At 65.9% G+C, this 56,681-nt stretch carries 52 protein-coding genes and 1 pseudogene (1 of these 53 running past the window's edge); 31 read left to right on the plus strand and 22 right to left on the minus strand.

The genetic code is table 11. The features are described 5' to 3' along the window. From LJE61_RS01200 to LJE61_RS01215, 5 genes are all read left to right on the plus strand, one after another. A partial coding sequence (locus tag LJE61_RS01200; protein WP_296917155.1) for a transporter occupies nucleotides 1–249 on the plus strand: 249 nt, incomplete at its 5' end. Between the two features lie 707 nt (nucleotides 250–956). Then, complete coding sequence (locus tag LJE61_RS01205) at nucleotides 957–2,126, plus strand: hypothetical protein (protein ID WP_296917157.1); 1,170 nt, start codon at nucleotides 957–959, stop codon at nucleotides 2,124–2,126. Continuing rightward, the gene (locus LJE61_RS15265; RefSeq protein ID WP_367114892.1) at nucleotides 2,119–2,463 is read left to right on the plus strand and encodes a helix-turn-helix domain-containing protein; all 345 of its coding nucleotides are present in this window, start codon (nucleotides 2,119–2,121) and stop codon (nucleotides 2,461–2,463) included. Before LJE61_RS01205 ends, LJE61_RS15265 begins: the two co-directional genes overlap by 8 nt. Further along, the gene (locus LJE61_RS01210; RefSeq protein ID WP_367114894.1) at nucleotides 2,346–3,167 is read left to right on the plus strand and encodes a tyrosine-type recombinase/integrase; all 822 of its coding nucleotides are present in this window, start codon (nucleotides 2,346–2,348) and stop codon (nucleotides 3,165–3,167) included. The genes LJE61_RS15265 and LJE61_RS01210 overlap by 118 nt, the downstream gene beginning before the upstream one ends. A 46-nt stretch (nucleotides 3,168–3,213) precedes the next feature. Then, entirely contained in the window at nucleotides 3,214–3,396 is a 183-nt protein-coding gene (locus tag LJE61_RS01215; RefSeq protein ID WP_296917161.1) for a hypothetical protein, read from the plus strand. A gap of 240 nt (nucleotides 3,397–3,636) precedes the next feature. Here LJE61_RS01215 and LJE61_RS01220 read toward each other — a convergent pair whose 3' ends face one another. Beyond that, nucleotides 3,637–3,837 carry a YgaP family membrane protein gene (locus LJE61_RS01220; RefSeq protein ID WP_296911713.1) on the minus strand — a complete coding sequence of 67 codons (201 nt, stop codon included), beginning with the start codon at nucleotides 3,835–3,837 and terminating at the stop codon, nucleotides 3,637–3,639. Nucleotides 3,838–4,136: 299 nt separating this feature from the next. Between LJE61_RS01220 and tsaC the strand changes: the two genes are divergently transcribed. Then, complete coding sequence (gene tsaC / locus LJE61_RS01225; RefSeq protein WP_519972647.1) at nucleotides 4,137–4,697, plus strand: L-threonylcarbamoyladenylate synthase type 1 TsaC; 561 nt, start codon at nucleotides 4,137–4,139, stop codon at nucleotides 4,695–4,697. Between the two features lie 165 nt (nucleotides 4,698–4,862). Here the strand turns inward: tsaC and LJE61_RS01230 are convergent, their stop codons facing one another. From LJE61_RS01230 to LJE61_RS01240, 3 genes are all read right to left on the minus strand, one after another. Continuing rightward, nucleotides 4,863–5,270, minus strand: a complete 408-nt coding sequence (locus LJE61_RS01230) for a thermonuclease family protein (RefSeq protein ID WP_296911716.1) — start codon at nucleotides 5,268–5,270, stop codon at nucleotides 4,863–4,865. Between the two features lie 177 nt (nucleotides 5,271–5,447). After that, complete coding sequence (nhaD, locus tag LJE61_RS01235; RefSeq protein WP_296911718.1) at nucleotides 5,448–6,863, minus strand: sodium:proton antiporter NhaD; 1,416 nt, start codon at nucleotides 6,861–6,863, stop codon at nucleotides 5,448–5,450. A 291-nt stretch (nucleotides 6,864–7,154) separates the two neighbouring features. Then, nucleotides 7,155–10,019 (minus strand): valine--tRNA ligase, encoded by a 2,865-nt coding sequence (locus LJE61_RS01240; RefSeq protein WP_296911721.1) that lies wholly within the window; start codon nucleotides 10,017–10,019, stop codon nucleotides 7,155–7,157. A gap of 227 nt (nucleotides 10,020–10,246) precedes the next feature. On the opposite strand from LJE61_RS01240, the gene ppdK reads away from it, so the two are divergent. The 3 genes from ppdK (at nucleotide 10,247) to alr (ending at nucleotide 16,845) form a co-directional block, all read left to right on the plus strand. Then, nucleotides 10,247–13,021, plus strand: coding sequence for a pyruvate, phosphate dikinase (ppdK, locus tag LJE61_RS01245; protein WP_296911723.1), 2,775 nt, complete (start codon nucleotides 10,247–10,249; stop codon nucleotides 13,019–13,021). Between the two features lie 132 nt (nucleotides 13,022–13,153). Further along, nucleotides 13,154–15,589: a carbamoyltransferase HypF gene (hypF, locus tag LJE61_RS01250; RefSeq protein ID WP_296911725.1), complete on the plus strand. Its 2,436-nt coding sequence runs from the start codon at nucleotides 13,154–13,156 to the stop codon at nucleotides 15,587–15,589. Nucleotides 15,590–15,762: 173 nt separating this feature from the next. After that, on the plus strand, nucleotides 15,763–16,845 hold the full coding sequence (gene alr, locus LJE61_RS01255) for an alanine racemase (RefSeq protein ID WP_296911727.1): 1,083 nt from the start codon (nucleotides 15,763–15,765) through the stop codon (nucleotides 16,843–16,845). Between the two features lie 150 nt (nucleotides 16,846–16,995). Here the strand turns inward: alr and LJE61_RS01260 are convergent, their stop codons facing one another. From LJE61_RS01260 to LJE61_RS01270, 3 genes are all read right to left on the minus strand, one after another. After that, complete coding sequence (locus tag LJE61_RS01260; protein ID WP_296911730.1) at nucleotides 16,996–17,544, minus strand: Slp family lipoprotein; 549 nt, start codon at nucleotides 17,542–17,544, stop codon at nucleotides 16,996–16,998. Between the two features lie 64 nt (nucleotides 17,545–17,608). Further along, entirely contained in the window at nucleotides 17,609–18,142 is a 534-nt protein-coding gene (locus LJE61_RS01265; RefSeq protein WP_296911732.1) for a Slp family lipoprotein, read from the minus strand. Nucleotides 18,143–18,186: 44 nt separating this feature from the next. Then, the gene (locus tag LJE61_RS01270; RefSeq protein ID WP_296917164.1) at nucleotides 18,187–18,417 is read right to left on the minus strand and encodes a Trm112 family protein; all 231 of its coding nucleotides are present in this window, start codon (nucleotides 18,415–18,417) and stop codon (nucleotides 18,187–18,189) included. A gap of 549 nt (nucleotides 18,418–18,966) precedes the next feature. On the opposite strand from LJE61_RS01270, the gene LJE61_RS01275 reads away from it, so the two are divergent. Beyond that, on the plus strand, nucleotides 18,967–20,373 hold the full coding sequence (locus LJE61_RS01275) for an alpha/beta hydrolase (RefSeq protein WP_296917165.1): 1,407 nt from the start codon (nucleotides 18,967–18,969) through the stop codon (nucleotides 20,371–20,373). Nucleotides 20,374–20,624: 251 nt separating this feature from the next. Next, nucleotides 20,625–21,071 (plus strand): hypothetical protein, encoded by a 447-nt coding sequence (locus LJE61_RS01280; protein WP_296911738.1) that lies wholly within the window; start codon nucleotides 20,625–20,627, stop codon nucleotides 21,069–21,071. Nucleotides 21,072–21,081: 10 nt separating this feature from the next. Here LJE61_RS01280 and nifM read toward each other — a convergent pair whose 3' ends face one another. From nifM to nifV, 5 genes are all read right to left on the minus strand, one after another. Continuing rightward, nucleotides 21,082–21,957: a nitrogen fixation protein NifM gene (gene nifM / locus LJE61_RS01285; RefSeq protein WP_296911739.1), complete on the minus strand. Its 876-nt coding sequence runs from the start codon at nucleotides 21,955–21,957 to the stop codon at nucleotides 21,082–21,084. Next, nucleotides 21,954–22,436: a nitrogen fixation protein NifZ gene (locus LJE61_RS01290; RefSeq protein ID WP_296911741.1), complete on the minus strand. Its 483-nt coding sequence runs from the start codon at nucleotides 22,434–22,436 to the stop codon at nucleotides 21,954–21,956. Before LJE61_RS01290 ends, nifM begins: the two co-directional genes overlap by 4 nt. After that, the gene (gene nifW, locus LJE61_RS01295) at nucleotides 22,420–22,764 is read right to left on the minus strand and encodes a nitrogenase-stabilizing/protective protein NifW (protein WP_296911743.1); all 345 of its coding nucleotides are present in this window, start codon (nucleotides 22,762–22,764) and stop codon (nucleotides 22,420–22,422) included. Before nifW ends, LJE61_RS01290 begins: the two co-directional genes overlap by 17 nt. A 273-nt stretch (nucleotides 22,765–23,037) precedes the next feature. Further along, nucleotides 23,038–23,583, minus strand: coding sequence for a hypothetical protein (locus LJE61_RS01300; protein ID WP_296917167.1), 546 nt, complete (start codon nucleotides 23,581–23,583; stop codon nucleotides 23,038–23,040). 21 nt (nucleotides 23,584–23,604) lie between these two features. After that, entirely contained in the window at nucleotides 23,605–24,753 is a 1,149-nt protein-coding gene (gene nifV / locus LJE61_RS01305) for a homocitrate synthase (RefSeq protein WP_296911747.1), read from the minus strand. 334 nt (nucleotides 24,754–25,087) lie between these two features. Between nifV and LJE61_RS01310 the strand changes: the two genes are divergently transcribed. The 5 genes from LJE61_RS01310 (at nucleotide 25,088) to LJE61_RS01330 (ending at nucleotide 28,751) form a co-directional block, all read left to right on the plus strand. Beyond that, complete coding sequence (locus LJE61_RS01310) at nucleotides 25,088–26,827, plus strand: 2-oxoacid:acceptor oxidoreductase subunit alpha (protein WP_296914709.1); 1,740 nt, start codon at nucleotides 25,088–25,090, stop codon at nucleotides 26,825–26,827. A 1-nt stretch (nucleotide 26,828) separates the two neighbouring features. Then, nucleotides 26,829–27,665: a thiamine pyrophosphate-dependent enzyme gene (locus tag LJE61_RS01315; RefSeq protein ID WP_296917169.1), complete on the plus strand. Its 837-nt coding sequence runs from the start codon at nucleotides 26,829–26,831 to the stop codon at nucleotides 27,663–27,665. After that, entirely contained in the window at nucleotides 27,662–28,192 is a 531-nt protein-coding gene (locus LJE61_RS01320; protein WP_296914703.1) for a ferritin family protein, read from the plus strand. Before LJE61_RS01315 ends, LJE61_RS01320 begins: the two co-directional genes overlap by 4 nt. A gap of 92 nt (nucleotides 28,193–28,284) precedes the next feature. Continuing rightward, complete coding sequence (locus LJE61_RS01325) at nucleotides 28,285–28,470, plus strand: hypothetical protein (RefSeq protein ID WP_296914700.1); 186 nt, start codon at nucleotides 28,285–28,287, stop codon at nucleotides 28,468–28,470. Between the two features lie 149 nt (nucleotides 28,471–28,619). After that, the gene (locus tag LJE61_RS01330; protein ID WP_296914697.1) at nucleotides 28,620–28,751 is read left to right on the plus strand and encodes a hypothetical protein; all 132 of its coding nucleotides are present in this window, start codon (nucleotides 28,620–28,622) and stop codon (nucleotides 28,749–28,751) included. Between the two features lie 60 nt (nucleotides 28,752–28,811). On the opposite strand, the gene LJE61_RS01335 is transcribed toward LJE61_RS01330, so the two are convergent. Next, on the minus strand, nucleotides 28,812–30,185 hold the full coding sequence (locus LJE61_RS01335; protein ID WP_296914692.1) for a glycoside hydrolase 100 family protein: 1,374 nt from the start codon (nucleotides 30,183–30,185) through the stop codon (nucleotides 28,812–28,814). A 117-nt stretch (nucleotides 30,186–30,302) separates the two neighbouring features. Continuing rightward, nucleotides 30,303–32,201 carry a dihydroxy-acid dehydratase gene (gene ilvD, locus LJE61_RS01340; protein WP_296914689.1) on the minus strand — a complete coding sequence of 633 codons (1,899 nt, stop codon included), beginning with the start codon at nucleotides 32,199–32,201 and terminating at the stop codon, nucleotides 30,303–30,305. Nucleotides 32,202–32,445: 244 nt separating this feature from the next. On the opposite strand from ilvD, the gene LJE61_RS01345 reads away from it, so the two are divergent. Continuing rightward, the gene (locus LJE61_RS01345) at nucleotides 32,446–33,426 is read left to right on the plus strand and encodes an alpha/beta fold hydrolase (protein ID WP_296914686.1); all 981 of its coding nucleotides are present in this window, start codon (nucleotides 32,446–32,448) and stop codon (nucleotides 33,424–33,426) included. 236 nt (nucleotides 33,427–33,662) lie between these two features. Further along, on the plus strand, nucleotides 33,663–33,944 hold the full coding sequence (locus LJE61_RS01350) for an ATP dependent RNA helicase (protein WP_296914681.1): 282 nt from the start codon (nucleotides 33,663–33,665) through the stop codon (nucleotides 33,942–33,944). Between the two features lie 320 nt (nucleotides 33,945–34,264). Here LJE61_RS01350 and LJE61_RS01355 read toward each other — a convergent pair whose 3' ends face one another. Beyond that, nucleotides 34,265–34,906 (minus strand): TusE/DsrC/DsvC family sulfur relay protein, encoded by a 642-nt coding sequence (locus LJE61_RS01355; protein WP_296914678.1) that lies wholly within the window; start codon nucleotides 34,904–34,906, stop codon nucleotides 34,265–34,267. Between the two features lie 134 nt (nucleotides 34,907–35,040). Here LJE61_RS01355 and LJE61_RS01360 point away from each other — a divergent pair, with 134 nt between their 5' ends. From LJE61_RS01360 to LJE61_RS01370, 3 genes are all read left to right on the plus strand, one after another. Next, complete coding sequence (locus tag LJE61_RS01360) at nucleotides 35,041–35,916, plus strand: LysR family transcriptional regulator (RefSeq protein WP_296914675.1); 876 nt, start codon at nucleotides 35,041–35,043, stop codon at nucleotides 35,914–35,916. After that, nucleotides 35,913–36,362 (plus strand): hypothetical protein, encoded by a 450-nt coding sequence (locus LJE61_RS01365; protein ID WP_296914672.1) that lies wholly within the window; start codon nucleotides 35,913–35,915, stop codon nucleotides 36,360–36,362. Before LJE61_RS01360 ends, LJE61_RS01365 begins: the two co-directional genes overlap by 4 nt. A 162-nt stretch (nucleotides 36,363–36,524) precedes the next feature. Further along, complete coding sequence (locus LJE61_RS01370; protein ID WP_296914669.1) at nucleotides 36,525–37,202, plus strand: hypothetical protein; 678 nt, start codon at nucleotides 36,525–36,527, stop codon at nucleotides 37,200–37,202. A gap of 121 nt (nucleotides 37,203–37,323) precedes the next feature. Here LJE61_RS01370 and LJE61_RS01375 read toward each other — a convergent pair whose 3' ends face one another. Then, nucleotides 37,324–37,737, minus strand: coding sequence for a DUF2177 family protein (locus LJE61_RS01375; RefSeq protein WP_296914666.1), 414 nt, complete (start codon nucleotides 37,735–37,737; stop codon nucleotides 37,324–37,326). 85 nt (nucleotides 37,738–37,822) lie between these two features. Between LJE61_RS01375 and LJE61_RS15270 the strand changes: the two are divergent. Further along, nucleotides 37,823–38,125: pseudogene (locus tag LJE61_RS15270) on the plus strand (alpha/beta hydrolase family protein); the annotation flags it as partial. Nucleotides 38,126–38,134: 9 nt separating this feature from the next. Here LJE61_RS15270 and LJE61_RS01380 read toward each other — a convergent pair. The 4 genes from LJE61_RS01380 to LJE61_RS01395 all read right to left on the minus strand — a co-directional run bounded on the left by LJE61_RS01380 (nucleotide 38,135) and on the right by LJE61_RS01395 (nucleotide 43,771). After that, on the minus strand, nucleotides 38,135–40,513 hold the full coding sequence (locus tag LJE61_RS01380) for a nitric oxide reductase activation protein NorD (RefSeq protein ID WP_296917172.1): 2,379 nt from the start codon (nucleotides 40,511–40,513) through the stop codon (nucleotides 38,135–38,137). A 138-nt stretch (nucleotides 40,514–40,651) separates the two neighbouring features. Next, complete coding sequence (locus LJE61_RS01385) at nucleotides 40,652–41,458, minus strand: CbbQ/NirQ/NorQ/GpvN family protein (protein WP_296914660.1); 807 nt, start codon at nucleotides 41,456–41,458, stop codon at nucleotides 40,652–40,654. Nucleotides 41,459–41,844: 386 nt separating this feature from the next. Beyond that, a complete protein-coding gene (locus LJE61_RS01390; protein ID WP_296914656.1) occupies nucleotides 41,845–42,201 on the minus strand; it encodes a ribulose bisphosphate carboxylase small subunit in 357 nt (118 codons plus the stop codon). Nucleotides 42,202–42,352: 151 nt separating this feature from the next. Beyond that, entirely contained in the window at nucleotides 42,353–43,771 is a 1,419-nt protein-coding gene (locus tag LJE61_RS01395; RefSeq protein ID WP_296914654.1) for a form I ribulose bisphosphate carboxylase large subunit, read from the minus strand. 243 nt (nucleotides 43,772–44,014) lie between these two features. Between LJE61_RS01395 and LJE61_RS01400 the strand changes: the two genes are divergently transcribed. The 4 genes from LJE61_RS01400 to LJE61_RS01415 are packed head-to-tail and all read left to right on the plus strand — an operon-like array spanning nucleotide 44,015 to nucleotide 48,585. Beyond that, nucleotides 44,015–44,941: a LysR family transcriptional regulator gene (locus tag LJE61_RS01400; RefSeq protein WP_296914651.1), complete on the plus strand. Its 927-nt coding sequence runs from the start codon at nucleotides 44,015–44,017 to the stop codon at nucleotides 44,939–44,941. A gap of 26 nt (nucleotides 44,942–44,967) precedes the next feature. Continuing rightward, nucleotides 44,968–45,186, plus strand: a complete 219-nt coding sequence (locus tag LJE61_RS01405; protein ID WP_296914648.1) for a hypothetical protein — start codon at nucleotides 44,968–44,970, stop codon at nucleotides 45,184–45,186. Nucleotides 45,187–45,223: 37 nt separating this feature from the next. Then, nucleotides 45,224–47,200 carry a 1-deoxy-D-xylulose-5-phosphate synthase gene (gene dxs / locus LJE61_RS01410; RefSeq protein ID WP_296914646.1) on the plus strand — a complete coding sequence of 659 codons (1,977 nt, stop codon included), beginning with the start codon at nucleotides 45,224–45,226 and terminating at the stop codon, nucleotides 47,198–47,200. Then, the gene (locus LJE61_RS01415) at nucleotides 47,197–48,585 is read left to right on the plus strand and encodes a DUF945 family protein (protein WP_296917174.1); all 1,389 of its coding nucleotides are present in this window, start codon (nucleotides 47,197–47,199) and stop codon (nucleotides 48,583–48,585) included. Before dxs ends, LJE61_RS01415 begins: the two co-directional genes overlap by 4 nt. 28 nt (nucleotides 48,586–48,613) lie before the next feature. Here the strand turns inward: LJE61_RS01415 and LJE61_RS01420 are convergent, their stop codons facing one another. Then, on the minus strand, nucleotides 48,614–48,871 hold the full coding sequence (locus LJE61_RS01420) for a hypothetical protein (RefSeq protein ID WP_296911080.1): 258 nt from the start codon (nucleotides 48,869–48,871) through the stop codon (nucleotides 48,614–48,616). Between the two features lie 464 nt (nucleotides 48,872–49,335). Between LJE61_RS01420 and LJE61_RS01425 the strand changes: the two genes are divergently transcribed. The 5 genes from LJE61_RS01425 (at nucleotide 49,336) to gdhA (ending at nucleotide 55,934) form a co-directional block, all read left to right on the plus strand. After that, nucleotides 49,336–50,841: a multiheme c-type cytochrome gene (locus tag LJE61_RS01425; protein WP_296911078.1), complete on the plus strand. Its 1,506-nt coding sequence runs from the start codon at nucleotides 49,336–49,338 to the stop codon at nucleotides 50,839–50,841. Nucleotides 50,842–51,045: 204 nt separating this feature from the next. Continuing rightward, nucleotides 51,046–51,471: a tetratricopeptide repeat protein gene (locus tag LJE61_RS01430; protein WP_296911075.1), complete on the plus strand. Its 426-nt coding sequence runs from the start codon at nucleotides 51,046–51,048 to the stop codon at nucleotides 51,469–51,471. 257 nt (nucleotides 51,472–51,728) lie between these two features. After that, the gene (locus tag LJE61_RS01435; protein WP_296911073.1) at nucleotides 51,729–53,171 is read left to right on the plus strand and encodes a TldD/PmbA family protein; all 1,443 of its coding nucleotides are present in this window, start codon (nucleotides 51,729–51,731) and stop codon (nucleotides 53,169–53,171) included. Then, a complete protein-coding gene (locus LJE61_RS01440; RefSeq protein ID WP_296917176.1) occupies nucleotides 53,168–54,487 on the plus strand; it encodes a metallopeptidase TldD-related protein in 1,320 nt (439 codons plus the stop codon). Before LJE61_RS01435 ends, LJE61_RS01440 begins: the two co-directional genes overlap by 4 nt. A 97-nt stretch (nucleotides 54,488–54,584) precedes the next feature. After that, nucleotides 54,585–55,934: an NADP-specific glutamate dehydrogenase gene (gene gdhA / locus LJE61_RS01445; RefSeq protein ID WP_296911069.1), complete on the plus strand. Its 1,350-nt coding sequence runs from the start codon at nucleotides 54,585–54,587 to the stop codon at nucleotides 55,932–55,934. Nucleotides 55,935–56,422: 488 nt separating this feature from the next. Here gdhA and LJE61_RS01450 read toward each other — a convergent pair whose 3' ends face one another. Next, on the minus strand, nucleotides 56,423–56,681 hold the 3' end of the coding sequence (locus LJE61_RS01450; RefSeq protein ID WP_296911067.1) for a hypothetical protein. Its footprint extends 590 nt past the window's final position; the window shows 259 of its 849 coding nt (coding positions 591–849); the start codon falls outside the window, past its right edge; the stop codon is at nucleotides 56,423–56,425.

The raw sequence follows: 56,681 nt of genomic DNA on the forward strand, positions 1-56,681 counted from the left end.
GTGGGCAGCGGGTTCCTGAGCATCGGCGCCGAGGCCTTCTGGCTGGAGCAGGTCACCGCCGACAGCGGCCAGCGTCCGATCCTCGGCGACTTCAAGGGCCGCACCGCGGGGATCGGTCCGGTGCTCGGCTACATCCTGCCCATGGGGCAACAGAACCTGGTCGCCGAGCTGCGCTGGCTCCCGGAGCTCGAGACCCGAAACCGGCTCGAGGGCGACTACATCTGGCTCAAGGTCGTCTATCAGTTCTGAGCCCATACAGGCGCCGCCAACGCACGCTGGTCGACAGCTCTCGATCGGGGCGGCGACGCCGATCAAGGAGCGGGACGAGTCGTTAAATGGCGCGTAGAAACATCTCGCGACCCCGTTGATCGCTAGTTCCAGCTGCACAAGGATATGCCCTGCCTAATCTTCAGGTGCCGAAGCCGAAATTGCATCTTAGCGATCTGATAGGTGCCTGCCCCTGACGGAAGATAAAGGTCGGGAAGTCGCTTCGGTTCGCCCGACGAAACCGACGGACGCGGGTGGACGTGACCGTGTGCTGGTAGGATCGAATCGCCGCTGCCCGCCACATTACGAGTGTCTGCTTCCCGCTCCCGAGACCTGCGCTTGCAAAAACCCCCGGCCTGCCCCCAAGCGGCGTAGGCCGGCCGCTTGCAGGCACCTCCTCGACGGGCCGCACTGGGGCAAGTGAGTCTCTCAGGGAGAGGACCGCGAGCGGCGGCTATGCGCGTTCAGGGGACACTCGCGGTCTACCTTGGTAATGCACGCAGTTGGGACATGCTGTCGGAGATGGCAGCGGTCGAAACCTGGATCGCCGGACTCAATGCGTTGATCCCATCGATGCTACCAGTACTTCGGGTGTTGTGAGGACGAGACAACTCGCAGCCGTCGGCTATCGTCCGTAGTGGGTCTTTACAGGTCTTAGACGTCGCGGACGTTGTGAGAACAGCTGTCGCGTGTCGCGCCTGGTGCGCATACTGGGCATAGCGAAGGGTGTACAGCGACTGCAGCAATGGCAGGCGCGGCTGGAAAGTCTCAAGGAGGCGGCACGCTGCGAGGACGACCGCGAGCAGGCCTTGGCAGCCGTCGAAATCGGCGGACACCGCTTGGAGGTCGCCAGACGGGGGCGCGGTCGCTTCCCGTTTGTGCCGGCCGATAACTGCTTCAACATCGCGCTCTCGAGGGTCGAAGCGCAGACCCTGCCGCTGGCGCATGTGCAGATTTCCAGTGAAACGCTGACCGCCGTCGGTGCCGAGGCGTCCGAGCACCGCCTGCGGACGATTGTCGGCACGCTCGGCAATGTCCAGTCTGCCGCAACGGTGAGCCGCGTTGACCTGTTTGTCGACTTCGTCTGCGCGTTGCCGATGGACGCTTGGCCCGCGAACACCTGGGTCACGCGCGCGCATCGGATCGATGCCTTCCATGTGCAGAAGCGTTTCTCCGGCTGGAGCATTGGCCTGGGCGGTCCCATCGGCGCGCGCCTCTATGACAAGACACTCGAGCTCAAGCGCAGTCTCAAGGATTACCTCAAGCCGCTCTGGCGTGAGGCTGGCTGGCAAGATGTTGAGACGGTCCGGCGTCTGGAGTTTCAGTTCAAGCGTTCGGCACTGAAGGAGCTCCGCGTCGATGGGCTCGCCGATCTACACGCCCATTGCGCCGGCCTCTGGCATGATGCGACACGGGACTGGCTGCGACTCTCAGTGCCGGTGGCCGGGGACCGCAACCAGAGTCGCTGGCCAACCCATCCCCTCTGGCAGGCCCTGGCCGCGATCGACTGCCAGGCCGTCCCCGGGCCCAGCCTCTCGCGCTTGCGCAAGGCGCGTATCCCGGGCGATGAGGCCTTGTTCCTCAACGGGCTCGGCGGTCTGACCTCATTCATGGCCCGGGAGGGCATCACAGATTTGGAGGAAGGACTTGGCGAGTTCCTCGTCCGTGCGGGGTGCTTCCATGACCAACGCCGGCGGGAGAGTGGCCGCGGCTTTGCCGACTACGTCGCCGATCAGGTGGCCGTCAAAGAGAAGCGCTACAACGCCCTGCGCACCGAGACGGAAGAGACGCGCGAAGCGCAAGCACGCGAGCGCACCGCCGTCGCCGCTGCCTACCGGGAGGCCAAGGAGGGTGAATGATGCTCACCGCACACTTGACCTGGTCCAGGCGGCGCAGTTTCTGCACGTCTCGCCTTCAGTGTTGCGCGAGAAGGCCAATGCCGGCGTCATTCCCGGCGCCAAGGCCGGCCGGCGCTGGGTGTTCTTGGAGGCGGATCTTGTCGCCTACCTGCGCTCGCTGTACCCTCGACCGCGGCGAGCGGTGCACGTGTGTGATCAAGAGGGGATAGACACATGGCACTGTACCGCAGCGGGGCCGTCTGGTGGGTCCGCTTCACCGCACCGGATGGCACGCGCATACGCAAGTCTGCTGGAACTGAAGACAAGGTCGCGGCACAGGAGTACCACGACCGATTGAAGGCCGAGACCTGGCGGGTGCAGAAGCTCGGCGACAAGCCGCGGCGGACCTGGCAGGAGGCGGTGGTGCGCTGGGTGGAGGAAGGCGCACACAAGGCGAGCCTGCCTGAGGACAAAGGTCGGCTGCGTTGGCTCGATCGCCACCTCGGGGCCCTGTATCTGGATGAGATCAGCCGCGATCGGGTGGAGGCCATTATCCAGGCGCGACAGGCTGACGGGGTGAGGAACGCCACGGTGAACCACACAGTGCAGGTGATCCGGGCGATCCTGCGCAAGGCGGAACGCGAGTGGGGCTGGTTGGAGCGGGAGCCGACGTTTCGCTTTCTGCCAGTGCCGACGCGGCGGATCCGCTGGCTGACCCGGGCGGAAGCCGGTCGCTTGCTCGAAGTGCTACCCGCGCATCTGGCGGAGATGGTGCGCTTTACGCTGGCGACGGGGTTGCGGGAGTCCAACGTCACCCACTTGGAGTGGTCGCAGGTGGACCTGCAGCGGCGCACGGCCTGGATCCACCCGGACCAGGCGAAGGCACGCAAAGCGATCCCGGTGCCGCTCAACGCCGAGGCGGTGCTGGTGCTGCGCCGGCAGGAGGGAAAGCACCCGAAGGCGGGTGTTCACCAAGAACGGGCGCCCGATCGCGCAGGCCAACACGCCGCTGTGGCGCCGCGCCCTGGCAGAAGCCGGGATTGGGGATTTCCGCTGGCATGACCTGAGGCACACTTGGGCGTCGTAGCATGTGCAGGCTGGAACGCCGGTGCATGCGCTGCAGGAGCTCGGCGGCTGGAGCGACATCCGGATGGTGCAGAAGTACGCGCACCTGGGGGTGGAGCACCTGGCCGAGTATGCCGAGGCGATGAGTCGTCCGCGCGCGGTTGACACAAAACTGGCACAGCGGGAGGAATCCGGCCTCGCCCGGGCGGACCGGAAGTCCGCATAAGGGTCTGTCTTGATGGCGGTTTCGCGTCTGAGCGGCTGTGCTCTGTGCGCCTTGACGTGAGATTGGCCATCCTGGCCAAGAATCAGGCGGAACCGGAAAACGCGGTTTCCCGGTTCCTTCATTTTCCAGCGCTTGCTCGCATGAAAATGGCGGGGCTTCCTGCCCCGAACAGGAAGCGCTGACTACTTCAGCGCTTCCTTAACGACCTTGACCCGGCCACGGCTGGCAGATCACGCTCGATCAGGCCTGGTCGCCTTTGTTGGTGTTGATGTTGAAAGGCATGTAGGCCGGGCAGGTGCCCGTCGCGCCGGTCACGAGCACGATCAGACCGAGGATCGTCAGGATCCACTGTCCGGTCAGGATGCCTGCGAGCACGAGCAGTCCGCCCGCCGCGAGACGGATGTTTCGATCGGTCTTTCCGACGTTTTTGGTCAGATTCATGGGTTCCAGCTCCGATTGATCAAAAGATGCGGGTGATCAGCGTACCCAGGTTCGTCAACGGCTCAGGGATCGCCGAGTCGGCCCTCATTGAGCCATCCGCCCAGCTTGGACGGGCACCTCGGCTATCCCCGACAGATTGCAGTCGGCCGGGCCAGAGAGAGTATACGCACTCCCGGTCGTCGGGTTCGTTGCGATCCGGCAATTCCCGGGCCGTGCCGGGTGCGCCGTCCTCGTCCGTAAGAGAGGCGGCCACCTCCATGCGATCTTGAGTCGGCCGCTTGGTTCCCGATCTGATGCCAGTGTTTGTGCCCGCCCATCGCCTCCGAATGGCCGCTCTTACCATCCAAGGAGGCGGCATCGTCGCCTACCCGACCGAGGCGGTCTTCGGGCTGGGGTGTGATCCGTTGAACGGTGCCGCGGTGGGGCGTCTGCTCGCGATGAAACGACGCGATGTCGCCAAGGGGTTGATCCTGATCGCCGGTGACCCGGCACAGCTGTGCCCCTTTGTCGAGCCGCTACCCGACCAGCGCATGGCTGAGATCTGTGCGAGCTGGCCGGGTCCGAGCACCTGGCTGCTGCCAGCGCGTCGTGAGACGCCCGACTGGCTGACCGGACGGTTCCAGACCCTTGCTGTGCGGGTCACTGCTCACCCGCTTGCCGCTGCGCTTTGTCGTCTCTTCGGTGGTGCCATCGTCTCCACCAGTGCCAATCAGGCCGACCGACCACCGGCCAGGACCGCATTGCAGGTCCGGCTGGCGCTCGATGAGCCTCCCGACTACATCCTCGCGGGTGCCTGTGCGGGCTCCGATCGTCCGTCGCGGATCCGCGACGGACGGACCGGTCGGATCTTGCGGCCCTGATCTGCTCGCGCCAGCGACGGCGACGTGTCTTTTCGGAGACGATGCCGGCCGCACCCTGGCGGCCGACCGGCCGATACGCATGAGGATGACCGGGACGCAGAGATTCGAGCGGCAGACGACCTTGGACCGGCAGGGTCCGGGGAGATGAATCCTCCTGCGAGTCGGTCAGCGACGGTGTCTAAAGGCCCAGGGCGTCTGGTGCTCTCCCAGCGTGCTCCAGATCCCCGCTGACGCGCGGCGTGCCTGACGTTCGACCCGGAAAAAACGTGGATCGTCGCAATAGCGCGGATAGACCGCGGCATGGCCGCCGCGGACCTGCTCGAGATTCAGCGAGTATCGCTTGACTCCTGTCGCATAGACCTCCGCCACCGTTCGGCCGAAGCGGTCGATCTCGACCGGCTGCACCTCGACCCGTTGCGGGGTGATGCGACGCAGGTTGGCACGCGATCGGTCCGACCAGGGCTGCTGATCCTTCTCGGGCGCGTCGATGCAGTGCAGACGCACCTCCAGGGGATCGCCGTGGCAATCGAGCCGCAACGAGTCCCCGTCGAGCACCTGGTCCAAGGCGCACACACGAACCGACCCCGCGAACGACCTATCAGGCGAGATTAGCCCCGGCCCCCACCGTTCGACAGCCCAGGCGCCGACAAGGACCAGCCCGAGCAGGAGACCGGCGACGGAGGAGCGACGACCGCGCGGCCAGCCGATCACCGGCGCAGGTACGGGCGCGAGGGCAGCCGCAACCCGTCCTCAGCCATTGATCCAGAGATGCGCGAGGATGCTTGCGACATAGCCCAGCGCGATCGCGGGCGTCCAGCGCAGATGACCGAAAAAGGTATAGATGCCTCGGGCTTGGCCCATGAGCGCGACCCCGGCCGCCGAGCCGATCGAAAGCAGCGATCCGCCGACCCCTGCGGTCAGGGTGACCAGGAGCCATTGGGTCTGGTCCATCTCCGGACGCATGGTGAGGACCGCGAACATCACCGGGATGTTGTCGATCACCGCCGACAGCAGCCCGACCGCCACATTCGCCGCAGTCGGTCCCCATTGGTGGTACATCACGTCGGAGGCCATCGCCAGATAGCCGATGAACCCGAGTCCGCCGACACAGAGCACCACGCCGTAGAAGAAGAGCAGGGTGTCCCACTCGGCACGGGCGACCTTGTTAAAGACATCGAAGGGGGTGACGTCGCCGATCAGATTCGCGCGCTGTCTGTTGCGTCTTTGCCAACCGTGATGGCTCATCCGCAGAAAGAACCCGAAGAACTGGAGGTAACCGAGTCCGGTCAGCATGCCGACCACCGGCGGCAGATGCAGGAAGTTGTGAAAGCTGACCGCCGTGGCGATGGTGAGAAGAAACAGTGCGATGATGCGTCGCGCCCCGCGTTTCATGGGCACCAGGACCGTGCTCGTGTGCGGCTTGAGGTCGGGCACGGCGCCGTGCATCAGGATGGCCGGCACCAGAAAGTTGATCAGCGCTGGCACCAGGAGAGCGAAGAAGCCGAAGAAGTCGATGATCCCCTTCTGCCAGACCATCAGGGTGGTGATGTCGCCGAAAGGGCTGAAGGCGCCGCCCGCATTCGCCGCAACCACGATATTGACGCAGGCCAAGGTGACGAATCGCGTGTTCTCACCGCCGACGGCCATGACCACTGCGCACATCAGGAGCGCGGTCGTGAGGTTGTCGGCCACCGGGGAGATGAGGAACGCCAGAGCGCCGGTCAACCAGAAGAGTGCGCGCAGCCCGAAGCCCTTGCGGATGAGCCAAGCCCTCAAGGCATCGAAGACCTGACGCTCCTGCATGGCGTTGATGTAGGTCATCGCGACCAGGAGGAAGAGCATCAGCTCTGCATATTCCAACAGGTTATGACGCACCGCCGTCTCGGCCTCATGCGTGAAACCGTGCTGGACATAGACGGAAGCGATCAGCATCCAGATGACACCGGCCGCGACGATGACCGGCTTGGATTTGCGCAGATGCAGAAATTCCTCGGCCATCACCAGTGCATAGGCGAGGGCGAAGATGATCAGGGCCGCGTACCCCACGCCGTGTCCCGTGAGGTCGATCCACTGCGCCGACTCGCTCGCCAGCGACACACCGGGTGCGAGCAGGGCGGCTAGGACCACAAGGGACACAGATACGAGTCGTCTGGGCGAATCGGTCATGATGTGGCCTGCTGGGCTGAGGTGGCGCCGCCGCCGCGCGGCCACTCCTTTGGGGTCTGAAAAAGCCGCCGTGGCTCGGAGAGATCAGCCGATGGCCGGCCACCGCGCCCGCGCCCGCGGGTCGAGGCTGCGCGCTGACAAAGGCCTTCAAGATAGGCCCCGATCCCATGCGGGCCAAGCGGCTCAGCGTCCTTCGGGACGTCGCAACCCTGACTCGATGCTACCGCATGTTGCGAACGGGCTCGGCAGCGGGGCCGAGACCCGGCTGGAATGATGCTCACGACGCGCCCGTCACAGGGCGGCAATCCGTTGCCGTTGGGCCTGCAGATTCGCGATGGCCGCTGACTGCTCGGCGAGCCGCGTACGCTCCTTCGCGACCACCGTGGGTGGCGCCTTGTCGACGAAGCCGGGGTTGGCGAGCTTCTGCTCGACCCGGGCGATCTCGTCGGTGAGACGCGCGATCTCCTTGTCGAGGCGCCCGAGCTCAGCGTCCTTGTCGATCAGCCCCGCCATGGGGATGAGCAGCTTCATGGTGCCGACGAGCGCAATCGCCGACTCGGGCGCCGCCGAGTCGTCGTCCAACAGGGTCAGGGACTCGACACGCGCGAGGAAATCGAGGTAGGGTCGGGCGACCTCGAGCCAGGTCTTGTCCTGTGAAGAGGCGTTGGCGACCAGGACGCGCAGCGACCTGCCAAGGGGGATGTTCATCTCGCCCCTGATGCGGCGGATCCCCAGGATGACCTGCTGGACCCAATCGATCTCGGCGACGGCCGCGGGGTCCTCAGCGGAGGGGTCGGCGACCGGGTAGGGGGCGAGCATGATGGTCTTGGGATTGTGCCCCGCGGCCTCGGCAGCGGTGTGCGGCCGGATCTTCTGCCAGATCTCCTCGGTGATGAAGGGCATGATCGGGTGGGTGAGCCGCAACAGGGTCTCCAGGGTCTCGACCAGGGTCCGGCGCGTGCCGCGTTTGGCGGCCTCGCTCGTGAGCGTGCCGGTCAGCACCGGTTTGGAGAGCTCCAGGTACCAGTCGCAGAAGGCGTTCCAGGTGAAGTCGTAGATCGCCTGGGCGGCAAGATCGAAGCGGTAGCCCTCGATGGCGTCGGTGGCGGTGGTGATGGTGGCGTTCAGACGGGCGCGGATCCAGCGGTCGGCAGCGGAGAGCTCCACCGCGCCGCCGGTCTGGCCGCAGTCCTGCCGCTCGGTGTTCATCAGGACATAGCGGGAGGCATTCCAGAGCTTGTTGCAGAAGTTCCGGTAGCCCTCGATGCGGCCCAGATCAAACTTGACGTCGCGGCCCGTGGTGGCGAGCGCCGCGAAGGTGAAACGCAGGGCGTCCGTGCCGAATCCCGGGATCCCGTCGGGGAAGTCCTTGCGGGTCTGCTTGGCGATCGTCTCCGCGAGACGCGGCTGCATCATCCCCTTGGTGCGTTTCTCCACCAGCTCTTCACGCCCAACCCCATCGATCAGATCGATGGGGTCGAGCACATTGCCCTTGGACTTCGACATCTTCTCGCCATGGGCGTCGCGAACCAGGCCATGGATGTAGACGTCCTTGAAGGGGACATCCCGCATGAACTTCAGCCCCATCATGATCATCCGAGCGACCCAGAAAAAGATGATATCGAAGCCGGTGACCAGGACCGAGGTGGGATAGAAGGCGCCAAGGCGGCCGGTTTCCCGGGGCCAGCCGAGTGTGCTGAAGGGCCAGAGTGCGGAGCTGAACCAGGTGTCGAGCACGTCCGGGTCCTGGAGCAGCACGACGTCGGCATCGAAGCCGTGGCGAGCGCGAACCTCCTCCTCGGAGCGGGCGACATAGACATTGCCTTCGACGTCGTACCACGCCGGTATCCGGTGCCCCCACCAGATCTGACGACTGATGCACCAATCCTGGATGTTGCGCATCCACTCGAAATAGGTGTTTTTCCAGTTGTCCGGAACGAAGCGGATCCTCCCCTCTTCGACGGCGGTGATTGCCGGCTCGGCAAGGGGCTGCACGCGCACGTACCACTGGTCGGTCAGATAGGGCTCGATGACGGCACCGGAGCGGTCTCCTCGCGGCTGCTGGAGCCGGTGCTCCTTCACTGCTGCGAGCAGGCCCTCGGCCTGGAGGTCGGCGACGATGCGCCGCCGGGCCGCGTAGCGGTCGAGACCCACGTAGGCCTCGGGCAGCAGCTCACCCTCCTCGGGGGCGTTGGCGCGGATCGCCGCGTCGGGGGTAAGAATATTGATCAGACCGCCGTGGGGCTGCGTGGCGATCGCGGTCTCGTCGCGATGGCGGAGCCAGACCTGGTGGTCGTTGAAGTCGTGCGCGGGTGTGATCTTGACGCAACCGGTCCCGAACTCCGGGTCGGCATGCTCGTCGGCGATGATCGGGATGCGTCGGCCGGTCAGGGGAAGCTCGACGAGCTCGCCGACCAGGTGCCTGTAGCGCTCGTCCTCCGGGTTGATGGCGACTGCGCAGTCGCCGAGCAGGGTCTCGGGCCGGGTGGTCGAGACCACAAGATACGGCGGTCCCGCTGCGCCGGGCGGCAGGACCAATGGGTAGCAGATGTCCCACATGTGTCCGTCCTCTTCCTCTGAGAGGACCTCGAGATCGGAGACCGCCGTGTGCAGCGCCGGGTCCCAGTTGACCAGCCGCTTCCCGCGGTAGATGAGACCTTCCTCGAACAGCCGGACAAAGACCTCGCGCACGGCGTCGGACAGGCCCTCGTCCATGGTGAAACGCTCGTGCTGCCAGTCCAGCGAGGAGCCGAGCCGGCGCAGCTGCCGGGTGATGTTGCCGCCGGACTCGCGCTTCCACTCCCAGACCCGCGCGATGAAGTTCTCGCGACCCAGGTCGTGACGGGTCCGGCCCTCCAGCTCCAACTGGCGTTCCACCACCATCTGAGTGGCGATGCCCGCGTGGTCCGTCCCCGGCTGCCACAGCGTGCGATCGCCCTTCATTCTGTGATAGCGCACCAGGGTGTCCATGATGGTGTTGTTGAAGCCGTGGCCCATGTGCAGGCTGCCGGTCACATTGGGCGGCGGGATCATGATGCAATAGGTGCCGCCCCCTTCGTTTCGCGGGTGGTCGGACGGGACGAAATAGCCCTGGTCCTCCCAATGGCGATACCAGGTTCTCTCCAGGGTTTGCGGATCGTAGTTTTTGTCCAGCATTGCCGTTGCGCCGATGCCCGGGAAGTCCAATCAGGGCACGAGTATACCCGAAGGCGTTTCCGGCTCGACCGGGCGTGCGAGCGCCGGAGCGGGGCGTCCTCGCGAAATTCATTCCGACCGGAGCACCAGCTCTGCCACAATAGCGCCTGTTGCCGCGGCAACCCCGCTGCCGCGGGCTCGAGTCCAGACAACCCGCAACGAATCGACGAGAGAGGTACGAAGGAACCATGGCAACCACGACCACCAAACATGTCTTCGCCTTCGAGGAAGGAGACGGCAAGGACAAGAAGCTGCTTGGCGGCAAGGGCGCCAACCTGTGCGAGATGACCCAGATGGGACTCAATGTCCCGCCGGGCTTTGTGATCTCCACGGCTGCCTGCCTGGAATATCTCGATGCGCCAGACCGTGCCTTGCCGGCCGGCCTGATGGACGCGGTCCATGAGCAGATGCGCACGCTGGAGAAAAAGACCGGCAAGGGCTTCGGCGATCCGGACAACCCGCTCCTGGTCTCGGTGCGATCCGGGTCGGCCATGTCTATGCCCGGGATGATGGACACCATCCTGAATCTGGGCCTCAATGCCGAGACCCTGCTGGGCGAGATCAGCTCGACGGGGGATGCGCGCTTCGGTTACGACGCCTATCGGCGGTTCATCCAACTGTTCGGCAAGGTCGCTCTCGGCGTGCCGGACGCGGCCTTTGACCAGGAGCTCGAGGCGGTCAAGGAGGCGGCGCATGCCAAGCAGGACGTCGACCTGACGGCGAACGACCTCAAGGAGGTCAGCGAGCGATTCCTCAAGGTCGTCGAGGCGCATACGGGTCACCCCTTCCCCTCTGACCCCTACCAACAGCTGGAGATCGCGATCAAGGCGGTCTTCAACAGCTGGGGTGGCAAGCGCGCGGTCGATTACCGCAAGCAGTTCAACATCACGCCTGACATGGCCAACGGAACCGCGGTCAATGTGGTGACGATGGTCTTCGGCAACCGCGGCGACGACTCGGCGACGGGTGTCGCCTTTACCCGCAACCCCGGCTCGGGCGAGAACAAGCTCTACGGCGAGTATCTGGTCAATGCCCAGGGCGAGGACGTCGTCGCCGGGATCCGCACGCCGAAGCCGATCGATCGGTTGCGGGTCGAGATGCCCGAGATGGCGGCGCAGCTCGACATCCTGCGCGACAAGCTGGAGAGCCATTACCGTGAGGTGCAGGATTTCGAGTTTACCATCGAGCGGGGTCAGCTCTTCTGCCTGCAGACGCGTAACGGGAAGATGAACGCGGTCGCCATGGTGCGTACCTCGGTGGAGATGGAACGAGAGGGCCTGATCAGCAAGGAGGAGGCGCTGCTGCGGATTCAGCCCGACTTGCTCGAGCAGATGCTCTTCCCGCGTCTGAATCCCACCATCAAGGCCGAGGCGGTCGCGCAGGGATTGCCAGCATCCCCCGGCGCGGCATCCGGGATTGCGGTCTTCGATGCGGATCGTGCCGAGCAGCTGGGCCATGGGCTCAGCCAGAAGGTGATCCTCGTACGCGAGGAGACCAAGCCCGAGGACATCCATGGCTTCTTCGCCTCCGAGGGCATCCTGACCTCACGTGGCGGCAAGACCTCGCATGCCGCGGTGGTGGCGCGCGGGATGGGCAAGCCTTGTGTCGCAGGCGCCGAGGGGATCAGTGTCGACGTCAATCGCCGCGAGGCCCGGGTCGGTCTCACCAGCTTCAAGGAGGGTGATGTCATCACGATCGACGGGACCTCCGGCAAGGTTTACCTGGGTGCGATCCCGACGGTCGAGCCGGACTTCACGCCGGAGCTCGACATCCTGCTCGGTTGGGCCGACGAGGCGGCCAGTCTCAAGGTGATGGCCAATGCGGATACGCCCGACGACGCGCGCCGTGCCCGCAAGTACGGCGCCGTGGGCATCGGCCTGGCGCGCACCGAGCGGATGTTCAACGACGTCGAGCGTCTGCCGGTGGTGATCGAGATGATCGTCGCAGAGACGCCTGAGCAGCGGCAGGCCGCCCTTGACAAGCTGCTCCCGCTGCAGCGTAAGGATTTTCGCGATCTGTTCGAGGTCATGGCACCGAACCCGGTGACCATCCGGCTGCTCGATCCGCCGATCCATGAGTTCCTGCCGGACGAGCATGTTTTGGAGCGCGAGCTCGCCGATCTGCGGGCCTTGGCTCGGGCGACGCGCGGGATGACGGTGCTGGCCGGGGCCATGGGGCTGCTGCACTCGCCCGAGAATGTCCGTCATGACGTCGATTCTCTGCGGCGTATGGTGGATCCCGCGATGGTCGAGGAGGCGATCGCCAAGAAGGAGGCGATGCTCCGGAAGGTGAGGGCCCTGTACGAGACCAACCCCATGTTGGGCCACCGCGGTGTGCGGCTGGGCATCACCTTTCCCGAGATCTATCAGATGCAGATCCGCGCGATTCTGGAGGCCGCCGCCGAGTGCGCCAAGGCGGGTATCGACGTGCAGCCCCAGATCAAGGTTCCGCAGGTCTGCACCGCGCAGGAGTTGAGGATGGTGAAGGGGTTCGTGGACACCATCCACGCCGAGGTCGCCGAGACCTACGGCCAGCCGGTCAAGTTCAAGTTCGGCACCATGATCGAGGTGGTGCGGGCCTGCATGCGTGCCGAGTCGCTTGCCGAGGAGGCGGAGTTCTTCTCGTTCGGCACCAACGACCTCACGCAGGCGACCTTCTCCTTCTCGCGCGAGGATGCGGAGAACAAGTTCCTACCGCTCTACAACCAGTCGGGCATCCTGCAGGACAACCCCTTCGAGGTCCTGGACGTGAAGGGGGTCGGCAAGCTGATGCAACTGGCGGTGGACTGGGGGCGTTCGGTCAAGCCGGGCCTGCACGTGGGCATCTGCGGCGAGCATGGGGGCCACCCGGCCTCCATCGCCTTCTGCCACCAGGCCGGCCTCGACTATGTGAGCTGCTCGGGACCGCGCGTGCCGGTCGCCCGGCTGGCGGCCGCCCATGCCGCGCTCAAGGCGGCACGATAAGGGCAGGGTGCTCGATGCCCGGCCAGGGATGGCCGTTGGCGGCATCAAGGTTCTGAGCCGACCGGGTCAGAGCCTTGTTGCCAGCCCGTCCTCAGTGCGACCCTTTGTCAGCTCGGCTGCGGAGAGCCATCCTTGAGACAGGCCTCTGAACCTTGTGCGCGTGGTGAGTCGATTCGGGTGCGCGGCCTGGTCCAGGGGGTTGGGTTTCGGCCGACCGTCTGGCGGCTCGCCCACGAGTGCGGCCTGCGCGGGGATGTGCGCAACGACGGGGAGGGGGTGCTGATCCGGGTGCGCCTGGATGCGGCCTCCGATGTCCAGGCATTGGGTGGCTTTCTGAATCGTTTGGACGAGGCGTGTCCGCCGCTCGCGCGGATCGATTCGATCGAGCGCGGGGTGATCGCGGACAGCGATGCCTTGGCGGAACTCTCGGATACGGCTGGCTTCGTGATCCTGGAGAGTGCGGCGACCGCCGCGCGCACCGGGATCGTTGCCGATGCGGCGACCTGCCCGGCCTGTGTCGCAGAGGTCCGCGACCCTGCCGATCGCCGGTATCGCTATGCCTTCACCAATTGCACCCACTGTGGGCCGCGTCTGAGCATCGTCAGCGGCATCCCGTATGATCGCGCCCAGACCAGCATGTCGGTCTTCCCCATGTGTCCTGATTGTGCCAGGGAATATGCGGATCCGGCGGATCGGCGCTTCCATGCCCAGCCCAACGCCTGCCCTGTCTGTGGCCCGAGGGTCTGGCTCGAGGGTGAGCGGGGCCATCCCCTCGAGCCGGTGGTGCTCGCAACCGAGGATGCGATTGCGGCGGCTGGCCGCCTGCTCGGTGAGGGTCGGATTCTCGCCGTCAAGGGGATCGGCGGCTTTCACCTGGCGTGCGATGCGACGAATCCCGACGCGGTCGCCGAGCTGCGTGGGCGCAAGCGGCGCCTCGCCAAGCCGTTCGCGCTCATGGCCCGTGACCTGGATGTCCTCCGGGCATATTGTCGGGTCACGCCGTTGGAGGAGGCTCTGCTCGCCGGTCCGGCGGCGCCCATCGTCTTGCTTGACAGGCTCGTTTGGGCGGGGTTGGACGCGGTCGGCGCCGGGCGGCCGCGCCCTCTGGCACCGGATGTCGCCCCCGGCCAGATCACCTTGGGGTTCATGCTCCCTTACAGCCCGCTTCACCATCTGCTCCTGGCTGACTGGGACCGCCCATTGGTGATGACCAGCGGCAATCTGCGCGAAGAGCCGCAGTGCATCGACAATGCGGATGCGGTGGGACGTCTCGGCGGGCTGGCCGACCATCTGCTGCTTCATGACCGCGTGATCGTCAATCGCGTCGATGACTCCGTTGTGAGGGTCATGGCAGGTGAGCCTCGCCTGCTACGGCGGGCGCGCGGCCATGCCCCGACGCCCTTGCCACTGCCGCCCGGTTTCGAGAGGGCGCCCCCCCTGCTGGCGCTGGGCGCGGAGCTCAAGAATACCTTCTGTCTCATCCACGACGGTCAGGCGATCCTGTCGCAGCATCTTGGCGACCTCGAAGACGCGAAGACGGCGCGCGAATACGAGCGGACGATCGCGTTGTATCTGGACCTCTTCCAGGTCTCCCCCAAGGCCCTGGCTGTTGACCTGCACCCGGATTATCGTTCGAGCCTGATCGGCCGCGACTGGGCGGCCCGGGATGGACTGCCGCTGATCGGGGTGCAGCATCATCATGCCCACCTGGCCTCGGTGCTGGCCGACAATGGCTGGCCGCTGGACGCCGGACCCGTCCTCGGGGTCCTGCTCGACGGGCTGGGCTATGGCGCTGACGGCACGCTCTGGGGCGGTGAGTTTCTGGTCGGGGACTACCTTGACTATGTCAGGGTCGGATATCTCAAACCAGTTGCCATGCCGGGCGGGACGCGCGCGATCCTGGAACCCTGGCGGAACCTCTATGCCCACCTGGAGAGCGCCGGCGGCTGGTCGTCCTGGCGCTCACGCTACCAGGGGCTGGAGCCGATCGAGCGACTCGACGTCAAGCCGCTCGCGGTCCTGCGGACCCTAATCGAGCGCGGATGCAATGCACCGCTGTCCAGCTCGGCCGGGCGGCTCTTCGATGCGGTTGCGGCGGCGCTGGGCGTGGGAGGAGAGGTCCTGACCTATGAGGGTCAGGCCGCCATCGAGCTGGAGGCAATCGCGGCGGGTGCCGGCGAGCGCAACGCTCGCGGTTATCCCTTTGCCCGAATCTCGGAGCCCTCCGGCGAGGTACTGGATGCTGCGCCGCTGTGGGTCGACCTGCTCGAGGATCTCAGGCGCGGGCGCGCGCCTGACCAGATCGCGGCGTCCTTCCATGCGGGCTTGGCGATGGCGATCTGCACGCTCGCCCTGGATCTGGCGGGTCGTCGGGGTCTTTCCACCGTCGCCCTCTCGGGCGGCGTCTTCCAGAACCGGCTCCTCCTGGAAACCGTCACGGACGATCTGGAGAGCGCCGGACTGCGGGTGCTGCTTCAGCGGCGGGTGCCTGCGAACGATGGGGGTCTCGCGCTCGGTCAGGCGGCGGTTGCGGTCGCGCGGACACGCGAAGCCCTGCGTCCCCGATAGGCTTGGTCGCTTCAGCACAGACAGCGTCCGGCACAGGCCCTGCGGGACGCCGGCGCGCAGGCGTCGCCGCGCCGATCCGCGGCATGCAGCCCCGACCATCGACGGCTTTGCTTCCTGCGCGCCTTTGCGGTTCAAATTGCCGAATCCAGGTCTCGGTATCAAGGAGGTCCCCGATGTCCCGTCCCGTCCGCGCGCGCATCCATCTGGATGCGGTGCGCGACAATTTCCGCCAAGCCAAGCGTCTGGCGCCGGGCTCACGGGCGCTCGCGGTGATCAAGGCCAACGGCTACGGACATGGGGCCATCGCGATCGCCCGCGCGCTCGCCGATGAGGCCGACGGCTTCGCGGTCGCCTGTGTCGAGGAGGCGATGGAGCTGCGCGACTCAGGCATTCGCGGCCCGATCCTGCTGCTGGACGGGCTCTTCACGCCCGATGAAATGACGCTGGTCGAGCAGGTTGATCTGACACCTGTGGTCCACAGCCATCTGCAGCTGGATTGGCTGCTCGCGGCACGCCCAATGCGCCTGCTCGATTGCTGGCTCAAGATCGATACCGGGATGCATCGGATGGGGCTGGCGCCGGACGACTTCGCCGATGCTTACGCCGACCTTGCGGGCTGCCCGCATGTGCGCGATGTGGTCCTGATGTCGCATTTTGCCCGCGCTGACGAGCTGACGCACCCCTTTACTGCCGAGCAGATCCAGGTCTTCGAGCGGGCGACAATGTCGATCCAAGCCCCCCGGAGCCTCGCCAACTCGGCGGCAATCCTGGCCTGGCCGCGTTCACACGGCGATTGGACACGGCCGGGGATCATGCTCTACGGGGCCACTCCGCTGGACGCGGAGCATCCCTCGGCCGCCCGGCTGCGCCCGGCCATGACGCTGGAGTCCGCCCTCGTCTCGGTACGCGACCTTCCGACCGGGGCGCCTGTCGGCTACGGTGGTCGGTTCGTGTGCGAACGGCCGACCCGAGTCGGGGTCGCTGCCATCGGATACGCCGACGGCTATCCCCGTCATGCCCCGGACGGGACGGCAGTCGCTGTCAACGGTCGCATGACCCGCATCATCGGTCGGGTTTCAATGGATCTCGTCACTCTGGACTTGACCGGGATCGAGGATGCCGCCATCGGCGATCCGGTCGAGCTCTGGGGATCGCAGGTGCCTGTCAATGCAGTCGCGAAGGCCAGCGGGACCATCGCCTATCAGCTCTTCACCAATGTCAGCCGGCGCGTGCCCTTGATCTACCAGGGTACGTAGCGGATGACGCGGACCCCCTCGCGGTCCGGACCCACCTCGACAGGATGGAGAGCTGCGCTGGAGCCCTGCCGCGAGCAGCCTGGTCAGGCGCGTGCCCGGAGGCCCCGGCGCCTGTATGCGCTGTTGCCCTGCCCGCCGGACAGCGCGACCTCAGAAGCTGACGCCGATGCCGCCACCGACACCGTGACCGCCGCTCCCGATCCCGATGCTGATCCAGGGTCGCGCGTAGGGAGTCCAGCCCGCCCCGGTGTCCGCCTCGTCCGGCCAGAGCCGCAGCAGGGCGCGATCCAGGACCGGAAAGGCGTAGCGAGCCTCGTCGACCCGGCCCTCGCGCACCGCGGAGATGCGCCCGGTGGCCGTGACCCGCCGACCGGCACGGTAGTCCGACGGCTCGAGGAATCCCGGGTGACGCGCGATGAAGCGACCGACCGGCACGCCCCCCGTCAGCGGGCGCCCGCAGCGGTCGAGCCGATAGGCGACTGCCTCCACCTCGGTGTCTTCGGCGAGATTGCGGGTGGAGGCGATGACACCGCCCCAGGTCACGACCGTTCCCTCACCTCGGCCCAGCGAAGCGACCTTGGCGGGTGTGAGGTCAGAGCCCCCGACCGGTGTCATGCAGTCCTGCCGGGTCGCGCAAGCGGCGAGCAGCAGAAGGGCGAGGCCGCTGAAACCAAAGCGCAGGAGGGGGTCAATCGTCATGGCGCGACGGCCTCTCTCAGCCAAGTTGACGTCGAGCAGCATGCGGTCGGCGTCACTCTCGATGTCAATACCAATACCACGGATCGTACCAAGGTCCCCACCATGGCCGATACCAGGGATAGGCGAAGGGTGGGGGGGCTCGGGTCAATACCGGCGGATCGGGCCAGAGATACAAGGTGGTGGCCGCGACGACAGGGTAGCGGTAGGGAAATTCTCCGACGTTGCGGGTCTCCACCCGCAAGAGTGGGCCGGCCACGCTCAAGCGGCGATCTTCGGGATATTCTGCCGGGTCCTCGAAGCCGGCGATCTCGACCAGAAAGCGGCCCAGGCCGGGGGCTTCCGGGTCCGGCTCGCCCTGGTCGTCCAAGGGTCTGCCGAGCACCTCGATTTGGGTGGCCTGCGGTCCGTTGTGCACGGCGAGGATGTTTCCGCCCCAGCGCACCTGGTGTCCGAGAAAGCCCTCCGGTTGCTGCTGGACCGAGGCGACGGTGGGCGACGGCCGCTCGCTAGTGCGGATCGCCTCGGGAACGCCGCTGGTCGCGCAGGCGGTGAGCCCGGGCAGGGTGGCAAGCGAGAGGCACAAAGGTAGGTGTCGCACGAAGGCTCCCGGTTGGCCCGGCCGACCGCGATCGGAACCGCCCATCATTCCGGGCGGCTGTTCCTGGAGGCTCCCGCCCGCCGTTCCCGGTAGTGCTCGAGCTCCTCCGCTGAGAGTGGCCTGGCCTCTTCCTCGAGCATCACCGGAATGTCGTCGCGGATTGGATAGGCAAGCTGCGCCGACACGGAGATCAGCTCGCCACGGCCCTTGTCGAAGATGAGCGGACCCTTGGTGACGGGGCAGACGAGGATATCCAGCAGGTGTTTGTCAAGCATGTGAGGTCTCCGGGAGGCCTTGGTCGGGAGGCATACCGTTGGAATCGCGCCGCGCGCTCAGGAGTGGTTGATCCGATCGGCGGCGCCCGTTTCGTCCGTGGGGCAGAGCGCCGTGCCGCGCGCCTGATTCTAACGCCCCGAGACCAGGGACAACCAGCGAACCTTCGGATATTGTCGAACAATCAGACGAGCGGGCCCCGCCGGCTGAGCGGGTCCGCAGGCGCGGCTTCCGGATGAAGGCGAGCCCCGTCATCATCGGACCACAGGCTGTCCCTTGAAAACCCGGGTGCGCCACGGCATCTCACGAGTCGTGATGCGGGCCGCTCGAACGGCCCGCGATGGCCCGGATTCATCGCCCCCTGTCGTCCCAACCCTCGGGTCTCTATGTCTGCCCTGTCTAAACCAAGTGATGCGGCCGGTCGCGCTCGCCGCCTCATTGCGCCGAGCGTCGCGCTGATCGCGGTCTGCGTCCTGATCGCCGGACTCTGGAAGCTCGAGTCTGCGACGCGCGGGGTGTCAGTCGTCCAGACGACCGAGGCGGGAGTGCCCATGACACTGTATCGGCCGCTCGGCGACACCCCTGCGCCCGTGGTGGTCATCGCCCACGGCTTTGCAGGATCCCAGCGTATGATGGGGGCTTACGCGGTGACCCTGGCCCGAAACGGCTACATCGCGGTCACCTTCGATTTCCCCGGCCACGGGCGCAACCGGGTCCCGTTCGTAGCCGATCTGGAGGACCAGGCGGCCCGCTTGGGGCTTCTGCAGGGGGCGCTCGAGCAGGCCGTCAACTTTGGCCTGACACGAGCGGGCGCCGACCGTCGGCTCGCCCTGGTCGGTCACTCCATGGCCGGTGACGTGATGGTGCGCTTCGCGGAGGCGGCTCAACCAGTGGCCGAGGCCACGGTTCTGGTCTCCCCTTATCTCTCCGAGGACACCGTTACCGAGCCTTTGCGTAATCTTTGCATCGTCTACGGCGCCTTGGAGCCGCAGATGCTCCACCGGCAGGGTCTGACGGCCATCGCCGGGGCTGCGGGCGGTCGGCCTGAGGCCGGGCAGACCTACGGGAGTCATGCCGACGGCAGTGCCCGGCGCCTGGCCCTCGCGACCGGCGTCGAGCACATCGGTGTCCTCTACTCCGAGGCCGCCCTGGCGGAGACGCTGGCCTGGCTCGATCGGACCTTCGATCGCACGGGCAGCGGTTTTATCGATCGCCGCGGAGCCGGGTTGGCACTCGTCTATATCGGTATCCTCGCCCTTGCATGGCCTCTCTCCACATGGCTTCCTCGTGTGTCCGACCAACCGCAGGGTGCGGGGCTCGGCTGGCGGCGTCTTCTGCCGGTGGCGATTGCGCCGGCGCTGATCACGCCGGTGGTCCTGTGGCGTTTTCCGACCGACTTTTTGCCGATCCTGCTCGGCGACTATCTCGCCCTGCACTTTGCCGTCTACGGTATCCTGACCGCCGTGGCCGTGTGGCTGACCCGACGACTCGAGCCGGGTTCCGGCGGCGGTAGGCTTGATGCTCGGCGACTCGCGGTTGCCACCCTGGCCGCTTCCGCCTATGCGACCCTGGGCCTTGCGCTGCCGACGGATCGGTACGTGACTGCACTGCTCCCGGGCTGGGAACGACTCCCGTTGGTCCTTGCCATCTTTGGCGGGACCCTGATCTACTTCCTCGCGGATGAATGGGCGACTCGAGGTCCCGGCGCGGCGTTCGGGGGCTATTGGTTCACCAAGCTGCTCTTCCTGGTGTCACTCCTGTGCGCGGTCGCCCTGAACCTTAACGAGCTGTTCTTTCTCATCATCATCGTGCCGGCGATGCTGCTCCTGTTCCTGGTCTACGGGCTGCTCAGCGGATGGGCGTACCGCCGGACACGTCACCCGGCCGTTGGCGCGGTTGCAACCGCCGCCGCGCTCGCTTGCGCGGTGGCGGTCACCTTCCCCGTCGTCAGCGGGTGAGCGCGCCACGACCAGGTTCCGGTCGCCGAGATCGGGCGAGGCGTCTGGGTGCCCGCGTCCGATTTCTTTGATCCGGCGCAGTCTACTCTTAGGTTGCGATTTCGCGTAAGCTACCACTAGCGCTATGGTTTAGCGGAGCCGCCCCCAGAACGTGGCCCGCGCCATGGGTCACCACAGAAGAGGCCGAGTTGACGGCCGCGACGCCGTGAGCCACCCAAGCTTGCCACCTTACCGACCGGAGGAGTTTTGCCATGGTCGCCTTCGCCCAGCTACACGCGCAGAATCACAAGATCACAGAGCTCTCGAACGTCTTTCTCTATCTCGTTCGGGATCGCTCCATGTGCGATACGGAGGTTGCCTGCGACGTCTTCTTCGATCTCACCAATCGGGTGAAGGAGCACATGGAGTTGGTCGATCGGGAGCTCTGCGGGAAGCTCATCTCTCATCCGGATCAACGGGTGAAGAACACCGCCAATCGCTTCCTCTCGGGATCCACCGAGATCAAGCGGATCTTCAACGCCTATGTGAAGCAATGGTGCTCGCAGAAGCGCCACTCCTTGACCATCGACGATCATCCCTCGTTCCTCCAGGACACCGAGCAAATGTTCGCCTTGGTGATGGATCGGATCCAGCGCGAGACGGAGCATCTCTACCCGCTGATCCGCAAGCTGGAAGGGGAAGGCAAGCAGGTGGCCTGAGCCGGCGACCTTAACCTCGCCGCAGCGAAGCGATCCACTCCTTCTGGGCGTCCCGGACGCGGCGTCGCTCGAGTGCTGATCGGATCTTTGCCCGGGCCTGCTCGAAGGTCACGGGCCTGGCCGGCTCGATCCGCTCGCATAGCAGGAGATGGAAGCCGAGCCTGGATTCAAGGACCCCGCTGATTCGGCCCTCGTGAAGCTTGAACAGCGCATCGTCCAGCGTCGGGTAGAGCTGTCCGCGCGATACCAGTCCGAGACTGCCGTCCTGCATCGCGGTCGGGCACTCGGAATGCCGGCGTGCGAGCTTGGGGAATCTGCCGGGCGTTTCCCTGAGGGCGCTCGCGATCCCTGCGATGCGCGCGAGCGCCGCATCCCGTCGGTTCTCGGGGTAGTCGTCGTTGATCGTGATCAGGATATGGCGGGCGGCGCGCCGTTCCCCGGAGCTCAAGCGCTCGCGATGCAGCTCGTAGAAGAGCCGCTCCTCAACCTCGGTGAGGGGTGGGGCGTAGGTCCCGACCCGCCGCATCACGGCGTCGAAGGTGAGCTCGCGGCGGAGCGCACGGCGTAGCAGATCCTCATCGAGCCCGTTGCGCGAGAGGTCCTCCTCGAAGGCGTCCGCATCCGGGTAGCGGCGGCGCAGCTCATGAACAGCGGCGGTAAGGCGCTCGTCCGGGATGACCACATCGCCTGCTTCGCATGAAGACAGGACCAGGCTCTCCAGATCGAAGGTCCTTCGGGCCTGGCTCTCGACCTCGCTGCGCTGGTGTTCGCTCAAGGCGACGAGATCACAACGAAATCGCTCCATCGCCGCCCGCAGGAGGTGATAGCGATATTCGCCGCGAGCGTCCGTGTCCCGGGGTGCCCGGCCACGCGTCACGAGACTCATGCGCGTGGGTCCTCTAGGTGCGGAGCCTGCGCTTGCGCTGCCTCCACCTCGACCAAGGCCGATTCAGGCACCTGCAGGGTCGGTCGGTCGTCGAAGTGGACCTGGTAGGCGACCCCGGCGGGCTCGTCCCGGAGAACGCGCAGGACCTCGCCAACCTCACCCTGTGCCACCAGGATCCGCCCCCGGATGCCCAGATGCATCCTCGCGGCCACCTTGTCGCGTGACTCGAAACGGCTCGGTGTCCAGGGTGCCGCTGCCGCCTGGAGCTCTTCCCCCCGGCAGCCGACAAGTAGGTCCGGGTCTGGAAAATGGACCGAGTAGATGAGCTGGTCCTGGAGAAAGGTCCCCACGTCGCGCACGAAACCCGTGCTGCCCCGCCTGATCAAGAGGGCACCGGTCGGGCGGCCTGGAAAGGTGCCGTCGTTGCGCACATTGCGCACCAGACGGACCTCCTCGCCGTGCTCAAAGGCCGGACGCATCGGGCATCTGCTCCGTCAGGTCGCGGAGCGCGACCTGGACGGTTCGGGGCTCGTTCGTCCGAAAGACACGGAACACCTTCTCGGTCGCGGCGTTGGAGAGGACGAAGTCCCGGTAAGCGGATCGCAGGAGATCCGCATGGAGGATCCGGCGCGCGATGGCCGAATCGGGCATCTCCTCGACCTGCTCGAGGTAATCGTGGAATCGCTGCAAAATGTGCAGACGGCTGACCTGGACGATTGCCGGGTCGAAGTCGATCCCGAAGTAATCGAGAAAGTCCTCTGCGCTGGAGAGCTCTTCGAGGTCGCGGTCGAGCTCGTCGTCGGTCATGCTGGCCTCCGTGACTGTGGTTTGGGTGGTCTGAGATCAAACGGCGTTGCGAGTGACATACACGTTTTCGGGATGGCCCTAGGAGCCTGTCGGACTTAGGATGAATCGGCTACGGAAGCGGGACAACGGTCCATTTCGCCCCGCTTTTTCGTGACATAGCCCCCACTATGCGCCTCAAAACCGGAACGCAATGGCGTCGCTCTCCCACTTCCTCACTTCGATCCCCCTCAGTCCGACAGGCTCCTAGGCCTTGCACGAGTCAACGGGATCAGGCTACCGGGTCTTGATGAATCGCACGTTGCCGCCGGCGCGCTCGAACGCGGAGCGGGCCACCGCGGCACGGGCCATGGCGTGGAGCTCGCCAATGCCCAGTCGGTCGCTGGTGTCGAGCTCGGCGATCTTCTCGAAGCGCTGCAGAGCACCCGCGGGGTCGCCGAGTCGAAACAGCAGGTAGGCCGATCCCTTGAGCGCCAACAACAGGAAGCGGGTCAGACTCATGGAGACCAGGACCGACCGGCCAAGGTCCGCCTCGCGAAGCGCCTTCCAGTCGGTCGGGAGGTCGAGCCGGGCCGCCGTCAGTGCGATCGCCCGATCCGCCGTGATGAGGGCCTCGCGGTAACGGTGGCGATAGTAGAAATAGCGATACAGCGCGACCAGCACCGTCAGATGCTCGGGCTGGATAAAGTAGGCGAGGAGGAGTCGCTGCTCGGCGACCTCCTCGCCGTAACACCCTGCCGCTTCGCTGAGGAGGCCGTCTACCTCCGGGGTCACGGGCTCATCGAAGTACATCGGCTCGCCGTCGAAATCCAGCAGATCCATGACGATTCCGGCCCCCGGGTGCTATTGGACGCGAGCGGCTTGCGGGTGGCCGATCTCGGCCAGGAAACGGATGAGCTCCAGCGTGTCCGGTGAGCGCTTGGTCTCGGTCGCGAAGCGGCGAACCAGGGGCAGTAGGCGCCCGGCCTGATCGAGATCCAGATCGAAGCGCAGAAGCTCAGCGTAGGCCCGCCGCACCGCCTGACGCCCGGAGTGTTTGCCCAGCACGAGATGATGTTTCCGCCCGATGTCGGCCGGGTCGACGCCCTGGTAGTTGAGCGGGTCCTTGATCAGACCGTCGACGTGGATGCCGGCCTCATGGGTGAAGGCCCCGTCGCCGACCAGGCTCTTGTGCCAGGCGACCGGTCGGCCGGAGGCCTGGGTCACGAGGCATGAGAGCGCCGCGAACTCGTGCAGATCGATGCCACTGTCGATCCCGTGCAGATGCCTTAGGCCCATGACGACCTCCTCCAGTGCCGCATTGCCGGCGCGCTCGCCGATGCCGTGCACCGTCGTGTTGACGTGGGTCGCGCCACCGCGTACCGCCGCCAGAGTGTTGGCGGTGGCGAGTCCCAGGTCGTCGTGGGCGTGGATCTCGATCTCCAGGTCGAGGATGGCCCGCAGGTCTCGTATGCGCTCGTATACGGCGAAGGGGTCCATCAGGCCGAGCGTGTCGGCGAAGCGAAAGCGTCTGGCACCTGCGGCCTGGGCGGTCTCGGCAGCGAGCCAGACGAATTCCGGGTCGGCCCGCGAGGCGTCCTCTGCACCGACGCAGACCTCCAATCCCATCTCTTGCGCAACCCCCACCTGGCGACGGATCTGCCCCAGCACCCAGTCGCGGTCGCGACCGAGCTTGCGGGCGATCTGCTGGTCCGACACCGGGATGGACAGATCCACCATGTCCACGCCCAGCCCCCGGCATTGCGCGATGTCGTCCGGGTGCATCCGGGTCCAGACCATCAGTCGCGCGTCGAGACCGAGTGCGACCACCGAGCGGATGGACTCGCGCTCCTCCTCCCCCATCGCCGGGATGCCGACCTCCAGCTCGCAGACGCCAAGGGCATCGAGTCCGGACGCGATCGCCAGCTTCTCCTCGATGGAGAAGGCGACGCCGGCGGACTGCTCGCCGTCGCGCAGGGTGGTATCGTTGATCGTGACCTGATGCAATTCCATGGCCGGCTCCGAGGTGGTGTTGGACGATGTCACAGCAAAAGGCGGGCCACGCTTTCTGAATAAATCCATCAAGGGGTTACGTGGCTTCGGCCGATGGTTTGATGGATTTGCGACAGACATGTGCCGGAGCTGCCGTCGCAGAATCCACGACGCGCCCGGAGTTGGCATGCCCGCCGTGACCGGGGTTGCGACGGAGGCAGACGCGAGGTACCTGGACCGTGGCCCTTCGCACCGACCTCGGCGCGCGCGGGAGGCCGCTCGAAAATCTTTGCGCTCCTTGCGTCTTTGCGGTTTCAATTGCCGTACCGCGATTTGCACCGACTGGCGCCTAGGGATGTGTCATCGACCCAGCCTCACCGGGGGCGCCGCCCTCGCCATCACGGGAGCCGGCGGCAGCGGGGCGGTCACCGCGGGCCTGATCCTGCTCGCCGCGGTCGGTCGTGCGGGGCACTACGCACTGATGGGTCGCTCGGCCGGTCCGCAGATCCGAGGCGGAGAGTCCGTAGCCATGCTGCGTTTCGCGCCCCGGCCGGTGGAGTGCATGGGCGATCGCCTCGATCTCTTGGTCGGGCTGGACTGGGAGAATGTCGGCCGGTTCTCGGACGAGCTGCCGCTGGATGAGACCAGTCTGATCCTCACCGATGACCAGGCCGTACCGGTCCCCGAAATCCTCGCCCGGTCGGGCGCGCGGGTACGGAGCCTCCCCCTTAAGGTGTTGGCCGAGGCTCAGCCGGATGGTCGGGTCAACATGATCGCCATCGGCGCGGTCGGCGCGCTCCTGGGCCTGCCCTTGGCAGCGCTCGAGTCTGGCGCCCGCGTGATACTCGCGGACAAAGACGACCGCATCATCGAGACCTCGGTCGCTTGCATCCGGGTGGGCCACGCGAGCATCGGCGGGTCACAGGCGCCGCCCGTTGGAATGCCAACGCCCCCTGCGCGCTGGAACATCAGCGGCAACGAGGCAGCCGGGCTGGGCGCGCTGCGCGGCGGGGTGCGATTCGTCGCCGCCTATCCCATCACGCCCGCGAGCGAGATGCTTGAATGGCTCGCGCCGCGGCTGGAGCGGCTGGGCGGGTCCTTGCTCCAAGCGGAGGACGAGCTGGCCTCCATCAATATGCTGATCGGCAGCTCTTTCGGGGGTGTGCCCGCCCTGACCGCGACCTCGGGTCCGGGTTTGAGCCTGATGGTGGAAGGGATCGGACTGGCCGTGGCAAGTGAGACACCGGTGGTCGTGGTCGATGTCCAGCGCGGTGGCCCTTCGACCGGCATCCCGACCAAGTCCGAGCAGTCGGACCTCAATCTGGCCGTCTACGGCCTCCACGGGGACGCCCCGCATCTGGTCCTGGCGCCGACGGGAATCGCCGATTGCGCCTTCACCGTCCAGTGGGCGGTGGGGCTCGCCGAGCAGCTGCAGACCGCGGCCATCGTCCTGTCTGATCAGGCGCTCGGCCAGTCGCGGGCGATCCTGGATCCGCCGGCCGATCCGGCCGTGGTCCGGAGCGATCGACAACCGCCGACGCGCATGATCGCCGACTCGCCCGGCCCGGACTATCAGCGTTACCGACCCAGCGACTCAGGCCTCTCGTCCATGACCCTGCCGGGGGTCCCGGGCGGGATGTACACGGCCGATGGGCTGGAGCACGGCGCCAATGGCGTGCCCTCGAGCCGAGCCGTCGATCATGCCGAGCAGCTCGACAAACGGCTGCGCAAGCTGACCGCGTTCGACTATGGTGGAGAGTGGGCCGAGATCCGCGGTAAGGGCGACTGTCTCCTATTGACCTGGGGCTCTTCCGCGGGGCCGGTGTTCGAGGCGGCCGAGCGACTGAGCGCCTCCGGCCGTCCCACACGCGCCATTGCGCTGCGCCTGATCGCCCCATTGCAGCGGCAGGCGCTGCTGACTGAACTGGGTTCGGTCGGGCCGATCCTGGTGGTCGAGCAGAATCAGGGTGCACAATTGTTCTGCTACCTGCATGCCCAGCGGGTACTGCCGCCGCACGCCCGGTCCTATGCCCGTCCCGGGCCTTTGCTGCTGCGACCCGCCGAGATCCTGCGTGCGCTCGAAGAGGAGGCCTGAGATGGATGCGGCAAGCGTCATACCTACCCTGCGTGCCAAAGACTACAAATCCGACGTGGTGCCCGTCTGGTGCCCGGGCTGCGGCCACTTCGGCGTCCTCTCGGCCGTGACCAAGGCGCTTGCCTATCTGAAGCTCCCCAAGGAGCGCGTCGCCCTGATCTCGGGAATCGGCTGCTCCGCACGGCTCCCTGCCTATGTCGGTGCCTATGGTTTCCACGGTGTCCACGGTCGCGCACTGCCGCTCGCCGCCGGTCTCAAGGCGGCACGGCCGGATCTGACCGTGCTGGTCGCCGGCGGCGACGGCGACGGTTTCTCGATCGGAGGCAACCATTTCCTGCATGCCTGTCGCCGAAACATGGACATGGCCTATATCGTCATGGACAACGAGGTCTACGGCATGACCAAGGGTCAGGCCTCGCCGACCACCCGGCCTGATTGGGCCAAGAGCAAGCTCACCCCGCACGGCACCGGCATCCGACCCTTCCAGCCCGCAGCGATCGCACTCGCGGCCGGGGCCAGCTTCATCGCCCGCGGTTATTCCGGCGATCCCGGCGGCCTCACCAGGCTGATCTCGGAGGCGATCGAGCATCCGGGGTTCGGATTTCTCCATGTCCTGAGCCCATGCCGGACCTTTCGGCCCGAGCAGAGCGATTGGAAACATCAGGTCCACCGCAGCGACAAGGGGCCGACCGACGATCCGGCCGAGGCGGCGCACTCCATCCAAGCCGACGACGGCATGACGCTGGGTCTCCTGTACGCCCGTCGGCTGCCGGTCTGGCAGCCTGACAACCGGGCGACCGCCACAACCGCTGACCTCGAGGGGGCGTTCGTCGTATGAGCGACCGATTGAGCCAGCGCATCGAGTCGGTCGCCGAGCTCCTGGTCCATGCACTCGAGCTCGAGCATCAATCCGCGGAGTGCTATCGTCAGCTCGCACAGGCCCTGGCCGTCCACCACAACCATGCGGCGGCGGCCCTGTTCGGACTCCTCGCTGACATGAGCGACGCCCGTGCCTCGGCGGTCATGGCGCGCGCCGAGGGTGTCAGCCTGCCCGAGATCGCGCCCTGGGACTTCAAATGGCCCGCCGCGGGTAGCCCCCAGATCGACTGTGATCATGTGGAGATCAGCTATCTCATGACCCCATTGCAGGCATTGGAGGTCTGCCTGGACAAGGAGACCCTCGGGCGTGAATTCTATGTCCTCGTCGCGAGCGAGTCGCCGGCCGCCGGTGTACGTGTCCTGGCCGCTGAGATGGCCGAGGAGCGGCGCGAGCGGGTCGAGCTGATCCTCACCTGGATCAGAGGCGAGCGTGGGGTCGCGACCAGGGTCCCTGAAGATCTCGATCCCCCCAATCTCCCTGGTTGAGCGCAAGCTCCCTGGGAGCGGGACAGAGCCGACGCTTCGCGACTCGGTACGGATTGCATGGGCTCTTTGACACACCGCTTGGAGGCACGACAATGATCAGCACGGGGACCCTGATGCTCGGTAAGGCGCTCTTGACTGCGGGTGCCATCATGGGCTTTCTGCTCTGGCAGCTCCGAGTGCTGCGGAAGATGAAACGTGAGGACGAGGCCCGCAAGGCTGCCGAGCAGGAAACGAGCGATGCCAGCGCGCCTGATGACCGCAGTGGCCTTCGCGACTGACCGTCCGGGCTGGCCCCCGACCCCTCGACGAAGGCCGCTTGACCGCCGCGCCATCGAGGTTGGGGCCGCGCACGGTGTCTCGCGCATCGCCTTCCCCGGCATCAGCAGGCGGATCTACGGGTACCCGGTCGACCTGGCGGCGCAGGGTCATGGTCGCAACCGTCCATGCCGTGCTCGGCGGGTTCCCCGCCATGCGGGAGGTGCTCTTCTGCTGCTTCTCGGAGACCGATCTGGCCGTCGACCGGCGCCTGCTCACCAGCGCATCCGACCTTGGCTCTTAACCCTGTTTTCGCTGCAAGCGGCGCCGTGTCCGGCGCGCCTCGAGCCCTTGCGGGCCAGGGCTACCCAAGCTCCTCTCCTCGCGCGGGGAAGAAGGACAAGAGCCGCTCCTCGTCGAGCAGCTTGTGGGAGAGGATGTAACCGGTCACCGTCCAGAGCTGATTCAGGTGAGCCCGCCTGCCGATCAGGTGACCGCCGCGGCCGTCGAAGTACTCGGGCCACTGGTTCTCCGGCAACGACCTGTCGGCGATCTCGATGGCGAGCTGCGCGAGGTCGCCCCGCCCGGTCTTGAGGGCGGCCGCCACGAAGGCCCAGAGTAGGACGGGCCAGTTGCCGCCGTTGTGGTAGGACCAGGGTACGTTCTTGGGATCGCTGCCGGTCATGAACATCCATTCCTTCCCGGACATGGCAGGGTAGACGATCTTGCAGGGCATCTCGCCGATGAGGTCGGCCCAGCGATCGCTGTAGAGGAACATGATGCGGCTCGATTCCTCCCGCGTGGTGATGCCAAAGAGGATCGACAGCAGATTGCCCAGGGCAAAATAGCGAAAGTCCATCCGCCCGGGCCCGAGGTTTCCGACCAGGAACCCGGCCCGGTGCGGGAGCCAGTCCACCACCCAGTCCGGGATGGATTCCGGATAGATGTTGAGCATGTTGACGGTGCCGCTACCGAACTCTTCGGTCCGGTAGCGGTGGATCTCGTTGAGCTGCTTGAGGTCGAGCCAATAGAAGAGGCGCATATAGCTGCGCAGCATGTTGGCGCGCTTGATGGCCATCTTGACGATCCCGGCGGTCGCCTCCGTGACCGTTAGCAGGTCGATGGCGGTGACGAGCATGCCGTAAAAGAGCGCCTGGATCTCAAGCGGGTGACCGTAGACGCCCATGCGGCGGTCGATCATGAAAGAGCCGTCCGGCACCAGCAGCGTGGGGAAGACCTCGAAACCTTCCCGGAGGCTGAGCTCCAGGATACCCTTGATCGCACGCTGGATCCGCCGCTCCCGGGGCAGCTCCGTGTCGCCGCTCTCGCGCTGGTAGATGCCGAGGAGGATGACCCACCACATCATGGCGTCCACCGGAGCGACCCGGCCGATGGCGTGGTCGCCGAAGTCCGCCCGGATCTGCTGACTGCCGTCCGGTGTGTCGATCACACGGAAACTCGCCGGCAGCACCGCCGGCTCCAGCTCGTGTCCCTGCACCGCCTTGTGCTGGCTGCGCAGGTCCATCACCGTGGTGAGGAAGTTGCGGACGATCTCGTGGTCGCCGTCCGCCAGGAACACCAGGGCGGAGGGGATGAAGTCGCGCACGAAGCAGTCGTGATAGTTGGCCGCAACGGGTCCCGAAGGATCACTGGCGGCCACCGTGCCCACCGGGTGGCCCTGGTAGTGCATCACCGAGCTTCGCAGCAGCGCGTAGGCGGCATCGATCGAGGCGGTCATATTTTCTATGCTACCAGCTCGAGGGTCTTGGCTGCCCTTCCAAGGGCCGACAGCCTGCTCTCGGCACGCCCGCGCCGGCTGCGGACCCGTTTCGCGTGGACTCAGAGAGCGGCGGCCTCACGCGAGCCGCGACAGGTCCCGCACGGCGCCGTGGGCGGCACTCGTGGTGAGGAGGGCGTACGCCTTAAGTGCCGTCGAGACCTCGCGCTGGCGGTCGAGCGGCTTCCAGGCCGCGGATCCGCGGGCCTCCATGGCCTTGCGGCGGGCGGCGAGGGCCTGATCGTCCACCACCAGGTGGATGCGCCGGCTTGCGATGTGGATCTCGATCGGGTCGCCGTCCTCGACAAGGGCGATCAGGCCGCCCTCGGCCGCTTCCGGTGAGACGTGTCCGATCGATAGTCCGGAGGTGCCGCCGGAAAAGCGGCCGTCCGTGACCAGCGCACAGTATTTGCCGAGCCCCCTGGATTTCAGATAGCTCGTCGGATAGAGCATCTCCTGCATGCCGGGCCCGCCCTTGGGACCCTCGTAGCGGATGACCACCACGTCGCCCGCCTGGACCTCGTCGTTGAGGATGGCGCTGACGGCATCCTCCTGGCTCTCGTAGACCCGCGCGGGGCCGACGAATGCGCGGATCACGGAGGTGGGCACGCTGGTCGTGTAGCGCAGCTCCTCGACCTCGAGCATGCTGGCGTCGACGCCCGCGGTCTTGACGATGCAGCCGTCCTCGGCGAGGTTGCCGAACAGCACCGCGAGCCCCCCATCGCGGCTGTAGGCGTGCTCCAGATCACGGATGCAGCCCCCTGCGCGGTCGAGATCCAGATCCGGCCAGAGGCTCGCCTGGCTGAAGGCGACCTGGGTCGGGACCCCCCCCGGCGCGGCGAGGTAACGCCGCCGCGCCTCCTCGTCCGCCGTGCCCGCAACGTCCCAGCGCCGGAGAGCCTCGGCGAGCGTGGTGCTGTGAACGGTGGGCACATCGCGATGGATCAGCCCGGCACGGTCCAGCTCGCCCAGGATGCCGATCACTCCACCGGCGCGGTGGACGTCCTCCATATGGTACATCTGGGTCGAGGGAGCGACCTTGCACAGGTTGGGCACCCGCCGGCTGAGCCGGTCGATGTCCGACATGCTGAAGGGCACGCCGCCCTCGTGGGCGGCTGCCAGCAGATGCAGCACGGTGTTGGTCGATCCGCCCATCGCGATGTCGAGACTCATGGCGTTCTCGAAGGCCTCGAAGCTGGCGATCGACCGCGGCAGCACGTGAGCGTCGTCCTCCTCGTAATAGCGGCGGGCGAGGGCGACGATCAGCCTCCCGGCCTCGAGGAACAGGTCCCTGCGCGCGGCATGGGTCGCGAGCAGCGACCCGTTGCCCGGCAGGCTGAGCCCGAGGGCCTCGGTCAGACAGTTCATCGAGTTCGCGGTGAACATCCCGGAGCATGACCCGCAGGTCGGGCAGGCCGAGCGCTCCATCTCGGCGACCGCCTCGTCACTCTGGCTCGGGTCCCCCGCGGCAACCATTGCGTCGACCAGATCGAGATGCCGCTCCACGCCGTCCCGCAGGACCTTGCCGGCCTCCATCGGGCCCCCGGACACGAACACCGCCGGGATGTTGAGACGAAGGGCGGCCATCAGCATGCCGGGGGTGATCTTGTCGCAGTTGGAGATGCAGACCAGGGCGTCGGCACAGTGCGCATTGACCATATACTCGACCGAGTCGGCGATCACCTCGCGCGACGGCAGGGAGTAGAGCATCCCGCCGTGACCCATGGCGATCCCATCGTCCACCGCGATGGTGTTGAACTCCTTCGCGACTCCCCCTGCTGCCTCGATCTCGCGCGCGACCAACTGGCCGAGCTCCTTGAGGTGGACATGGCCTGGGACGAACTGGGTGAACGAGTTGGCAACGGCGATGATCGGCTTGTCGAAGTCGGCGTCCGTCATCCCCGTGGCGCGCCAGAGTGCGCGCGCGCCGGCCATGTTGCGGCCGTGGGTGGTGGTGCGGGAACGGTACTGGGGCATGGGGCACCTGGGTGTCGAGGTTCGCATCCAATCAAGTATACCCAGCACGGATGGATTTTCCGCGCGATTGCGCCCTCGCGCATCCCATCGAGACCGCGAAACAGCGTGTCCGGCATTCGGCGTGATCCGCGAGGGCGTGCCGCGCTCGGCGTATACTGTCGCTTCATTCGCAGCGGAACCGGGTGCCGCACCCTGCGTCAAGACCGATGGTTCCCGGGCGGGAGACTTGCCGATGACTCGACCTATGCATGAATCAACCGGGAACGCCCCGGCCGCAGATCCGGGTCTGCGCAGCGATCCGCGGGTTGCGACCCTTGCAGCCGAGGGGGCTTCCCCTCGCGCTCGGCCAGGGGTCACGCTCGGTGAGGCAATCGACGCGCCCCGCTCCGATCTCGTGGTCGAGGAGGGCTGGCGTGTCGCCTATTATGCCGACCGCTCCGCGACCGGTCGTCCCCTGGTGCTGGTCCACAGCATCAACGCGGCGCCGAGCAGCTTCGAGGTGAAGCCGTTGTTCGAGCATTACCGCGGGCGGCGTCCGGTCTACAGCCTGGATCTGCCCGGCTTCGGCCACTCCGAACGTCGGCCGCAAGGCTACACACCGGAGCTGTTCGCCAAGGTGCTGTCGGATTTTCTCGAGCGAGTGGTCGAGCAGCCGGCAGATGTGATCGCGCTGTCCCTCGGCGCCGAGCTCATCGCCCGTGCGATTGGCTCGAGCCCCGGATCGGCCAACTCCTTGGTGCTGATCGCCCCGACCGGCTTCAGTCGACGCGTACCGCCCGCCCCGGGTATGGGTCGGATCGCCCATCGGGTGCTGACGGTGCCGGTCCTGAGCCAGGCCCTTTTCGACCTGGTGGCGTCCAGGCGCAGTATCCGCTACTACCTGGGCCGCTCCTTCGTCGCCGAGCCTCCGCAGGAGCTCCTGGACTATGCCTATGCCACCTCGCACCAGCCCGGGGCCAGGCACGCGCCCCTGGTGTTTCTCTCGATGCAGCTATTCACGCCCGATGCGATCGGTGACCTCTACTCCAGGCTGACCGATCTGCCGGTGCTGGTCATCGCGGATCGCGATCCTTATATCGATTTCGACCGGCTCGACGGGTTCGTCGCCCGACACCCCAACTGGTCGCGGTCGCGGGTCGCGCCCAACCTGGGTCTTCCGCACTGGGAGAGGCTCGCCGAGACGGCTGCGGTCCTCGACGCTTTCTGGATGGAAGCGGGCGATTAGCGCGCCACCGGGGCCGCTTGCCACAGGGCCATTGGAGTCCTCAGCGGCGTTCCGGGCCTCCCCCCACCGAGGCGATCGCCAAAGGGAAGTGCTATTGCAAATCGTTCGTATTTGACTATCATGTCACGCCGAAGGCCGGTACCGCCGGCCTTCCCGCCAGCCATCGCCTCGGCCCGTTGCCGGGCAGCCAGCCGGGTATCTCAGTCCAGTTCCCCTCGCCATAGGAGCAACCCGGAATGTGCAAACCGACACCGAACGACCTCGACGTCGAGATCCTTATCGATGACCCCTGCTGCAAGCTGTCTGCGGAGACCCTGCAGGCACGGCTGGCTTGCCTGATTCGCCGCTACGTCCACCAGCGGTCGGCCCGGGTTGCCGGCAGCGTGGTGCGCCACTTCACCGGACTGTACCTGCACCCGTCTCTGCGCGGCCAGCCGGAGCAGCAGGAAGCCCTGCGCCTGGCCGCCCGTCACTGGAGTCGTCTCGCCGCCCAGTCCCGGCTCGCCGGGGTGGCCTGACACGCCGCGCCCATCCGCGACCCGATCATTGCGAACCTGAGGAGGACGACACCGAGATATGTGGTCATGTGTTCGACCCGGCTCCAGACCGATCGGGGACGGGCGAGATTCTGGCCGGCATCACGACCCAGTCCCGTGATCGTCGCATCGGGAGTCGAGTCCCGATGGGCTTCAGCGTCTGCACGAGGCCGATTGCAAGCGATTTCGCGTGCTGCCGAGGCGTGACGAACAGGAATCGCGGCTCGATTGCGACGGGCCACCGCAGGGGCTGTGCGGAAACCCGTCGTCAGCGGGCCTTGGACGGGGCTTGTCAACAGGATCTAGTGCTCGCCTTTGGTCCGCAGCAGGCCGGCGAGGCGATTTCCCTGTTTTTGGGGCCCGCCGCGGGGGAAGAGGCGGTGCAGATAGCGATTGCTACCCTTTTCGGCGCCCCAGACCCCACGGAAATGGGCGATCATGTCACGCACGGTCGCCTGCGTGCCGTGACTGGCGTAGCTGGCTCGCAGAAAGCGGATGACCTCCCAATGCTCGGGGCCCAACTGCAGGCCCTCGCGCCCCGCCAGCGTGCGGGCGAATGCCTCGGACCAGTCAGACGGGTTGACCAGGTAGCCCTCACTGTCTGTCAGGACGTCTCGGCCCTCCACCTCCAGGCTGTGGGTCGTCATCCCGGGGTAGGCGTTGCTGCCGGACGGAAACTCCCCGGGCAGCCCCTTCGAGCTCTGCTCGGACTGGGTGATGGACCACAGCTCGATCACAATGGCACCGTCGAGGCGGCCGTGATAACGCTCCACTCCCGACACCAGCACCTTGCCGCTGGTGGGTGGCAGATCGAAGCTCGCCGACCCGTTGCGGTCGGTCAGCACGGCCGACGTCTCCGAGCCATCCGCGTCGAGCCTGAGGACAACGGGCGTGCGCTTGAGCGGCTCGTGTGTCACCTTCATCGATACCCTGACCTCAATCATTCTCTGTTCTCCCAAACTCAGGACACGTAAGGGTCCGTTGACCTTGACTCCTAGGCTCAACTTAAGGTGCCCCTCGTGTCGAGACAAACGAAATTTATTGTCGTTTGATATCGACTATACCAATATAAGTCAGGATGGATATCGATCAGGTCAAAACCTTTCTGGCGGTCGCGGCGCATGGCAGCTTTCTGGAGGCGGCCAAGCGGGTGCATGTCACCCAGTCCACGGTGAGCGTACGTATCCAGGGCCTGGAACGGGACCTCAACGCCCGTCTGTTCGTGCGCAACCGCTCGGGCGCCACGCTCACGTCTGAGGGGCGCCGCTTCCTCCGGCACGCCAAGACCCTGGTGCTCACGCTCGAGCAGGCGCGGCATGACGTCGGCCTGCCGAGCCGGTTCCGCGCCCGCATCACCGTCGGGGCGCGGATCGCGCTATGGGACGGCTTCCTGCCGCGCTGGGCGCGGCGGATGCGTGAGCAGGCGCCGGATGTCTCGCTGAGCAGCGAGATCGGCTTCGAGGAGGATCTGATGCGGCGCATCGTCGAAGGGACCTTGGACCTGGCCTTGATGTACACGCCCCAACACAGCGCGGGCGTGCAGATCGAGCATCTTTTCGAAGAGACTCTGGTGCTGGTCACGAGTGATCCCGGGCGTGCCGGGCTAGACGACGGCTACGTCTACATCGACTGGGGGCCGACCTTTTACGCCCAGCACCGCAAGGTCTACCCCGAACTGGAGCGGCCGGCCCAAACGGCCAATATCGGCTGGCTCGGTCTGCAGCTGATCCTTGCCAACGGCGGAAGCTGCTTCGTTCCGGATCGGGTGGCCGCGCCTTATCTGCGGGCGGGTTGCCTGCACCCGGTCGCCGAGAGCCCGCGGTTTTCGCTGCCCGCCTACGTGGTCTACCCGACCGAGAGTGAGTCGCCGGTGCTGGCGTCCGCCCTGTCGACCTTGCGGATGCTGGTCGAGGAGCACCTCGGCGCCCGGACCGAAGCGCGAGGCGACGGGTGAGCGGCAACCGGTTCGATCCCGGGGCCGGCACCGCGCGGCGGGGCGAGGGGAGCCGCGCTGCTGCGGGGGCTCGGCCCCTGCGCCTCCTGTTCGCCTACAATGCCGACAGCGGTTTGTTCAATGCCCTGGCCGATATCGGTCACAAGCTCTTCTCGCCCGGCACCTACGCCTGCGGGCTCTGCGCCCTCACCCATGGTCTGCTGACGGAGCGGGCTGAATGGCGCGAGTTCATCGCCTCCCTCGAGGCGGACTGCGAGTTTCTGCATCGCGACGAGCTCCGTCGCCGATACCCGGCTCTGGCCGTTGAGCTTCCGGCGGTCCTGCGGGTGACGGACGCCGGGCCGGCCGTGTGTGTCGATGCGTCGACGCTGAGCGCTTGCCGGAGTCTCCTGGATCTCAAGGTGGTGATCCTGCGCCGTTGCATCGGCTCTGCTCGGGACGGCTGACCGACCGGCATCGCGCCGCGGCGGACAAACCATAGGTGACAGGTATACTGTCGCGGTGACGTATCGCGCGAGTGCCTGCGCTCGGTTTGCCAATGCAGTCGCGACGCGGGCGGTACGTCCGAAGACATCATATTGACGAAACAGAGGACCGCATCGAGCACGATGAAAACCATCAACACAGTATCGACGGCCGTGCTGGCCAGTCTCGCCCTGACCGGACCCGTGCTGGCCCTGGACATGGGCGACATGATGAACCCCTCCAAGTGGATGGGCGGCAAAGACGACGAGCGCCGCGATTATCCGCCTCCCCAGGGATACCCCCCGGGCGGGTCCGGGTTCGGGTCGGCGCCGGGGTATGGCGGAGGACCGGGCTACGGACCCGCGCCCGGCGGGTACAGCGACCCCGCGATGGGCGGAGCGCCGATGCCGCCCGCCGGCTACGGGGGCGCCCCCGGCTATGGAGTGCCGCCGGGGTACGGACCTGGTTACGGGGAGGGCTATCCCCCATCCGGACCGGCGCCGGGATACGGCCAAGGCGTTGGTCCGGGCTACGGTCCCGGTTACGGGGAGGGCTACCCGCCATCCGGACCGTCGCCGGGATACGGCCAAGGTGCTGGTCCGGGCTACGGTCCCGGTTACGGGGAGGGCTACCCGCCATCCGGACCGTCGCCGGGATACGGCCAAGGTGCTGGTCCGGGCTACGGAGGTGGGTACGGTCCCGGTTACGGCCCGGGCTACGGGCCTGATTATGGTCCCGATGAGAATCGCCGGGAAGGCGGCATGAACCCGATGAAGATGATGCCCAACCCAATGCAGATGTTCCGCGGCGACAAGGAGTGATGCCATGTGATGGCGCCGTCAGGAGGCGCGGATCGGATTGGCGGCTCCTGCGGCGCGCCGAGGTCGCGTCCGTCGGGCTGCAAGCCGGTCGAACGCCTCGATGCGCCGGGCCGGCCCTCGCTCAGGTGCCGCTCAGCCAGCGGCCGATCATGAAGCTTCCGGCGGCGACGCTAGCGCACAGGGCGACGCCCCAGAGCGTATCGACGACGACCACCTTCAGCGGCCAGTCAGCCAGCGTCGCCATGTTGGTCAGTTCGTAGGTGATGTAGGTGAAGAAGCCGAAGAGCGCGCCATTGATCAGGGCCCGACCGAGGGAGTCCTGGGCGAGTGCGGGCGCCACGGCAAAATAGAGGATGCCGGCGATATAGATCAGGTAGAAGCTCAGCGCGGCGGTCCAGCTCACTGTCGCACTGAGGTGATGGGCGAGGTTGTCGCGATAGAAGCCTTTCGCGATTATCCCCAGCCACAGGAGGTCGACGCTGAAGAAGACCGGAACAGTGAGAAGATAGAGCTTCGCGTAGAAGATGGCTTGCATGAGGGTTCCGTCGGTTCGCGGCATCTGCGGTGCATGAGTGGGGGGTGGGGATGACTGATCCAATCGAGGCGAGCTCGTCTGCCTTGGCTTTCCGTTCCATCCGCCCGGCCGACAGGAGCGCTCGCGTGCCGACCATCTGGCGGCGCTTCGCACGCCGACCCTGATCTGCCAGGGTGAGCGCGATCCGTTCGGCAGCCGGGATGAGGTCTCAGCATACGCGTTGAGTCCGGCGGTCGAGCTCGCGTGGATGGCGGACGGCGAGCATCGCTTCAAGCCGCGCAGAGGGTCCGGCCGCACCTGGGAGCAAAACCTGGGGCAGGCGGCGGATGCGATGGTTTCCTTTGCCGAGAGGCTGGAGCCGCGTTTACGCGGCAGCGTCCGGGCCTGACCTGGCTGCTTAGCCGGTGAGTGCTGCGAAGACCGCCGGCAGTCGCTCGGGCAGACGCTCGACGTGGTCCACGATGGCGTATTGGTTCTCACCGAAGATCCGCGCGACATAGCGATCTGCCTGGGGGTCGAGTGTGAGGCAGTAGCTGTGGATGCCCCGCATCCGCAGTTCCTCTGCGGCTTTTTTCGTGTCGTGACGCAGATACTGAGGGTCGCGCTCGTCGATGTCAGCGGGCTCGCCATCCGTGATGACCAGGACCAGTCGCTTCTCGGCCGGTTGGCGAGTCAGGTGCCAGCCGGCATGTCGCATGGCAGCGCCCATGCGGGTCGAAAGACCGCCCTTCATGCCGGCCATCCGTGACTTCGCCGAATCGTCATAGGGCTGCTCGAAGTCCTTGAACCGATAGTATTGGACGTCGTGGCGACCGTCTGAGGCGAACCCGTGCACGGCAAAGCGGTCGCCGATGGCGTCGATCGCCCAGGCGAGGAGTCCGGTGGCCTCGCGAGTCAGGCTGAGGATGCTCGGTGCCGCGTCGTAATCCGGGTCGTCGTTCTTGACCCCGACCTTTTCGTTGGTTGACTCGGAGAGGTCCATCAGAACCACGATGGCCAGGTCGCGGATGTGGCGCGTGATCCGGATGTTGATCCGGGGATCCGGCATGGTCCCGCGGCGCACATCGATCATGGCGCGGACGGCCGCGTTGAGATCCAGCTCCTCACCCTCCTCGTAACCGCGCCGGCGCACGATGCCCTGGGGCTGCAAGGCGTCGATCAGGCGGCGGATGCGGCTGGCGACCGGCTTGTGCTTGGTCAGGATCTCGTCCATCAGCGCCGGGTCGCCGCGGCCCTGACGCCGCTCGATGACGGTGGCCCAGTCGGGGCGGAAGAGCTGGGCCTGATAGTCCCATTCCGGGTAGTGGTAGGGATCCGAGACCGGCTCCTTGCCCTCCATCGTGTTGAAGGAGACGCCTTCGTCCTCGTAGGGGAAGAATTCGGTGGCGCAGACCCAGATCTCCTGCGCGTCGTCTCCGGCGGTCTCGACATCGACCTCGTTGGCCATCTCCACGGCGGAGACGTACTTGCGCACCTGCTGCCGCGAGGCCGGGAGATAGTCCACCCCGCGGGTCAGGAACGGATTCTCGCCGCAGTTCCAGACATAGCGGTTGTCGTCCCGATAGGGGATCGGCCAACCCTCTAGGATACGCAGGTTGGGGAGCGCGGCGGTGCGGATGACCTGGTTATAGAAGGACACCCCTGCGTCCCAGCTGATGCGGTTGTCGTCGGCGCGCTCGGCCAACGCCTTGCGGAAGGACCCGGCGGTGTCGTCGATCAGGGGATGCCCGTCGCGGTGACCCGGATCCAGGAGAGCCCAGGCCAGTCGCAGCATCAGGTCCATCATCGGATGGAGCTCGACGGCATCGTCGAGCGGCCCCAGCGGTGCGGTGAAGAAGGACAGCCAGAGCTTCCTGAGGCCGGGGAAGTCGCGAATCGCGAGTGCCTCGATGCGGGCGTCCTCGAACAGCTCGATGAGCTTCATCTGAGCCGGCATCAATTGCTGGGCGCTGATCGGGCGAGTCCCGTAGACCATGTGGGCCGCGCAATGGGCGGCGGCGGCGCGATAGGTCTCGAGCCCGGAGATGCCGCGGAAGCTGTCGAAGGCGTCCGGCAGATGGATCTGGAAGTCGGCGATGAAGGGCCGTAGCCCCTGACGCGACTCATAGTCGCCCGACGTCGGGCGCATGAAGAAGGCACGGGCCCAGAGCGCGCGGAGATAGAAGTTGAGCTTGCGTTGGTTGTCGACGAACAGGGTGCCGCGGCGTTCCTTCTGCAAGACGGCCCGCGAGGACTCGGTCTGGAGCCCGAAGTAGGCCATCTGCCCGTCCAGGTCGCGGGCGTGGGCCTGGGCACCCCAGAGTGCCCAGCGGCGCAGTCCCCCCAGGGTCAGCTTGGAGAGAAGCTCATCGATGTTCTCCATCATCGGCCGCAGACCGCGTGGGGACTTGCCGGCCAACTGGTGCAGGAGGTTCAGATAGCCGCGCAGTACCTCGGCGTCGCCCAGTCGGCCAGCCGCCAGCGGCATACTGGCCATGATCAGTGCCACCACCGTACCGGAGGTATGGGAGGCGAGCTTCATCAAGGCACTCACCACATCCGGGATGACATCCTCGCCCACTTCCTTGGCGACCCCGGGCATCTCCTGCACGTAGGTCAAGACCAGATCGGCGCCCTTGTTGAGCCCGCACATCGCTTTGATGCCGGTCAGATAGTGCTCCAAACCGCGCGGTGACATCACCCGCGCCGCCTCGTGGTAGCTTGCCTCCAGCGCCTGGGTATGCGGGTGATCCGGCTCGAAGGGCAGGCAGGAGAGAGATTCGTTGAAGTCGATCATGAATGTTGAACCGCGCAGGCGCAAAGGGCCCACAGTGATCGAATGACCCGGTGAAACCTTGTCGCAGTCGCTCTAGCCACGTATCAGGCACCAAGTCGGATCGTCGATTGCGCCTTCTGCGGTTCCGAAACCCGTGGCTCAGAAATAGGTGTTGACTGCCGCATCCAGCGTATCGCGCATGTCCGGGTCGTCGGTCAGGGGGCGCACGAGGGCCATGCGGCAGGCGGATTGCGGGTCGATGCCCTTGCCGATGAGCTGGGCGGCATAGACCAGTAGCCGGGTGGACATGCCTTCTTCGAGCCCGTGGCCCTTGAGGTTGCGACTGCGCTGCGCGACCTGCACGAGTCGCTCCGCGGTCGCCTTGTCGACCTGGCCCTCGTGGGCGACGATCTCGGTCTCGATCTCAGTCGAGGGGTAGTCAAAATCCATGGCGCCGAAACGCTGCTTGGTGGACTGCTTGAGATCTTTCATCAGGCTCTGGTAGCCCGGGTTGTACGAGATGACGATCTGAAAATTCGGATGCGCCTGGACCAGCTCGCCCTTCTTCTCCAAGGGGAGTTGGCGGCGATGGTCGGTGAGCGGGTGAATGACGACCGTCGTGTCCTGACGGGCCTCGACCACCTCGTCGAGATAGCAGATGGCGCCGATGCGCGCCGCGACGGTGAGTGGGCCGTCCTGCCACTTGGTCCCGTTGATGTCGAGCAGGAACCGCCCGACCAGGTCCGAGGCGGTCATGTCCTCGTTACAGGCGACCGTGATCAACGGCTTGCCGAGCTTCCAGGCCATGTACTCGACGAAACGCGACTTGCCGCAGCCGGTCGGCCCCTTGAGCATGACCGGCATACGGGCCTCGTAGGCCGCCTCGTACATCGCGACCTCGTTGTGAACCGGGTGGTAGTACGGCTCGTCCTTGATCAGATATTGGTCGCGGTCGACGTCGGTCATGATGTGGGATCCCGATTGGATGGTGCAGCCTGGTTACGAGCGGAGACGCTGAGCCGCCCAGGCGCGAAGGCCGCAAAGAAGAGCTGGGTCTCCGCCGCGAATCGATGCGCATTCGCGCCGATTCCTCGGGAAGTCGGTTGGGCGGAGCTCGCACGACCCACAATCAGGCGGATCGCGATGCCGCGAGGTTGGGCCTCGTGCTCCGGCCCAACCTGGGCGATATTCCCGTCCACCTTCTGGAGTGGCGTCACGATCGGGGTCCCGGACCCGCCGGATTCATGCCTTGGGCGACCCGATCTGCGGCTTCCCTGGCGAGTCGGGAGCCCGATCACATTCGCCCCGTCCCTGCCACCTCGCTGAGATGCCAGGGACGGGGCGATCCGTCTTCAGACGGCCTTGCCGCGGAACACCACCATCTCGGCGCCCTTGGATTGCGCGTAGTTGTCATATCCGACTAGGCGCACGTGATTGTCCGGGTGCGCCTTGTGACAGGCCTCGGCCTCGGCCAGGACGGTGTCCACGTCGGTCTCGCCGAACATCGGCAGCTTCCACATGTACCAGTAATGGTCGAATGCGTTTTCCGGCTCGGTGTGCTCGATCGCCGGGTTCCAGCCCTTCGCGACAATGTACTCCACCTGCTTGCGGATACGCGCCTGGTCCATCTCTGGGAGGTATGAGAAGGTCTCGAACTTGCGGCTGCTCGGATCGTCGAGACTGGATTGATAGTCCTGCATGGTGCTCATTGGGTGTGACTCCGACTCGTTGCTCGTGGAGAGAAGCGGTTGGGAAAATGGTCACGGCTGAAGGCCGTCAGCCTCCAGCCAGCCCCCGACGCCCGATGGGCGTGCGGCTTACGCACGGCCTGCCGGGGGCTGGCGACAAGAGGCCGGCCGTTTACTTGTGCGACACGTCGAGCTTGTCGACGGTGTCGAACTCGAACTTGATCTCTTTCCAGGTCTCCATGGCGATCTTGAGCTCGGGGCTGTGCTTGGCGGCGTTCGTGAGCACCTCCTTGCCCTCTTTCTCAATCGCGACACCTTCGTTGCGGGCCTGAACGCACGCCTCGAGCGCGACCCGATTCGCCGCGGCACCCGCCGCATTGCCCCAGGGATGGCCGAGGGTGCCCCCGCCGAATTGCAGGACGGCATCGTCGCCGAAGATGGTCACCAGGGCCGGCATGTGCCAGACGTGGATACCGCCGGATGCCACCGCGAAGGCGCCGGGCATGGCGCCCCAGTCCTGATCGAAGAAGATGCCGCGCGAGCGGTCTTCCTTGACGTAGGAGTCACGCAGCAGGTCGATCCAGCCGATGGTCGACTCGCGATCCCCTTCGAGCTTGCCGACGACGGTGCCGGTGTGCAGGTGATCGCCGCCGGACAGGCGCAGGATCTTGGTCAGCACGCGGAAATGGATGCCGTGGTTCGGGTTGCGGTCGAGCACGGCGTGCATGGCCCGGTGGATATGCAGGAGCACGCCGTTGTCACGGCACCACTGGGCGAGACCCGTGTTTGCGCAGAACCCGCCGGTGATGTAGTCGTGCATGATGATGGGTGCGCCGATCTCCTTGGCGTACTCGGCACGCTTGAACATCTCGTCCGGAGTCGGGGAGGTGACGTTGAGGTAGTGGCCCTTGCGCTCGCCGGTCTCGCGCTCTGCTTTGTCGATCGCATCCATGACGAAGTCGAAACGTTGACGCCAGCGCATGAAGGGCTGGGAGTTGACGTTCTCGTCGTCCTTGGTGAAGTCAAGGCCGCCACGCAGACACTCGTAAACGGCGCGACCATAGTTCTTCGCCGACAGGCCGAGCTTGGGCTTGATGGTGCAGCCGAGCAGGGGACGACCGTACTTGTTCATGATGTCGCGTTCGACCTGGATGCCGTGGGGCGGGCCGTTGCAGGTCATGACATAGGCGATCGGGAAGCGGACGTCCTCGAGGCGCAGGGCGCGCACTGCTTTGAAACCAAAGACGTTGCCGACCAGTGAGGTGAAGACGTTGACGACGGAGCCTTCCTCGAACAGATCGATCGGATAGGCGATGAAGGCGTAGAAGGCCTCGTCGTTGCCAGGGACGTCCTCGACGGCATAGGCGCGGCCCTTGTAGTGATCCATGTCGGTCAGGAGGTCGGTCCAGACCGTCGTCCAGGTGCCGGTGGACGACTCGGCGGCGACGGCCGCCGCGGCCTCTTCACGCGGGACGCCCGGCTGAGGTGTGATCTTGAAGCACGCCAGTAGGTCGGTGTCCTTGGGCCTGTATTCCGGCATCCAGTAGGTCTCACGATACTCTTTGACGCCCGCGTTATAGGTCTTTGCCATTGTCGCTTGTCCTCAGTTGAGAAGGTGAAGGATCGGTCCGGACCGGCTCGTCTTCTGGGGCCCCGTGTGGCGCGCTTAGCTCTGGGAACCTGGGCGCGCATTATAGGCAACAACCCTATAATTTCTAGTAAATATTGCTTATATTGCGCATAAGCATAGCCTGATGTCTATGCGTCCATTGCCCGTTCGCGGTTCAACGACGTTTCGGGGGCGAGCCCGGGGTCAGATAAGAGGTGCCCATCCGTGCATGTCTCTCTGCGACAGCTCAGGGTGTTCGAGGCGGTCGCGCGTCAGCTGAGCTACACGCGCGCCGCCGAAGAGCTCCACCTCAGTCAACCCGCGGTGTCGATGCAGGTTCGCCAACTCGAGGAGGAGGCGGGCCTGCCATTGTTCGAGCGCCTCGGCAACCGCATCCTCCTGACCGAGGCGGGTCGCGAGCTGCACGAGTACAGTCGCAGCGTCAATCGGTTGTTGCAGGAGATGCAGGAGGTCCTGGAGTCCCTGAAGGGGGTCAATCGCGGCCGACTCCACTTGGCCGTGGCAAGCACGGTGAACTATTTCGCCCCGCGCCTGCTCGCGATCTACCATCGGCGCTATCCGGGCATCGGCCTTCAGCTCGACGTGACCAATCGCGAACGGTTGGTGCGTCTGCTCGAGGACAACGCCGTGGACCTGGTGCTGATGGGGATCCCCCCGACCGATGTGCAGGTCGAATCCGAGGCGTTCATGGAGAACCCGTTGGTCGTGATCGCGCCGCCGGATCATGCACTGGCGCGTGAGCGCGCGATCCCGTTGACCCGCCTGGCCGAGGAGGTCTTCGTGATGCGCGAGCCCGGCTCAGGCACCCGCCAGACGATGGAGCGGTTCTTCAGTGAGCGCGGTCTGACCATCCGGCCCGGGATGCAGATGACTCGCAACGAGGCCGTGAAGCAGGCGGTCCGGTCGGGTCTCGGCCTCAGTGTGGTCTCCCTGCATACGATCGAGCTCGAGCTCGAGACCCGGCGTCTGGTCACCTTGGATGTCGAGGGATTCCCTGACCGTCGGCAGTGGCACCTCGTCTATCGCCGCGGCAAGCGCCTCTCACCGGCGGCCAACGCCTTTCGAGAGTTCGTCCTGACGGAGGCCGCGCTGATCGCGCCGCCGGTCTTTACTCCGGCAGGCGGGGCATAGGCCCAGATTGATGTCTCGAACGAAGGATGGGTCCGCACTGGGCAGAGGCCATGCGCTTTCTCGAGACCCTGCGCGAGGAGCAGCCTTGGATCGAGGCCCAGACCTTCAAGCTCGCGTCGGACCGGGAGTCAGTCAGGCGCTACTTCGAGACGGCCCGATCGTTGGGTCCTGAAGCCGGGCTTGCTGCGCTCGGCATGGGCATCGACGTGTCTTCGGCTTGCGCAACCGCGGAGCGATTCGTCTAAACTAACCGACCGTCCCCGACCTGTGCGAATGCTGAACATGCCCGATCGTCCCTCGAGTTTTTCCGGCCCCACCCTGCACCGGCATCCGTTACTCGCATCCATCGACTCTCCCGCGGACCTCCGGGCATTGCCCGAGCATCAGTTGGCCGCGGTTGCGAACGAGCTTCGCAGTTTCCTGGTCGACACCGTCGCTCAGACCGGAGGTCATCTCGCAGCCGGACTCGGCGTGGTCGAGCTGACCATCGGCCTGCATTATGTTTTCGATACGCCGGAGGACCGCCTGATCTGGGACGTCGGTCATCAGGCCTACCCGCACAAGATCCTCACGGGTCGGCGTGAGCGCATGCGGACTCTGCGCCAGCAAGACGGGCTGTCCGGCTTTCCGAAACGCAGTGAGAGCGAATACGACTGTTTCGGCGTCGGCCATTCCAGCACTTCGATCAGCGCGGCGCTTGGCATGTCCTTGGCTGCCATGCAGCGCGGCGAGCGCCGGAACGTGGTCGCAGTCATCGGCGACGGTGCGCTGAGTGCCGGCATGGCCTTCGAGGCGCTGAACCATGCCGGCTCAATGGACGTCGATCTGACGGTGATCCTGAACGACAACGAGATGTCCATCTCACCCCCGGTCGGCGCGATCACCAATCATCTCGCCCGCCTCCTGTCCGGAAAGTTCTACACCACCATGCGCGAGGGGAGTAAGAGCGCCCTGCGGGGGATGCCGCAGCTGCGCCATCTGGTGGGCCGCTGGGAAGAGCACATGAAGGGGATGTTGATGCCCAGTACCCTGTTCGAGGAGCTGGGGTTCAACTACATCGGGCCCATCGACGGTCACGATGTGCACGCGGTGGTGAAGACGCTACGCAACATCAAGGAGATGTGCGGTCAGCGTTTCCTGCATGTGGTGACCCAGAAGGGTCATGGCTACGAGCCTGCCGAGGGCCATCCCGTCACCTATCACGGTGTCACCCCGTTCGACCGCCGCACCGGCGAGCTCCGCAAGGGTGGTTCGAAGGGCCCGACCTACACCCAGGTCTTCGGCGGCTGGCTCTGCGATACCGCCGAGAAGGATCCGCGTCTGGTCGGTATTACGCCGGCGATGTGCGAAGGGTCCGGTCTCACGGTCTTCTCAAAGCGCTTCCCGGAGCGCTACTACGACGTCGGGATCGCCGAGCAGCATGCGGTCACCTTGGCCGCCGGCATGGCCTGCGAGGGACTCAAGCCGGTGGTGGCGATCTACTCGAGCTTCCTGCAACGCGCCTATGACCAGCTGGTCCATGACGTCTGTCTCCAGGACCTGGACGTCACCTTCGCGGTGGATCGCGGGGGCCTCGTGGGCGCCGATGGACCCACCCATGCCGGCAGCTTCGATCTGAGCTTCGGTCGGCCTCTCCCTCGGCTGGTCATCATGGCGCCGTCTGACGAGAACGAATGCCGCAGAATGTTGAGGACTGCCTACGAGTATCCCGGGCCCGCGATGGTGCGTTATCCCCGCGGCAGCGGGCTTGGTGTCGCGATCGATCCTGATGCACCGGTCTTGCCGATCGGCTGCGGTGAAGTGGTCCGCCGCGGCCGCCAGGTGGCTTTGCTCGCCTTCGGAAGCATGGTGGCGCCGGCCTTGGCGGCGGCGGAAGGACTGGGCGCAACCGTGGCCAACATGCGGTTCGTCAAGCCGCTCGACGGCGCACTTGTCCGCGAGCTCGCGGAAGGCCACGAGCTCTTGGTGACCATCGAGGAGAACAGTATCGCAGGCGGCGCCGGGAGCGGCGTGGCCGAGTGGCTGTCGAGTCAAGGGCTGACGTTGCCTTGCGTGCACCTTGGTCTTCCGGACCGGTATGTCGAGCACGCCGAGCACGCCCAGCAGCTGGCGGCCTGCGGTCTGGACGCCCCTGGCATCCTGACCTCGGTACGAGACGCCTTGTCCCGCTGCTTCCCCGACCGCGCGAGTCCCGGCGCCGCGACCACCTCGCCGGCGGAAGTGATGCAGGAGCGTCATCAGGGGATTGGTGCCGCGTGAGCCGCGCCTTCGGCGGGTCGATCCTCGCCGTTGCGGGCGTCCTCGTCCTGGGGCCGATGGCCGTGGGGCATCTCGTCCAGGCCGGCTATCAAGATCTGCTGGGCGGTCTGTTGGGTCGGGCGCCGAACGCCGAGGTCCTGCGGAGCGATTACCGACGGGGCTGGTTCGGCTCCGATGCCGGGCTGGAGTTGCTGGTGCGCCCCGCTGCTGCGTTCTCTTCCCGGCAGGCGTCCATGCGAATCCGCCTCGAGAGTCGGATCGACCAAGGGCCGTGGGCCTGGTTCTCGGGCGGTTTCCCCCCGGCGCCGGGACGCGTGCACACACGTGTCGAGGTCACGGGTTTCCCCGTGGGACTGCCGCCGTTGCTGGTGACGACGGATCTCTCGATCGACGGCGCTGGCCTGGCCCGGGTCCATGCGCCGCCCGGAGAGATTCGGCTCGCGGTGGATGCCGCTCGGATTCGGTATGCCGAGCTCAGCGCGCGGGTGCGACTGGACTCGCATCGGCGGTCCATCTCGACATGGCTTTCCCTGCCCGCGATCGAATTGCTGGATGCGACGGGTCCACGCGCCAGCTTATCCGGCCTTCGGCTCACAGCCGACCTGACGCGGGACGGGGCAGACTCTTATCGCGGGACCGGGGCACTCGATGTCGCGACGGGACGGATCGTTGCGACGGTCGCGACTGAGGTGGCGCCCGCTGCGACCGCGCCGTCCGGCCTGCAGGTCGACGGGATCTCGATCACGGCCGCCCAGCAGGCTCGGGACGGTCTTCTGGATCTGCGCCTGGCGCTCTCCGCCAGCCGGACACGTGCCGGCCGAGGAACCTACGGGCCGTCGGAGATTCGGCTTGCCGCAGAGCAGGTGGATGCCTCCGCGGTCGATGATCTGGTGGAAGGGCTGCGCATGCTCGGCTCGGGTCGTGTTTCCGAAGAAATGCGTGGTCTGGTGATGGCAGGCCTGATCGCAAGCCTCATGCCCCGATTTGCTGCCTGCGGTGCGCGCCTTGGTATCGACCCGATGCGGGTCCAGACTCCGCACGGCCCGGCCACCGGCCGGCTTGACCTGCGCCTGGAGCCCCTCGCCGACTCGCCGAGCCGGCATCGATGGGATGCCGCGGCATGGCTGGTGATGCTGCGGGCCGAGGGCGAGGTCGAGCTCCCCGAGGACGCCGCCCTGAGCTGGCTTGAGCGGATGCCGGACGATGGTGCTCGGCCGGTCTCTGCTCCGACAGCTTCAGCGCATGATGCACGGGCGCTTCTCGAGGCATGGATCCGCGACGGCTGGGTGTCGAGGCACGGTGGACGGCTGTTCTCGGCCTTTCGGCTCGGGGACGGCCTTGTGACGATCAACGGCAAGACATTCCCGCTTCGAGGCTCAGGCTGATCGTGAGGCGAGCCCGGCGGTCCGGAGCTCAGCGCGCCGTGACGCTGATGCCGCGGACGGCGGCGGCCAGGCTCTGATGGGTGACGTCGAACCGGGCGTCGCGAAGACTCGCACTGACGATCCTTTGGATCGCGCCATCCGAGCGCCGTGCGGCGTCGGGCGCGTGGGCGACCGCCTGGGATTGCAGTCGCTCCAGGCGGCGCGTCACCTCATCCAACCGCGACCCCAGGGCCTGCAGACGCGACTCGTCGGGGCGTGCGTATGACCCCGCGGGGAACGGGAGCACGAGCCCCGCACGCTCAGCGTCGAGCCCTCGGTCGCGATGGCTTGCATCCCACGATGGACGATCGGCCCTGGACGGGCCTCGATCCAGAACAAGCCTCGCGGAGGCCTGCGCCAATTCCCTGCTCGGTCCTCCAGAGGGGTGGCTCCGACACCTCGCGGGCCCGCTCATCCCAACTGCCGGCGCGACTCCGGCTCTGATGCCGACACCTCGCAGGCAGGCAGAGATGCCTCTCTTTCATTGACAAAGATCAATGTTCCGGCCGTCGTCGGAGAAAATTGACCTGTATCAAGGCTGGCGGTGCCGGGTATCCGCATCGTCCGGACTGACAGGGACGGATGTGGGTCGATCGGCCTCGTTGGCGCAGAATCCGTTCGAGCCGTCGGCCCCGGTGGGTGCCCCCAGGTAGATCACGCGCCGATTGTTTACCCAGGAGGGGATCTACCACGAACGCTCCGGAGTGCATCATGAAGCAACATCCTCGCGGACCGAGTCCCACGGGCCTGGCGCGGCTAAGTCTCGCCTTTGGGCTCCTCACCCTTGCCGCGACGGCCGACGCGGCGCGTCCGGCCGGGCAGGCAGGGGTCGACTGGGGCGATCCACGCGGCGAAGAGTGCGTAGATTGTCATATGACCGAGAGCCCCGGACTCTACTGGGAATGGAATCACAGCGCGCACGGTCAGTCCGGCGTGAACTGTCTCGACTGTCATCAGCGCGAAGAAGGCGCGATCGATGCGTTCAAGCACGAGGGCGCGTTCATCTCCGTCGTGGTGACGCCGAAGAACTGCTCGACCTGTCATCAGACCGAGTTCGAAGAGATGGATGGATCCCATCATGCCAAGGGTGGGGAGATCCTCGGCTCGTTGGACAATCTGCTCGGGGAGGTGATCGGGGGGCCCGCTGCGGTCAACGCCGGCTGTAAGCAGTGCCATGGCGCAAAGCTCGAGTTCTTCACCGAAGGCAAGAACCGGGGGCGCCCGACCCCGGGGACTTGGCCCAACACCGGGATCGGCCGAATCAACCCGGACGGCAGCCTCGGATCCTGCACGGCCTGCCATGGTCGGCATCGGTTCTCCCGCGCCCAGGCGCGCACGCCCGACACCTGCGGCAAATGCCATGTCGGACCCGACCATCCCCAGATCGAGGTCTATAACGAATCCAAGCACGGGATCATCTACCGGGCCAAGACGGACGAGATGAACCTTGAATCTGACAAGTGGGTTGCGGGTGTCGACTACTCGGCCGCGCCGACCTGCTCGACGTGTCACATGAGTGCCGGCCCGGGGATCGAGAAGACCCACAATGTCGGCGAGCGCATCTCCTGGACCCTGCGTCCCCCGATCTCGACCAAGATCAACCTGGTGAAGCTGGAGAGCGGACAGGAGTTCGACGTCCCCGAGGGAAAGGAGATTCCCAAGGTCGGCGACGAGGCCAAGGGCTCGACAGTGATCGAGGTGCTCACCTGGAAGGATCGCCGCGCCAAGATGGAGAAGGTCTGCTTCGGGTGTCACGCCACCAACGTGATCGAGGGCCACTACAAGCAGTTCGACGACGTCGTAGACCTCTATAACGACAAATTCGCCAAGCCGATCGCTGCGGTCATGGATCGACTGAAGGACGGTGGGTACATCACGCCGGCGCCCTTCGACGACAAGATCGAATGGACCTGGTGGGAGATCTGGCATCACGAGGGCCGGCGTGCCCGACACGGTGCTTCCATGAGCGGACCTGACTACACCTGGTGGCACGGGATGTACGAGGTCGCTCAGCACACCTACTTCAAGTGGATCCCCGAGCTCAAGGACGTGGTGCGCGAGAAGGACGGAAACGAGGAATTCGCCGTTGCCATGCTGAAGGAGCACTTCGCGCCCATCGAGGGGCACGACTGGTACTTCAACGGTATGAGCAAAGAGCAGCTGGAGGTCGTGCGCAAGGGATTCGAGGCCCGCTACGGCAAGGGCTCCCTGAAGTAGCCTGATCCTCGACCGGCGCGGCCGGGGGCGTTTGCCTCCCGGCCGCGGTCCGGGCGAGCCCTCCGCTCCTCGACTCGCGTGGGGGGGGCAACTCACCTGATCCGCGAGTGAAGCGCGCCGTCTCCAGCCGAACCCGGTCGATGAAGCGCCGAGTCGGGACACGCTGCGTCAGTCTCAACCGACTCCGATTGCCGGGGAGCATCAATGCACCTGATCCGCTTACCCCTCGCGCTGCTCCTGCTGTTTCCCTTGAACCTCTTTGCCGCGGACGCCAGCGCATTGGTCAGAGACGGCGAGGCCAAACTGCGCGCCGGTGACATCGAGGCCGCCGCGGCTGTCCTGCAGGAAGCGGTGACCCTCGACCCGTTGTCCGCCTTGGCCCGACTGCGCCTTGGCGGTGCGCTCCTCATGCAGCAAGACTACCTTGCGGCAATCGAGCGGTTTCGCGAGACGGTCAGGCTGGATGCGGACAACGCCGCCGCCTTTGTCGGGATGGCGGTTGCCTACCTGCACAGCGCCCGCTACGAGCTCGCACGGGCCGCACTCGAAGAGGCGATCCGCATCGACCCGGCAAAGCGCCGGGAGGCGGGGCCTCTGCTTGCCTACATCGAGCGCGCGACGCGCCGCTGACCGCGCCTACGCCCTGCGACCGTCGTCTGCTGGCCGGCGGTGCCCCGCGCTCGACCATCCGCAGCCCGTGGGCAGCCAAGGGTCCATCTTCGGGATGGCTTCTGCCCGGGTGTCCGCGTGCCGTCTATGCGGCGAAGTCGCCTCCCTGAGGAGGTGACGGCAGGCGATCGACCCTCCCGGTCACCGCCGCCCGGTTGACAGCAATGTCTGCACTCGCCCAGAGTCCTGCCAATTGATTCCTGCGCGGTTGCACTGACATGGAACGGCTCTCTGAGATCGCTGATCGATTTCTGACGCAGGCCCCGGCCTGCGACTACTGGACCCTTCGGCTGGTGGAAGAGGACTTCGACCATCTCGAGGTCCGCCAGGGCGTGGTCGAGCCGAGTCGCCTCGCATCCGTTCTCGGGGCCATGGTCACCCTGGTGAAAGGTGGAGGAATCGGCTACGGCGCGACCAGCGACATCAGCCCCGCGGGTCTGCGCGCGGCCACCCGGCGGGCTGCGGACTGGGCGGAGGTGCATAGCCGACTCGGCCTGTTCGATGCCGACATCTTTCCACGAAGCAGCACCCGTGCGGACTATCGCACACCGATCCAGGAGGCCTGGGTCTCGATGTCGGTGTCTGACAAGCTCGACCTCTTGCAGGCGGCCAATCGGGCCCTGAGGCTGGACGAGCGGATCGTCGACTGGTCCGCCTGGCTCTCGCGCAGGCGGGTCGCCCAGCTCCTCGTGACGGGTGACGGGGGACGCGTGTCTCAGGTCTGGGACTTCGTCCACCCGGGTCTGGTCGCCGTGGCCAACGCGGGGAGCCAGACTCAGCGACGGCACGGTGCTGGGGCGGACTGGGCCCAGCAAGGCGGGCTGGAGCGGGTCGCTGCCGTGCGTCTGCTTGAGGAGGCACCTCGGGTGGCCTCGGAAGCGCTCACACTCCTCGACTCCCCGGAATGTCCGCAGGACATCCGGGATCTGATCCTTCTGCCAAGTCAGATGGTCTTACAGGTCCACGAAAGCATCGGGCATCCACTGGAGCTCGATCGTATCCTCGGCGATGAGCGCAACTATGCGGGCACGAGCTTCGTCACGCCCGGGATGTTCGGTCGCTATCGCTATGGCTCGGAGCTCCTCAATGTCACGTTCGACCCGACGGTACCGTTAGAGCTGGTCTCCGGCGTCACCGACGACGAGGGGACGCCGGCGCGTCGCGAGTATCTGATTCGGGACGGCATCCTGGAGCGGCCGCTTGGCGGCCCCTTGTCCCAAGCACGCGCCGGTCTGCCGGGGACCGCAAGCACGCGCGCCAGCGGCTGGGATCGCCCACCGATCGATCGGATGGGCAATATCAATCTGGAGCCCGGCGAAGGCAACCTTGCCGATCTGATCGCACAGGTCGAGCGCGGGGTTCTCATGGACACCAATCGCTCATGGTCGATCGACGACAGCCGCAACAAATTTCAGTTCGGCTGCGAGCTTGGCAGGTTGATCGAGGACGGCGAGCTCAGGGGATTGGTCCGCAATCCCGGGTACCGCGGGATCTCGGCCACATTCTGGCGCAGCCTCCACGGGGTCGGCGGTCTGGAGACCCTGGAGGTCCGCGGGGTGCGCAACTGCGGCAAGGGCGAGCCCAATCAATCGGTTTACGTCGGTCATGCGGCGCCGCCCTGTCTGTTTCGCGACGTGTCCGTCTTCGGAGGTGGTGAGTGAACGCCGACGCCTTTTTCACTCTCGCCGATCGCTTGAATGCGCGATTGACCGGCGCTGAGGTTCTGTTCTGCGGGATGTCGAGCGAGGTCTCGGACTTTGTGCGCCTCAACCGCAACCGGATCCGTCAGGCCGGGCATGTGCATTCCGCAGCGCTGGCGCTGACGCTGATTGAAGGCACGAGGCAGGTCGAGGGCAGCTGCGATCTGTCCGGGGAGCCGTCCCATGACCTCACGCGCGCGCAGCAGCTGCTCTCGAGTCTGCGCGGCCGCTTGCGGCATGTCCCTGCCGATCCCTACCTCGATTACTGCAGGGAGCCCGATGAGAGCTGGCGTCGCTGCGGCGACCGAGCCCCCGACCCAGCCGAGGCGATCGGCTCGCTCGTCCAGGCTGCCGCAGGGATGGATCTGGTCGGGATCTGGGCAAGCGGTGATATCGGTGAGGGCGTGGCGAGCTCCGTCGGACACCGTCACTGGCACGAGAGCGCCAGCTTCAACCTGGATTGGAGCTGTCATCTGGAGGCGGACAAGGCGGTCAAGGGCGCCTACAGTGGCTTCCAGTGGAACCCCGAGGTCATGCGTCAGCGGGTCGAGGCGATGCGCGACGGCATTGGGTTGATGGCGCGCCCGGCGCGGACGATCGAGCCCGGGCGCTATCGCGCCTATCTCGCGCCCAGCGCCCTCAATGAGCTCATGGACCTGCTCTCCTGGGGCGGTTTCGACCTCAAGAGCCATCGCACCAGCCAGACGCCCCTGTTGCGTATGGCGCGCGGGGAGCGAGCCTTCGCTCCCGGGGTCGGAATTCACGAGGAGCATGAGCGCGGGTTGGTGGCCGGCTTCACCCCCGAGGGGTTTCGGATTCCGCCGCGGGTGACCCTGGTGGAAGGCGGCGGCTTCTCCGGTTGTCTGGTCGATGCACGTGCGGGTAAGGAGTATGGCGAGGTGGTCAATGCCGCGAGCGGCAGCCCGAGCTCGCTCGGGCTTGACAACGGAACACTCGAGACCGGGAATGTCCTTGGCCTTCTCGATACCGGCCTCTGGATCGGCAATCTCTGGTACTGCAACTGGTCGGATCCGAACGACTGTCGGGTGACCGGCATGACCCGGTTCGGGACCTACTGGGTTGAGCGCGGGGAGATCGTCTCCCCGGTCCGGGTGATGCGCTTCGATGACAGCCTGTATCACCTGCTCGGCGACCGCCTGGAAGGTCTGACCCGCGAGCGCGAGCTGATCCTCTCCGCACAGACCTACGAGGGGCGCTCGACCGACAGCGCGCTGCTGCCCGGGATACTGGTGTCGGGGATCGACCTGACGCTCTAACGGGTCCTGGTCCGGGCCGCCGACCCGGGTCCAGATCGAGCGTGCGGCCGGCTGTCCGGGCCACCGACCCGGCACAGAGGCGTTGGAGGAGCTCAACATGGTGGCAGGCCTCGATGAAAAACTTGAGCCGATCTATCAGGATGTCTTGCGCCGCAACCCCGGCGAGACGGAGTTCCACCAGGCGGTGCGGGAGGTCTTGGAGACCCTTGGCCCGGTCCTCGTCAAGTTCCCGGAGTTTGCGGAGCAGAAGATCATCCAGCGCATCTGCGAGCCGGAGCGTCAGATCATCTTCCGTGTCCCCTGGCAGGACGACAGCGGCCGGGTTCAGATCAATCGCGCCTTCAGGGTCGAGTTCAACAGCGCGCTCGGTCCCTATAAGGGCGGATTGCGGTTCCACCCCTCCGTGTATCTGGGAATCGTCAAGTTTCTCGGCTTCGAGCAGATCTTCAAGAACGCCCTGACCGGCCTGCCGATCGGCGGCGGCAAGGGAGGCAGCGATTTCGATCCGAAGGGTAAGTCAGATGCCGAGGTCATGCGTTTCTGCCAGAGTCTCATGACCGAGCTCTATCGCCATCTCGGAGAGCACACCGACGTGCCCGCGGGCGACATCGGTGTCGGTCATCGCGAGATCGGTTATCTGTTCGGCCAGTACAAGCGCATCAGCAACCGTTACGAATCCGGCGTCCTCACCGGGAAGGGTCTGGCCTGGGGCGGCAGCCGGGCCCGCACCGAGGCGACGGGTTACGGGACCATCTTCTTCCTCGAGGAAATGCTCAAGGTGCGCGGCGATTCGCTCGAGGGGAAGACCTGTGTGGTTTCCGGCTCGGGCAACGTCGCCATCTATGCGATCGAGAAGGCGATGGCGCTCGGGGCTCGGATCATCGCCTGCTCCGACTCGAACGGTGCGGTGATCGATCAGGCGGGGATCGACCTGGATCTCCTCAAACAGATCAAGGAGGTCGAGCGGCGGCGGATCCGCGTCTATGCCGAGGAGAAGGCGAGCGCGACCTATCTCGAGGGCGGGAGCGTCTGGACCGTGCCATGTCAGGTCGCGCTGCCCTGCGCCACGCAGAACGAGCTGACCGCGAAGGATGCCGAGGTCCTGGTCAAGCAGGGGTGCATCGCGGTGGCGGAGGGCGCCAACATGCCGACGACGCCCGAGGGGATCCAGGTCTTCCTGGATGCGGGCATCGCCTTTGGCCCGGGAAAGGCGGCGAATGCGGGTGGCGTGGCGACCAGTGCGCTGGAGATGCAGCAGAATGCCAGCCGCGACTCCTGGACCTTCGACTATACGGAGCAGCGCCTGCGGGAAATCATGACGAACATCCATCGCACCTGTTACGAGACCAGTGAGGAGTTCTGCGCACGGGGCAACTATGTGGTCGGCGCCAACATCGCAGGTTTCCTGAGGGTCGGGCATGCCATGGCGGCCTTGGGGTTGATTTAGAAGCCTGTCTGGCTCCTTCCAGGTGCATTGCCCCAATGTTCAAGCCCGCGACGCGCTCTTGCGTCGATTTGTGGAGGACGTGGGCGCCTGGCGTCCAACCGGGGCCTTCTTCACAGGTCAGCGTCGGAATTTAGGAGATCAAACAAATTACGCCAGGCGTACAGTGATTGGCATTCGGTTGCCCTGGCATGTCGATCGAGGCACCCCCGTCTCGGCACAGCCGGCTCGACAACCCTAAGTCAGGCCGAAGAATGCCCTGCCGGCGCTTGCTCCGTGCCTCCTTGGAGACCGCGGAACAGCGGCTCTGAGATTCAATTGGGCGGGAGACGAAGGACCGCTTGGCAGGACTTGGCGGACCTTAGGTGAGACGCTATGTTGGCCTGCCCAAACCGGCCGATGCAAGGGCAAGGTTCTGGGAATCTTACTTTCCCAGAGTCGCCTGTCCTGGACCGCGAGCGGTGTTGAGTGGGCGTGATAAAGGTTTGCTGCTATTGGAGAAATTGCATATTGAACCCGGCGAAGATCTGCCAATCGGGCTGACCCGGGCCTCTGTACGCGACCGACGCCTGGGGCTCGACGAAGACGTTGAAGACGGTCTTGTCCCGCTTGATGACCTGGCCGATACCTAGACCTAAGGGCATGCTGTAGGCGTCGTTCTCGAAGTTGTAGACCCAGATGGGCGCCGAGCGCAGATAGAGGCCCTTGCCGAGCTGGTAGAAGGCAAAGGGTTGGAAGGCGCCGGCATTG

This window comes from Thiocapsa sp., from assembly GCF_022340925.1.
GTDB lineage: Bacteria > Pseudomonadota > Gammaproteobacteria > Chromatiales > Chromatiaceae > Thiocapsa.

Excerpts from the sequence above, each read along its gene's own strand:
- LJE61_RS01325 (WP_296914700.1), top strand. The coding sequence starts at position 28,285 with ATGATCAGCACGGGGACCCTGATGCTCGGTAAGGCGCTCTTGACTGCG.
- nifM (WP_296911739.1), bottom strand. The coding sequence starts at position 21,957 with ATGAGTCTCGTGACGCGTGGCCGGGCACCCCGGGACACGGACGCTCGC.
- LJE61_RS01300 (WP_296917167.1), bottom strand. The coding sequence starts at position 23,583 with ATGGATCTGCTGGATTTCGACGGCGAGCCGATGTACTTCGATGAGCCC.
- LJE61_RS01240 (WP_296911721.1), bottom strand. The coding sequence starts at position 10,019 with ATGCTGGACAAAAACTACGATCCGCAAACCCTGGAGAGAACCTGGTAT.
- gdhA (WP_296911069.1), top strand. The coding sequence starts at position 54,585 with ATGGTGGCAGGCCTCGATGAAAAACTTGAGCCGATCTATCAGGATGTC.
- nhaD (WP_296911718.1), bottom strand. The coding sequence starts at position 6,863 with ATGACCGATTCGCCCAGACGACTCGTATCTGTGTCCCTTGTGGTCCTA.
- LJE61_RS01370 (WP_296914669.1), top strand. The coding sequence starts at position 36,525 with ATGAAAACCATCAACACAGTATCGACGGCCGTGCTGGCCAGTCTCGCC.
- LJE61_RS01270 (WP_296917164.1), bottom strand. The coding sequence starts at position 18,417 with ATGCTTGACAAACACCTGCTGGATATCCTCGTCTGCCCCGTCACCAAG.
- ilvD (WP_296914689.1), bottom strand. The coding sequence starts at position 32,201 with ATGCCCCAGTACCGTTCCCGCACCACCACCCACGGCCGCAACATGGCC.
- ppdK (WP_296911723.1), top strand. The coding sequence starts at position 10,247 with ATGGCAACCACGACCACCAAACATGTCTTCGCCTTCGAGGAAGGAGAC.
- LJE61_RS01350 (WP_296914681.1), top strand. The coding sequence starts at position 33,663 with ATGTGCAAACCGACACCGAACGACCTCGACGTCGAGATCCTTATCGAT.
- LJE61_RS01375 (WP_296914666.1), bottom strand. The coding sequence starts at position 37,737 with ATGCAAGCCATCTTCTACGCGAAGCTCTATCTTCTCACTGTTCCGGTC.
- LJE61_RS01280 (WP_296911738.1), top strand. The coding sequence starts at position 20,625 with ATGGTCGCCTTCGCCCAGCTACACGCGCAGAATCACAAGATCACAGAG.
- LJE61_RS01310 (WP_296914709.1), top strand. The coding sequence starts at position 25,088 with ATGTGTCATCGACCCAGCCTCACCGGGGGCGCCGCCCTCGCCATCACG.
- LJE61_RS01385 (WP_296914660.1), bottom strand. The coding sequence starts at position 41,458 with ATGACCGACGTCGACCGCGACCAATATCTGATCAAGGACGAGCCGTAC.
- LJE61_RS01320 (WP_296914703.1), top strand. The coding sequence starts at position 27,662 with ATGAGCGACCGATTGAGCCAGCGCATCGAGTCGGTCGCCGAGCTCCTG.
- LJE61_RS01360 (WP_296914675.1), top strand. The coding sequence starts at position 35,041 with ATGGATATCGATCAGGTCAAAACCTTTCTGGCGGTCGCGGCGCATGGC.
- LJE61_RS01390 (WP_296914656.1), bottom strand. The coding sequence starts at position 42,201 with ATGAGCACCATGCAGGACTATCAATCCAGTCTCGACGATCCGAGCAGC.
- LJE61_RS01430 (WP_296911075.1), top strand. The coding sequence starts at position 51,046 with ATGCACCTGATCCGCTTACCCCTCGCGCTGCTCCTGCTGTTTCCCTTG.
- LJE61_RS01220 (WP_296911713.1), bottom strand. The coding sequence starts at position 3,837 with ATGAATCTGACCAAAAACGTCGGAAAGACCGATCGAAACATCCGTCTC.
- alr (WP_296911727.1), top strand. The coding sequence starts at position 15,763 with ATGTCCCGTCCCGTCCGCGCGCGCATCCATCTGGATGCGGTGCGCGAC.
- nifV (WP_296911747.1), bottom strand. The coding sequence starts at position 24,753 with ATGGAATTGCATCAGGTCACGATCAACGATACCACCCTGCGCGACGGC.
- LJE61_RS01425 (WP_296911078.1), top strand. The coding sequence starts at position 49,336 with ATGAAGCAACATCCTCGCGGACCGAGTCCCACGGGCCTGGCGCGGCTA.
- dxs (WP_296914646.1), top strand. The coding sequence starts at position 45,224 with ATGCCCGATCGTCCCTCGAGTTTTTCCGGCCCCACCCTGCACCGGCAT.
- LJE61_RS01330 (WP_296914697.1), top strand. The coding sequence starts at position 28,620 with ATGGTCGCAACCGTCCATGCCGTGCTCGGCGGGTTCCCCGCCATGCGG.
- LJE61_RS01345 (WP_296914686.1), top strand. The coding sequence starts at position 32,446 with ATGCATGAATCAACCGGGAACGCCCCGGCCGCAGATCCGGGTCTGCGC.
- LJE61_RS01260 (WP_296911730.1), bottom strand. The coding sequence starts at position 17,544 with ATGACGATTGACCCCCTCCTGCGCTTTGGTTTCAGCGGCCTCGCCCTT.
- LJE61_RS01405 (WP_296914648.1), top strand. The coding sequence starts at position 44,968 with ATGGGTCCGCACTGGGCAGAGGCCATGCGCTTTCTCGAGACCCTGCGC.
- LJE61_RS01435 (WP_296911073.1), top strand. The coding sequence starts at position 51,729 with ATGGAACGGCTCTCTGAGATCGCTGATCGATTTCTGACGCAGGCCCCG.
- nifW (WP_296911743.1), bottom strand. The coding sequence starts at position 22,764 with ATGACCGACGACGAGCTCGACCGCGACCTCGAAGAGCTCTCCAGCGCA.
- LJE61_RS01355 (WP_296914678.1), bottom strand. The coding sequence starts at position 34,906 with ATGATTGAGGTCAGGGTATCGATGAAGGTGACACACGAGCCGCTCAAG.
- LJE61_RS01275 (WP_296917165.1), top strand. The coding sequence starts at position 18,967 with ATGACACTGTATCGGCCGCTCGGCGACACCCCTGCGCCCGTGGTGGTC.
- LJE61_RS01315 (WP_296917169.1), top strand. The coding sequence starts at position 26,829 with ATGGATGCGGCAAGCGTCATACCTACCCTGCGTGCCAAAGACTACAAA.
- LJE61_RS01380 (WP_296917172.1), bottom strand. The coding sequence starts at position 40,513 with ATGATCGACTTCAACGAATCTCTCTCCTGCCTGCCCTTCGAGCCGGAT.
- LJE61_RS01395 (WP_296914654.1), bottom strand. The coding sequence starts at position 43,771 with ATGGCAAAGACCTATAACGCGGGCGTCAAAGAGTATCGTGAGACCTAC.
- LJE61_RS01290 (WP_296911741.1), bottom strand. The coding sequence starts at position 22,436 with ATGCGTCCGGCCTTTGAGCACGGCGAGGAGGTCCGTCTGGTGCGCAAT.
- LJE61_RS01335 (WP_296914692.1), bottom strand. The coding sequence starts at position 30,185 with ATGACCGCCTCGATCGATGCCGCCTACGCGCTGCTGCGAAGCTCGGTG.